The 52,644-nt window shown below is 73.2% G+C and carries 47 protein-coding genes; 24 read left to right on the forward strand and 23 right to left on the reverse strand.

Going from position 1 to position 52,644, the window contains the following annotated elements; genetic code table 11:
- Window positions 1-136: 136 nt before the first annotated feature.
- Complete coding sequence (locus AVP42_RS08545; RefSeq protein WP_067948062.1) at window positions 137-3,703, forward strand: bifunctional RecB family nuclease/DEAD/DEAH box helicase; 3,567 nt, start codon at window positions 137-139, stop codon at window positions 3,701-3,703.
- An 82-nt stretch (window positions 3,704-3,785) separates the two neighbouring features.
- On the forward strand, window positions 3,786-4,070 hold the full coding sequence (locus AVP42_RS08550; RefSeq protein WP_067948064.1) for a glutaredoxin domain-containing protein: 285 nt from the start codon (window positions 3,786-3,788) through the stop codon (window positions 4,068-4,070).
- A 322-nt stretch (window positions 4,071-4,392) separates the two neighbouring features.
- Here the strand turns inward: AVP42_RS08550 and AVP42_RS08555 are convergent, their stop codons facing one another.
- Complete coding sequence (locus AVP42_RS08555; protein WP_067948066.1) at window positions 4,393-5,394, reverse strand: LLM class F420-dependent oxidoreductase; 1,002 nt, start codon at window positions 5,392-5,394, stop codon at window positions 4,393-4,395.
- A 115-nt stretch (window positions 5,395-5,509) separates the two neighbouring features.
- On the opposite strand from AVP42_RS08555, the gene AVP42_RS08560 reads away from it, so the two are divergent.
- A complete protein-coding gene (locus AVP42_RS08560) occupies window positions 5,510-6,007 on the forward strand; it encodes a hypothetical protein (protein WP_067948067.1) in 498 nt (165 codons plus the stop codon).
- Between the two features lie 58 nt (window positions 6,008-6,065).
- On the opposite strand, the gene AVP42_RS08565 is transcribed toward AVP42_RS08560, so the two are convergent.
- Complete coding sequence (locus tag AVP42_RS08565) at window positions 6,066-7,250, reverse strand: hypothetical protein (RefSeq protein ID WP_067948069.1); 1,185 nt, start codon at window positions 7,248-7,250, stop codon at window positions 6,066-6,068.
- A gap of 141 nt (window positions 7,251-7,391) precedes the next feature.
- The gene (locus AVP42_RS08570; protein ID WP_231878588.1) at window positions 7,392-8,828 is read right to left on the reverse strand and encodes an FAD-binding oxidoreductase; all 1,437 of its coding nucleotides are present in this window, start codon (window positions 8,826-8,828) and stop codon (window positions 7,392-7,394) included.
- A 225-nt stretch (window positions 8,829-9,053) separates the two neighbouring features.
- Between AVP42_RS08570 and AVP42_RS08575 the strand changes: the two genes are divergently transcribed.
- Window positions 9,054-10,103, forward strand: a complete 1,050-nt coding sequence (locus AVP42_RS08575; RefSeq protein WP_067948071.1) for an LLM class flavin-dependent oxidoreductase — start codon at window positions 9,054-9,056, stop codon at window positions 10,101-10,103.
- A gap of 9 nt (window positions 10,104-10,112) precedes the next feature.
- Here AVP42_RS08575 and AVP42_RS08580 read toward each other — a convergent pair whose 3' ends face one another.
- From AVP42_RS08580 to AVP42_RS08590, 3 genes are all read right to left on the reverse strand, one after another.
- Complete coding sequence (locus AVP42_RS08580; protein WP_067948073.1) at window positions 10,113-11,849, reverse strand: alpha-glucosidase; 1,737 nt, start codon at window positions 11,847-11,849, stop codon at window positions 10,113-10,115.
- Between the two features lie 213 nt (window positions 11,850-12,062).
- Entirely contained in the window at window positions 12,063-12,479 is a 417-nt protein-coding gene (locus tag AVP42_RS08585; protein ID WP_067948075.1) for a hypothetical protein, read from the reverse strand.
- Between the two features lie 218 nt (window positions 12,480-12,697).
- On the reverse strand, window positions 12,698-13,663 hold the full coding sequence (locus AVP42_RS08590) for an FKBP-type peptidyl-prolyl cis-trans isomerase (RefSeq protein ID WP_067948077.1): 966 nt from the start codon (window positions 13,661-13,663) through the stop codon (window positions 12,698-12,700).
- 110 nt (window positions 13,664-13,773) lie between these two features.
- Here AVP42_RS08590 and AVP42_RS08595 point away from each other — a divergent pair, with 110 nt between their 5' ends.
- Window positions 13,774-14,592 (forward strand): class I SAM-dependent methyltransferase, encoded by an 819-nt coding sequence (locus AVP42_RS08595; RefSeq protein WP_067948079.1) that lies wholly within the window; start codon window positions 13,774-13,776, stop codon window positions 14,590-14,592.
- Between the two features lie 6 nt (window positions 14,593-14,598).
- Here the strand turns inward: AVP42_RS08595 and AVP42_RS08600 are convergent, their stop codons facing one another.
- Window positions 14,599-15,447 carry a sulfurtransferase gene (locus AVP42_RS08600; protein WP_067948081.1) on the reverse strand — a complete coding sequence of 283 codons (849 nt, stop codon included), beginning with the start codon at window positions 15,445-15,447 and terminating at the stop codon, window positions 14,599-14,601.
- A 97-nt stretch (window positions 15,448-15,544) separates the two neighbouring features.
- Between AVP42_RS08600 and AVP42_RS08605 the strand changes: the two genes are divergently transcribed.
- The 6 genes from AVP42_RS08605 to mnhG are packed head-to-tail and all read left to right on the forward strand — an operon-like array spanning window position 15,545 to window position 22,040.
- Window positions 15,545-18,565, forward strand: coding sequence for a Na+/H+ antiporter subunit A (locus AVP42_RS08605; protein WP_082847117.1), 3,021 nt, complete (start codon window positions 15,545-15,547; stop codon window positions 18,563-18,565).
- Window positions 18,562-19,014, forward strand: coding sequence for a sodium:proton antiporter (locus tag AVP42_RS08610; RefSeq protein WP_067948083.1), 453 nt, complete (start codon window positions 18,562-18,564; stop codon window positions 19,012-19,014). The genes AVP42_RS08605 and AVP42_RS08610 overlap by 4 nt, the downstream gene beginning before the upstream one ends.
- Window positions 19,011-20,624 (forward strand): Na+/H+ antiporter subunit D, encoded by a 1,614-nt coding sequence (locus tag AVP42_RS08615; RefSeq protein WP_067948085.1) that lies wholly within the window; start codon window positions 19,011-19,013, stop codon window positions 20,622-20,624. The genes AVP42_RS08610 and AVP42_RS08615 overlap by 4 nt, the downstream gene beginning before the upstream one ends.
- On the forward strand, window positions 20,621-21,376 hold the full coding sequence (locus tag AVP42_RS08620; RefSeq protein ID WP_067948087.1) for a Na+/H+ antiporter subunit E: 756 nt from the start codon (window positions 20,621-20,623) through the stop codon (window positions 21,374-21,376). The genes AVP42_RS08615 and AVP42_RS08620 overlap by 4 nt, the downstream gene beginning before the upstream one ends.
- Complete coding sequence (locus tag AVP42_RS08625) at window positions 21,373-21,645, forward strand: monovalent cation/H+ antiporter complex subunit F (RefSeq protein ID WP_067948089.1); 273 nt, start codon at window positions 21,373-21,375, stop codon at window positions 21,643-21,645. The genes AVP42_RS08620 and AVP42_RS08625 overlap by 4 nt, the downstream gene beginning before the upstream one ends.
- Window positions 21,642-22,040 (forward strand): monovalent cation/H(+) antiporter subunit G, encoded by a 399-nt coding sequence (gene mnhG / locus AVP42_RS08630; RefSeq protein ID WP_067948090.1) that lies wholly within the window; start codon window positions 21,642-21,644, stop codon window positions 22,038-22,040. Before AVP42_RS08625 ends, mnhG begins: the two co-directional genes overlap by 4 nt.
- Before the next feature lie 54 nt (window positions 22,041-22,094).
- On the opposite strand, the gene AVP42_RS08635 is transcribed toward mnhG, so the two are convergent.
- The 7 genes from AVP42_RS08635 to paaA form a co-directional block, all read right to left on the reverse strand.
- Complete coding sequence (locus AVP42_RS08635; protein WP_067948093.1) at window positions 22,095-24,716, reverse strand: cell wall-binding repeat-containing protein; 2,622 nt, start codon at window positions 24,714-24,716, stop codon at window positions 22,095-22,097.
- Between the two features lie 106 nt (window positions 24,717-24,822).
- Window positions 24,823-25,596, reverse strand: a complete 774-nt coding sequence (locus AVP42_RS08640; protein ID WP_067948095.1) for an enoyl-CoA hydratase/isomerase family protein — start codon at window positions 25,594-25,596, stop codon at window positions 24,823-24,825.
- Between the two features lie 134 nt (window positions 25,597-25,730).
- Window positions 25,731-26,954, reverse strand: coding sequence for a 1,2-phenylacetyl-CoA epoxidase subunit PaaE (gene paaE / locus AVP42_RS08645; RefSeq protein WP_082847118.1), 1,224 nt, complete (start codon window positions 26,952-26,954; stop codon window positions 25,731-25,733).
- Complete coding sequence (gene paaD / locus AVP42_RS08650) at window positions 26,954-27,451, reverse strand: 1,2-phenylacetyl-CoA epoxidase subunit PaaD (RefSeq protein WP_067948148.1); 498 nt, start codon at window positions 27,449-27,451, stop codon at window positions 26,954-26,956. Before paaD ends, paaE begins: the two co-directional genes overlap by 1 nt.
- Before the next feature lie 32 nt (window positions 27,452-27,483).
- Window positions 27,484-28,341 (reverse strand): 1,2-phenylacetyl-CoA epoxidase subunit PaaC, encoded by an 858-nt coding sequence (paaC, locus tag AVP42_RS08655; protein WP_067948097.1) that lies wholly within the window; start codon window positions 28,339-28,341, stop codon window positions 27,484-27,486.
- On the reverse strand, window positions 28,338-28,643 hold the full coding sequence (gene paaB / locus AVP42_RS08660) for a 1,2-phenylacetyl-CoA epoxidase subunit PaaB (RefSeq protein ID WP_067948099.1): 306 nt from the start codon (window positions 28,641-28,643) through the stop codon (window positions 28,338-28,340). Before paaB ends, paaC begins: the two co-directional genes overlap by 4 nt.
- Window positions 28,643-29,614, reverse strand: a complete 972-nt coding sequence (paaA, locus tag AVP42_RS08665) for a 1,2-phenylacetyl-CoA epoxidase subunit PaaA (RefSeq protein WP_067948101.1) — start codon at window positions 29,612-29,614, stop codon at window positions 28,643-28,645. The genes paaB and paaA overlap by 1 nt, the downstream gene beginning before the upstream one ends.
- Before the next feature lie 106 nt (window positions 29,615-29,720).
- Between paaA and paaI the strand changes: the two genes are divergently transcribed.
- From paaI to AVP42_RS08685, 4 genes are all read left to right on the forward strand, one after another.
- Window positions 29,721-30,230, forward strand: a complete 510-nt coding sequence (gene paaI / locus AVP42_RS08670; RefSeq protein WP_231878589.1) for a hydroxyphenylacetyl-CoA thioesterase PaaI — start codon at window positions 29,721-29,723, stop codon at window positions 30,228-30,230.
- A 116-nt stretch (window positions 30,231-30,346) separates the two neighbouring features.
- Window positions 30,347-31,609 (forward strand): phenylacetate--CoA ligase PaaK, encoded by a 1,263-nt coding sequence (gene paaK, locus AVP42_RS08675; RefSeq protein ID WP_082847121.1) that lies wholly within the window; start codon window positions 30,347-30,349, stop codon window positions 31,607-31,609.
- A 16-nt stretch (window positions 31,610-31,625) separates the two neighbouring features.
- Complete coding sequence (locus AVP42_RS08680; protein ID WP_067948103.1) at window positions 31,626-32,252, forward strand: TetR/AcrR family transcriptional regulator; 627 nt, start codon at window positions 31,626-31,628, stop codon at window positions 32,250-32,252.
- Between the two features lie 29 nt (window positions 32,253-32,281).
- On the forward strand, window positions 32,282-33,049 hold the full coding sequence (locus AVP42_RS08685) for an SGNH/GDSL hydrolase family protein (protein WP_067948105.1): 768 nt from the start codon (window positions 32,282-32,284) through the stop codon (window positions 33,047-33,049).
- Between the two features lie 6 nt (window positions 33,050-33,055).
- Here the strand turns inward: AVP42_RS08685 and AVP42_RS08690 are convergent, their stop codons facing one another.
- Genes AVP42_RS08690 through AVP42_RS08700 form a run of 3 tightly spaced genes read right to left on the reverse strand, consistent with a single transcriptional unit; the run spans window position 33,056 to window position 35,137 of the window.
- Window positions 33,056-33,829, reverse strand: coding sequence for an ABC transporter permease (locus tag AVP42_RS08690; RefSeq protein WP_067948108.1), 774 nt, complete (start codon window positions 33,827-33,829; stop codon window positions 33,056-33,058).
- Window positions 33,826-34,569 (reverse strand): ABC transporter ATP-binding protein, encoded by a 744-nt coding sequence (locus AVP42_RS08695; protein WP_067948110.1) that lies wholly within the window; start codon window positions 34,567-34,569, stop codon window positions 33,826-33,828. The genes AVP42_RS08690 and AVP42_RS08695 overlap by 4 nt, the downstream gene beginning before the upstream one ends.
- Complete coding sequence (locus AVP42_RS08700) at window positions 34,562-35,137, reverse strand: TetR/AcrR family transcriptional regulator (protein ID WP_067948112.1); 576 nt, start codon at window positions 35,135-35,137, stop codon at window positions 34,562-34,564. Before AVP42_RS08700 ends, AVP42_RS08695 begins: the two co-directional genes overlap by 8 nt.
- A gap of 126 nt (window positions 35,138-35,263) precedes the next feature.
- Between AVP42_RS08700 and AVP42_RS08705 the strand changes: the two genes are divergently transcribed.
- Together AVP42_RS08705 and AVP42_RS08710 are read left to right on the forward strand one after the other, a co-directional pair.
- Window positions 35,264-35,968, forward strand: coding sequence for a GAF and ANTAR domain-containing protein (locus AVP42_RS08705; RefSeq protein WP_067948114.1), 705 nt, complete (start codon window positions 35,264-35,266; stop codon window positions 35,966-35,968).
- Window positions 35,965-36,678, forward strand: a complete 714-nt coding sequence (locus AVP42_RS08710) for a GAF and ANTAR domain-containing protein (protein ID WP_067948116.1) — start codon at window positions 35,965-35,967, stop codon at window positions 36,676-36,678. The genes AVP42_RS08705 and AVP42_RS08710 overlap by 4 nt, the downstream gene beginning before the upstream one ends.
- A 21-nt stretch (window positions 36,679-36,699) precedes the next feature.
- On the opposite strand, the gene AVP42_RS08715 is transcribed toward AVP42_RS08710, so the two are convergent.
- A complete protein-coding gene (locus AVP42_RS08715) occupies window positions 36,700-37,059 on the reverse strand; it encodes a hypothetical protein (protein ID WP_067948118.1) in 360 nt (119 codons plus the stop codon).
- Between the two features lie 175 nt (window positions 37,060-37,234).
- Here AVP42_RS08715 and AVP42_RS08720 point away from each other — a divergent pair, with 175 nt between their 5' ends.
- Window positions 37,235-39,337, forward strand: coding sequence for a RecQ family ATP-dependent DNA helicase (locus AVP42_RS08720; RefSeq protein WP_067948120.1), 2,103 nt, complete (start codon window positions 37,235-37,237; stop codon window positions 39,335-39,337).
- A 10-nt stretch (window positions 39,338-39,347) separates the two neighbouring features.
- On the opposite strand, the gene paaZ is transcribed toward AVP42_RS08720, so the two are convergent.
- The 5 genes from paaZ to AVP42_RS08745 form a co-directional block, all read right to left on the reverse strand.
- On the reverse strand, window positions 39,348-41,423 hold the full coding sequence (gene paaZ, locus AVP42_RS08725) for a phenylacetic acid degradation bifunctional protein PaaZ (RefSeq protein ID WP_082847122.1): 2,076 nt from the start codon (window positions 41,421-41,423) through the stop codon (window positions 39,348-39,350).
- Between the two features lie 29 nt (window positions 41,424-41,452).
- The gene (locus tag AVP42_RS08730) at window positions 41,453-42,316 is read right to left on the reverse strand and encodes a 3-hydroxyacyl-CoA dehydrogenase family protein (RefSeq protein ID WP_067948124.1); all 864 of its coding nucleotides are present in this window, start codon (window positions 42,314-42,316) and stop codon (window positions 41,453-41,455) included.
- Window positions 42,313-43,083, reverse strand: coding sequence for an enoyl-CoA hydratase/isomerase family protein (locus tag AVP42_RS08735; RefSeq protein WP_067948126.1), 771 nt, complete (start codon window positions 43,081-43,083; stop codon window positions 42,313-42,315). Before AVP42_RS08735 ends, AVP42_RS08730 begins: the two co-directional genes overlap by 4 nt.
- A complete protein-coding gene (locus AVP42_RS08740) occupies window positions 43,080-44,282 on the reverse strand; it encodes an acetyl-CoA C-acyltransferase (protein ID WP_067948128.1) in 1,203 nt (400 codons plus the stop codon). Before AVP42_RS08740 ends, AVP42_RS08735 begins: the two co-directional genes overlap by 4 nt.
- Before the next feature lie 266 nt (window positions 44,283-44,548).
- Window positions 44,549-46,486, reverse strand: coding sequence for a DEAD/DEAH box helicase (locus AVP42_RS08745; protein ID WP_067948130.1), 1,938 nt, complete (start codon window positions 46,484-46,486; stop codon window positions 44,549-44,551).
- 286 nt (window positions 46,487-46,772) lie between these two features.
- Between AVP42_RS08745 and AVP42_RS08750 the strand changes: the two genes are divergently transcribed.
- The 6 genes from AVP42_RS08750 to AVP42_RS08775 form a co-directional block, all read left to right on the forward strand.
- A complete protein-coding gene (locus AVP42_RS08750; protein WP_231878590.1) occupies window positions 46,773-47,300 on the forward strand; it encodes a GNAT family N-acetyltransferase in 528 nt (175 codons plus the stop codon).
- A 138-nt stretch (window positions 47,301-47,438) separates the two neighbouring features.
- Window positions 47,439-48,458 (forward strand): hypothetical protein, encoded by a 1,020-nt coding sequence (locus tag AVP42_RS08755; RefSeq protein WP_067948134.1) that lies wholly within the window; start codon window positions 47,439-47,441, stop codon window positions 48,456-48,458.
- Window positions 48,459-48,537: 79 nt separating this feature from the next.
- Complete coding sequence (locus tag AVP42_RS08760) at window positions 48,538-49,551, forward strand: alpha/beta hydrolase (RefSeq protein WP_067948136.1); 1,014 nt, start codon at window positions 48,538-48,540, stop codon at window positions 49,549-49,551.
- Window positions 49,552-49,594: 43 nt separating this feature from the next.
- Window positions 49,595-50,590: a YihY/virulence factor BrkB family protein gene (locus tag AVP42_RS08765; protein ID WP_067948137.1), complete on the forward strand. Its 996-nt coding sequence runs from the start codon at window positions 49,595-49,597 to the stop codon at window positions 50,588-50,590.
- Window positions 50,591-50,646: 56 nt separating this feature from the next.
- Window positions 50,647-51,234 carry an antibiotic biosynthesis monooxygenase gene (locus AVP42_RS08770; protein WP_067948140.1) on the forward strand — a complete coding sequence of 196 codons (588 nt, stop codon included), beginning with the start codon at window positions 50,647-50,649 and terminating at the stop codon, window positions 51,232-51,234.
- On the forward strand, window positions 51,231-52,644 hold a 1,414-nt coding region (locus tag AVP42_RS08775; RefSeq protein WP_067948141.1), incomplete at its 3' end, for a glycosyltransferase. The genes AVP42_RS08770 and AVP42_RS08775, both read left to right, overlap by 4 nt.

The following is a 52,644-nucleotide window of genomic DNA, read 5'->3' on the forward strand; positions in this document are numbered from 1 at the left end:
GCCGTCGCCGCGGGCCGCCGTCGGCCCGGCGCGTCCGGCGTGCCGGCGCGTCCGGCGTGCCGGCCGTCGCGGGCGCGTGCGCCGGTGTCGGATGTCGCGGCTAGCGTTGATCGCACGACGAGGTCGGGAGGCTCGGATGTACCTGGTGGGCGACACGGTCGTCACGAGCGCGAGCGACCTCAAGAAGGCGTCCGACTGCGAGTTCGCGTTCCTCCGCGAGCTCGACGTCAAGCTCGGCCGCGACACGCTCTTCGAGCCCTCGACGGATGCCATGCTCGAACGCGCCGGCCGGCTCGGCGACGCGCACGAGGAGCGCGTGCTGCAGCGCTACCGCGACGAGTTCGGGGCCGGCGTGGTCGAGATCGCGCGACCCGACCTGCGCGACCCCGAGCAGCTCGACGCCGCCGTCGAGGCGACGCGAGCGGCGTTCGAGTCGGGCGCGCCGGTCGTCTTCCAGGCGACGTTCGTCGACGACGGGTTCGTCGGATTCGCCGACTTCATCGTGCGACAGCCCGACGGGCGCTACCTCGTGCAGGATTCCAAGCTCGCGCGGCGAGCGCGCGTGACCGCGCTCCTGCAGCTCGCCGCGTACGCCGCCCAGCTCGACCGGCTCGGCATCCCGCGCGCCGAGACCGTCGAGCTGCTGCTCGGCGACGGCACCACCAGTTCGCACCGCCTCGACGACATCGAGCCCGTCTACCTCCTCCGTCGCGACCGCCTCCGTCGGATCGTCGACGAGCGCCTCGCCGACGAGGCGCCGGTGGCGTGGGGCGACCCGCGCTACACGTTCGACGGGCGATGCCCGACCTGCGACCTCGAGGTCCAGGCCCACCGCGACCTGCTGCTCGTGGCCGGCATGCGCACCACGCAGCGGGCGCATTTCGTCGACGCCGGCATCACCACGATCGACCAGCTCGCCGCCTCCTCAGGCCCCGTCGAGGGCGTGCTCGACGCCACGCTCGACGGGCTCCGCGTGCAGGCGCGGCTGCAGCTCGCGGCCGAGGCGGCCGAACTCGACGCCGCGGCATCCGGCACCCGTGCCCCCGACGACCCGCCGCTGCCGCCGCCCGTCGAGGTGCGCGAGCCCGGCGCGCTCGCCGCGATCCCCGAGCCCGACCCCGGCGACCTCTTCTTCGACTTCGAGGGCGACCCGCTCTACACCGAGGGCGCCGCGACGCAGTGGGGCCTCGACTACCTCTTCGGCATGATCGACGTCGACGAGCGGTTCACGCCGATCTGGGCGCACAGCTTCGACGAGGAACGCGAGGCGCTCCTCCGCTTCCTCGCGTTCGTCCGCGAGCGGCGTGAGCGGTACCCGAACCTGCACATCTACCACTACGCCAGCTACGAGCGCACGCACCTGACCTCGATCGCCGCCCGGCACGGGGTCGGCGAGGCCGAGGTCGACCAGCTGCTGGCCGACGGCGTGCTGGTCGACCTGTACCCCGTCGTCAAGCGCGCCGTTCGCGTCGGCAGCCGCTCGTACTCGATCAAGAAGCTCGAGCCGCTCTACATGGGCGACGAGCTGCGCGAGGCCGACGTGAAGTCCGGCGGCGACTCCATCCTCGAGTACGTGCGGGCGCGCGAACTGCGCGAGACCGGCGGGTTCGACCCGGCGACCGGGCTGTCGGGCGAGGCCGCGGCACAGCACGTGCTCGACGACCTTGCCGAGTACAACCGCTACGACTGCGTGTCCACGCTGCGCCTCCGCGACTGGCTGCTCGGGCTCGCGCGGTCGCGCGGCATCGCGCCCGTTCCCGCCCTGCTGCTCGCCGAGCCCACCGGCAAGCAGTACGCGGCCAGTCCGCTCGCCGTCGAGCTCGAGCGGCTCGCCGGTCCGGCCGAGCAGCGCACCGCCGACCCCGATCGCCGGGCGCTCGCCATGGCGGCGGCCGCGATCGACTACCACGACCGGGAGATGAAGAGCTTCTGGTGGGGGCACTTCTTCCGCGTCGAGCAACCGCTCGAAGCCTGGGAGGACCACCGCGACGTCCTCGTCGTCGACCCGGCGCAGACCCGGGTGACGCAGGACTGGTATCGCGAGGGTCGGCAGCAGCAGGATCGCCGCGAGCTGCTGCTGCGCGGCCGGATCGCCCCCGGATCGCGCTTCAGTCCGGGCGCCGAGCTCTACCTGCTCTACGAATGGCCGGCGCCGTTCCCGTCCGACGTGCGGCGTCCCGGTTCCCGTGCGAGCACGCGCGCCACGGTGCTCGAGGCCGCGCCCGACGGCGTGCTCGTGTGCGAGCGCTCGGTCGCCGGCGAGACGTGGCGGGAACTGCCGGCGGCGCTGGTGCCGGGCAATCCCCCGCCCGCGGGCCGCCAGAAGGACGCCATCGCGGAATGGGCGCGCCCGATCGTCGATCGGCAGCCGGACTGGCCGCGCGACCCGGCCGTCGACCTTCTGCGCCGCATCCCGCCGCGCACGAGATCGGGATCGCTCGCTCCGCTGCCCGACCACGACTACGTCGGTGCCGTCGCGCGGTCGCTCGGCGACCTCGACGACTCCTACCTCGCCGTGCAGGGGCCGCCCGGCACGGGCAAGACCTACGTCGCTTCGCGGGTCATCGCGAGACTCGTCGGCCACCACGGCTGGAAGATCGGCGTGGTCGCGCAGTCGCACGCCGTCGTCGAGCACCTGCTCGACGCGGTCGTCGCCGCCGGGCTCGATCCCCGCCTCGTCGCGAAGGCGCCGAAGGACCGCGACGACGGCATCGACCGACCGTGGACCACGATCGAGAAGGACGGCGCGTCCGCCTACCTGGCGGCGAACGCAGCCACCGGGTTCGTCTACGGCGGCACCGCCTGGGACTTCGCGAACGCCGGTCGGGTGGGGCGTCGCGCGCTCGACCTGCTGGTGATCGACGAAGCCGGGCAGTTCTCCCTCGCGTCGACCATCGCCGCGTCGGTCGCGGCGCGACGCCTGCTGCTCCTCGGCGACCCGCAGCAGCTCCCCCAGGTCAGCCAGGGCACGCACCCCGAGCCGGTCGACATGTCCGCGCTGGGGTGGATCGCCGACGGGCACGACGTCCTCCCCGACGAGCTCGGCTACTTCCTCGCGCAGAGCCGCCGCATGCACCCCGCGCTCGCCGCGCCCGTCTCCCACCTGTCGTACGAGGGCGAGCTCGAGTCGCACGAGTGCGCCGCGCTCCGCTCGATCGAGGGCGTCGACCCGGGACTCACCCCCGTCCCGGTCGTCCACGACGGCAACACGACGGAATCGCCCGAGGAGGCGGCCGAGGTCGTGCGCATCGCCGCGTCCCTGACCGCCCGCACCTACACCGATGCGAGCGGCGGAACCGACCCGGGCCCCGCCGACGCGCGCCCGCTGACGCAGGCCGACCTCATCGTGGTGACGCCCTACAACGCCCAGCTCTCGCTCGTGCGCGACGCGCTCGACCGCGCCGGGTTCCGCGACGTGCCCGTCGGCACGGTCGACAAGTTCCAGGGGCAGGAGGCGGCCGTGGCCATCGTGACGCTCGCCGCCTCCTCGGCTGCCGCCGCGCCGCGGGGCATCGAGTTCCTGCTGCTCAAGAACCGCCTCAACGTCGCCATCTCGCGGGCGCAGGTCGCGGCCTTCCTGGTGTACTCCCCCGGCCTGCTCGACGCACTGCCGCGGACCCCGCAGGGCGTGGCGCAGCTCAGTGCCTTCGCCCGGCTGGTCGGCGTGGAACTGCCGACGCTCGACCGCGCCCCGGTCCGGTGACCGCGCCGGACGCGTTGCCCGCGCCAACCCGCGGCGACCGTCGCTGAGAATCCCTCACAGGGTATCCACGTAGGGTATCCGCATGACCACCTCGACCGACGTGAATCCCGACCGCATCACGATGTACGGCGCCGACTGGTGCGGCGACTGCCGCCGTTCGAAGGCGCTGCTCGATCGCCGCGGCGTCGACTACGAGTACGTCGACCTCGAGGTCGTCGTCGAGGGCGCGGCCCGCGCGAAGGCCATCTCCGGCCGCACGAACATCCCCGTGGTCGTGTTCCCCGACGGCACCCACTTCACCGAGCCGTCCGACGCCGAACTCGCGGCGAAGCTCGACGAGGTCGAGGCGGACTCCGCCGCCGCCTGAGCCGCGGCATCCGTCGCCCCGACGCCGAACAGCCCCCGCCCGCCCGGGCGGGGGCCGTTTCGCGCAGCCCCGGGCCGCGCCATCCGCTCGGACCGCGCCATCCGCTCGCCCCGCGCCATCCGCTCGGACCGCGCCATCCGCTCGGCCTGCGCCATCCGCTCGGCCCGCGCCATCCGCTCGGCCCGCGCCATCCGCTCGGACTGCGCCGTCCGTTCGGACTGCGCTTCTCAGGACGTCTCGCCGATTCGGCACCGTTCTCAGGACGACACGCCGCTGACCGACACGACCCGCCGGATAACTCCTGAAAAAGGCCCCGTGCCGGTCAGCGCAGGGCGGGGAGCACCTCGCGCTCGTAGAGCTCGAGCCCGGTGCGGTCGAACGCGAGCTCCGGGAAGTAGTGGATCGCGTAGCCCAGGCCGCGCTCCTTCATGTCGAGGAGCCGCTCGACGACCTGCTCGGGCGTGCCCACGGCGATCGCCGACGGCCCCCGGTAGTCGTTCATGAACCGCTCGGTCACCTCGGGTCCGAGGTACGGGGCGACGCGCGCCTCGATCGCCTCCAGGCGCCGCGCGACATCCGCCTCGTCCTCGCCGATGACGGTGTTGAAGTTGGCGCTGCGCACGATCGAGTCGTAGTCGCGGCCGAGCCTGTCGGTGTGCCCGCGGAGCACCTCGCTCTTGTGGCTGAACTCCTCGGGGCTGCCGAAGAAGTTCGTGTACGACGCGTACTTCGCGGCGATCTTCAGCGTCACCTTCTCACCGCCGCCGGCGACCCACATGGGAATGCCGCCGGGCTGCAGCGGCTGCGGCTGCACGATCGCGCCGTCGACCTGGTAGAACTCCCCGTCGAGGCTCGCACGGCCGGTCGTCCACGCCTGGTGCATGATCTCGACGCCCTCGCGCAGCATCCGCAGCCGCGCGGGAGCGTCGGGGAACCCGTACCCGTACGCGCGCCACTCGTGCTCGTACCATCCGGCGCCGATGCCCATCTCGATGCGCCCGCCGGAGATGAGGTCCGCCGTCGCGGCGACCTTCGCGAGGTAGGCCGGATTGCGGTACGACATGCACGTGCACATCTGGCCGAGCCGCACGCGCGAGGTCGAGGCGGCGAACGCCGACATCAGCGACCACGCCTCGTGCGTCGCCTCGGTGTCGCTCGCGACGGGGACGGTGTGGAAGTGGTCGTAGACCCAGATCGACTCCCACGGCGAGTCCTCGCGGTCGGCGTGCGCCGCGAGGCCGTGCATCGTCGACCAGTGGTCGGCCGGCTCGATGCCGACGAGGTCGTGGCGCCATCCCTGGGGAACGAAGAATCCGAATCGCATCCCGCAAGCCTAGGTCGGCCGGGGAGGCGGTCGCAGGGGTTGCGGAAAACGGATGCCCCGATCTCAGCGTCACCCCTGATGCCGCCGCCGGGCCGCGCCCGTAGCGTCTGCGCACATGTCGCACCTCACCGATCACGCGCACGTGCACCCGGACCAGCTCTCCGCTGTGGCGATCACGTCCGGCGGGGTTCGCCTGATCCACGTCGCCGGCGTCGCCGAGTGCCCGAGCGAGCTGTGGCGGGTCGAGTTCGTCCCCGCCGGGCCCGCGGGCGTCGGCACGTCGCCCGAACGGCTCCGGCTCGGCATCCGCTCGACGCCGCCGCGACGCCGCGGACGCGTCCGCCGCGCACGCGTCGCCTTCGAGGCCATCATCGAGGACCCCCGCACGCGCGAGATCGAGGTGCACCTCGAGTGCCAGCCGGCGGTCGTCGTGCCGGTCCTCGAGGCGGTCCCCGGCTTCGGCGCCGGCGCCCGCGCCTCACGGCCCGACGCGCACCGCCGCCTCGCCCCGATCTCCACGCTGGTCCGGGCGATGGCGGATGCCGCGACCCGCACGCTCCACGCCGCCCGCACCGCCGTCGCCGCCGCCGGCCCGGTGGCCGCCACCGCCTGACGCAGACCGCGGGGCCGCCCCGTCCGGAGCGACCCCGCGGCATGACGCGGACTCCCGCCTACGTCAGGGCGAACCGCAGCTCGGCCACGGCCGGTCCCGTCCATTCGGTGTCCTGGAGGTCCTCCCCGCGCACGGTGACGACCTTGCCGCCCCGCGACAGCACCATCATCGCCAGCTCGGGCAGGAGGTCGCCCGCGCGCGTCCCGTCGGCGAGCGCCGGTCCGCCGCCGTTCGAGGTGGCGAACTCGACCGCCCCGGATTCGGGGTCGAGCGTGCCGTTGACCGAGGTGGTGAAGTCGAACCAGAGCGTCTCGACGCCGCCCTCGGCGGCCATCCGACCGATCGCGGCGAGGTCGCGCTCGACGCGTCCGGCGCTGCCGTCGGCGAGACCCTTGAGCGCCGACTTCGCCTCCCGCACGTTGAGCGCCGCCAGCTGGCGGCGGAGTTCCTCGTCGATCTCGGCCGCGTTCAGGCGGTCGGCGCCGCCCGGGACGGCCACGACGCGGCGTCCGTTGTGCGCCCGATCCATGAACGACGTGAGCAGCGGCTCGGCCGCGAACACGAACAGCGGCACGCGGCCGTCGGGGTCCTGGGTGTGCAGCGCCTGCCAGACCGCGTCGGCGACCTGCTTGGCGTAGTTGTCCTGGATCTCGGGGCGGCGGTCCTGCTCGGGCGTACCGCGGTCGCCGTGCCCGGCGCCCTTCTTGCGGATCGGTTCGCCGAGGTCGCGGTTGACGGCCTCCTCGAGGTTCTTCGGCAGGTTCGGGTCGAGCGGCATCTCCTCGGCGCGCGAGGTGGGCAGCGCATGCCACAGCGCCCACTCGTTCGACGACAGGGTGACCGCGAACGCCTCCTGGTCCTGGCTCGGTGCGCGCAGCAGTTGTCCGAGCGTGAAGTGCGATCCGACGTGCACGGCGTCGTCGAGCCGGTTCGGCAGCACGTACACCTCGTTGAAGCCCGGTGCCGCGAAGACGGCGAGCGAGCGCGAGAGCGACCTCCACACGTCGTCGTCGGCGAGCACCCGGTCTCGTTCGGCCTTGAGCGCCGTGATCGCCGCCGGGTCCTCGCCGTCGGCGCGGAGCCGGTCGAGCGCCTCGTCGAACGCGCTCTTCACCGCCGTCTCGGCGCGTTCCCGTTCGCTGACGATCGGCGCCGTCGAGGCGTAGATCGTGACCGCGGGATGGTGCTCACCGGCGAGCGTCGTGAAGTCGCTCGGGGTGGGCAGTTCGTAGTGGACCGTCATTCGTCCTCCTCCGATTCCGGCGACGACGACCTCGCCGTCGCGTGTCCCCAGCCTAGGAACCTCGGCTCCGATCCGACAGACCCAGCGGGACATGGAAAACGGACCCGGCCGTCCGGCCGGGTCCGTTCCCGCGTGGTTCCGTCAGCGGCGCACGGGGTGGTTCGAGCGGATGACGCCCGTGGGGTCGATCGCCGCCTTGAGCGCCCGCAGCCGTGCGAGTCGTCCGTCGTCGCCGAAGAAGCGCTCACCGGCGGCGGGACGCTCGGTGAAGTTGAGGTACTCCTCGGCGGCACGCCACGGCTCGATGCGGGCGAGCAGGCGTCCGAGCGATGCGACGACCGCGTCGATCGTGTCGGGTGCGGCGATGCCGACGCCGAACACGAGGTAGCGCCCCTCGAACCCGGCGATCGCACCGGGGGCGGGCAGGTCCCGTTCGGCGGCGAGCTCGACGGCCGCGGACGGGTCGAACGCTCCCCCGAGGTGGCGGATCTCGGCCGACAGCAGCGCCGTGTCCGACTCGGGTCCGACCGCGGCGATGAACGCGCGCACGGCCTCGGCGGGCAGGTCCTTGAGCATCATGGCGTCGCCGTGGCCGGGGGTCGGTCCGGGCGGGTCCATGTGCAGCTGCAGCAGCTCGGCCGGGGCCTGCGGGTGGATCGTGTCGATCTCGGGCGCGAGCGCGCGCAGCGGCGCGAGCAGGCGGTCGGCGACCTCGGGCGTCTCCTGCACGACGGCTTCGATGAGCGCGAACGAGCGGCCGGAGAGGAACGGCGGCAGCTCGGGCATGATCGGGAAGCGCAGCACCCGCCCGACCGACGTGACGGTGTCGGGCACCGACGCGGTCCACTCGGCCCAGGTCTCGAGGACCTCGCCGGCGCGGTCGATCGGGAAGAACAGCGCCCCGGCGATGACCTGCTCGATCGCGAACAGGCCGAACTCGAGGGCGGTGACGACGCCGAAGTCGCCGCCGCCGCCGCGGACCGCCCAGAACAGCTCGGGGTCGTGCTCGGCGTCGACGCGGCGGAACTCGCCGTCGGCGGTGACGAGCTCGACCGCGACGACGTGGTTGGCCGCGAGCCCGTGGGCGCGTCCGAGGAACGAGACGCCCCCGCCCAGCGTGTACCCGACGACGCCGACGTCGTGCGACGATCCGGCGAGCGCGGTGAGTCCGTGCGGCGCGGTGGCGGCGACCACGTCGCCCCAGAGCGCGCCGGGCTCGACGCGGGCGATGCGCTGGTTGGGGCGCACCTCCACGCCGCGGAGCTCGTGGGTGCGGAGCAGGATCGCGTCGGCGAGCCCGTGGCCGTCGACGAGCGGTGCGGCGTTGTGGCCGGTGGCCTGCGGGGCGACGGCGAGTCCGAGGTCGCGTGCGGCGCGCACGGTGGTGGCGATGTCGGCGACGGATGCCGCGACCACGACGGCCGCGGGCCGCTGGTCGACGGCGAGGTTCCAGGCCGCGCGGACGGCGTCCCAGTCGGCGTCTCCGGGCAGGTGGAGCCGACCGTCGAGCCGCTCGTCGAGCATGGCGAACGCCTCGCGCAGCGAGAGCGCGACGGTGTCGAAGGCAAGGGAGTTCACGGGTGGTTCCTTTCAGGTGCGTGGGTCGCGGGCCGGGCCGAGGTAGGGCGCTTGCTCCGACGGCCGCCCGGGTTGCCGGGGGCGCTCACGACGGGTTCCATCCAATGACGTGCGGGGCGCCCGGGACAGAGGGTCATCCCCCGGATCGGCTCAGGGTTATCCCGTGCTTCCGGTCGCGGTTCGCCGTCCGGAATACCCGCGCGACCGGCCCGGTTGGGGAGAGGGATGCTGCTCACACCCCGTCTCTCAGTGCTCGACCTCGTGCCCGTGCGGAGCGGCCAGACGTCGGCCGATGCCGTCGCGGCATCCGTCGCCCTCGCCCAGGTCGCCGACCGCCTCGGCTTCACCCGCTACTGGTTCGCCGAGCACCACAACATGCCCGCGGTGGCCTCGACGACGCCGCCCGTGCTCATCGCCGCGACGGCCGCGCGCACGGAGCGGATCCGCGTGGGGTCGGGCGGCGTGATGCTGCCGAACCACGCGCCGCTCGTGGTGGCCGAGCAGTTCGCCGCGCTCGAGGCGCTCGCGCCGGGGCGCATCGACCTCGGCATCGGGCGCGCGCCCGGCAGTGACCCGGTGATCACGCAACTGCTGCGCATCTCTGGGCCGACGGCCGATGTCGACCGCTTCCCCGACCATGTCGCCGACATCCTGAGCCTGCTCTCGCCCGACGGGGCGACGCTGCGGCTGACGAGCGGGCGCGAGTACCCGATCCAGGCCACCCCCGCGGCGACCGCGGTGCCCGAGCTGTGGCTGCTCGGCAGCTCCGACTACTCGGCGCGGCTCGCGGCCGAGCTGGGGCTGCCGTACGTGTTCGCGAACCACTTCTCGGGCGAGGGGCTCGAGCGGGCCCTCGAGCTGTATCGCTCCGAGTACCGGCCGAGCGAGCGGCATCCGTCGCCGCAGACGATCCTGACGCTGAACGCGGTGGTCGCCGACACCGCCGACGAGGCCGAGCAGCTCGCGCTCCCCCAGCTGCGCTCGATGGCGCGGCTGCGCCTCAACCGGCCCATGCGCCCGCTCGAGACCGTCGACGAGGCACTCGCGGCGCCGCGCGACTCGGACGCCGACGAGGTCATCGCGCGCATGCGACCCCGCTGGGTCGTGGCCGACGCGGATGCCGCGGCATCCGCTGTGCGCACCCTCGCCGAACGCCACGGCGTCGACGAGGTCATGATCGCGCCGGTCGCGGGCGCACGGGCCGACGAGCCGGCGGATGCCGCATCCGGCCGCGCCCGCACGCTCGAGCTGCTCGCCGCCGGCCTCGCCCCCTGAGGCGACGCGTCAGGCGCCGGCGGCGTAGACGCGGGCCTCCCACGGCGCCAGCGACGCGTCGAACGGGGCCGGCGAGTCCGGGATCGTGTTGGTCAGGATCGGCACGTCGCCCGGCTCCCCCGCGCCCGTCCCCCAGCGCGCCGCGACCTCGTCGGGGAACACCGGGTCGTGCTCGGCCGACGTCAGGTTCACGACGACGAGCAGCCGTTCGGCCCCGTGCACGCGCTCGTAGGCGAGGATCGCCGGGTGCCCGGCATCCGCTCGCTCGAACGAGCCGTGGGCGACCACCGGCCGCTCGTGCCGGAGCGCGATGAGCTGCCGGTAGTACTCGAACACCGAGCCCGGGTCGCCGAGCTGCGCGGCGGCGTTGATGCGGTCGTGGTTGGGATTGACGGCGAGCCACGGCGTGCCCGACGTGAAGCCCGCGTTGGTCGTCGCATCCCACTGCATCGGGGTGCGCGCGTGGTCGCGGCTCATGAGGCTGAGACCGTACAGCGCGTCGGCGACCGCCGTGCCGCTCGCGACCTCCTCGGCGTACGCGTTCAGCGACTCGACGTCGCGGTAGTCGTCGATCACCGAGAACGGCGCGTTCGTCATGCCGAGCTCCTGGCCCTGGTAGACGTACGGCGTGCCGCGCATGAGGTGCAGCATCGTCGCGAGCGCGGTCGCCGAGGCGTACCAGTGCTCGTCGGCGTCGCCGAATCGGCTGACCGACCGTGCCTGGTCGTGGTTCTCGAGGTAGAGGCTGTTCCAGCCGACGTCGTGCAGGCCCTCCTGCCACTTGACGAGGGATGCCGCGAGCTCGCCGGGCTCGAGCGGCCGGGGCCGGAACTTGCTGATGCCGTGGTCGAGCCCGACGTGCTCGAACTGGAACACCATGTCGACCTCCCGGCGGCCCGGGTCGGTGAACAGGATCGCCTCGTCGAGCGTCACCCCCGGCGTCTCGCCGACCGTGATGAGCCCGTCGCGCCCGTCGAACACCTCGCGGTGCATCTCCTGCAGGAACTCGTGCAGGCGCGGGCCGTTGGTGTACGACGCCCCGCCGTCGCCGTACCGCTTGCCGTCCCGAACGGGCCCGTCGGGCAGTGACGGATGCTTCGAGATGAGGTTGATGACGTCCATCCGGAAGCCGTCGACGCCGCGGTCGAGCCACCAGCGCATCATCTCGTAGACGGCCTCCCGGACCTCCGGGTTCTCCCAGTTCAGGTCGGGCTGCTTCACGTCGAACAGGTGCAGGTAGTACTCGCCGGTCGCCTCGTCCCACTCCCACGTGGGACCGGAGAAGAACGACTCCCAGTTCGTCGGCTCCGCACCGGGGTCGCCGCCCTGCGTGCCCTCGCGCGGCGGGCGCCACCAGTACCAGTCGCGCTTGGGGTTGTCGCGGCTCGACCGCGACTCGACGAACCACGCGTGCTCGTCGGAGGTGTGGTTGACGACGAGGTCCATGACGAGCTTCATGCCCCGGGCGTGCATCGCCGCGAGGAGCTCGTCGAAGTCGGCGAGCGTGCCGAACGCGGGGTCGATGTCCTGGTAGTCGCTGATGTCGTACCCGTTGTCGGCGTGCGGCGACCGGTAGACGGGCGAGAGCCACACCACGTCGACGCCGAGGCGTTCGAGGTGGTCGAGCCGTTGCATGATGCCGCGGAGGTCGCCGACGCCGTCGCCGTCGGAGTCCTGGAAGCTGCGCGGGTACACCTGGTACACGACGGCCGACTTCCACCAGTCGGGTGCGATCTCGTTCCCCATGCCCCGATCCTTCCAGCCGGGCGCCCCGGCGTCACCCCGCAGTGCAGGACGTGCGGTGGAATGTCGGACGCGAACGCCGGGTCGCGTCCTGCAGATCGCGGAACGTCCTGCGAAGGCACCGCCCGGACATGACGATGCCCCGGGCGCGGGGCCCGGGGCATCGGGTGGGTCGGGGTGCGGCGGTGCGGCGGTGGCGCGCCGCGCCGCGGCGGGTCAGGCCGCGAGGCCGAGCCGGCGCAGGTCGTCGCCCGACGCGCGGTGCTCGCCGCCCTCGGCGACGTGCGCCTCGCGCGGGACCCGGGCGCCGTTCTGCACGCGCGCGTTCGCGCCGACGGCCGCGTACGGCCCGACGACCGCGAAGCGTCCGACGACGGCGCCGCGTCCGACGTGCGCGTTCACGCCGATGGTCGCCTTCTCGGCGACGATCGCGTCCTGCTCGATCCAGGCGCCGTGCGAGATGACGGCTCCGCGCTGCACCTGCGCGCCCGGATCGACGTAGGCGGTCGGGTCGACGAACGCCGTCGGATCCACCTTCGCGGTCGTCGCGACGAGGCCACGACCGTTGACGTGCTTGCGGTAGCGACGCAGGATGCCGGCTTCGTCCTCGAACTCGACGTAGCTGATGCCCACGTGTCCTCCAATCGCCGGAACCGGGTCAGGTCGGGTCGGTCCCGGATACAGGTACAACATCACCCCTGACCGGGGCATTCCCAGCCTCGTGGCTGCACCTGAATACCCGCGGGGATATCGCTGTGGCGCACCTGCGAGCCGGGCCGCGAACGACGACGCCCGCGGCATCCGCTGCGGTGAACGGATGCCGCGGGCGCGGCGTCGGGGCGGACGTCAGGTCAGTTGTCGCGGACCTCGAGGATGTCGACGACGAACACGAGCGTCTGCCCGCCGAGCCCGTTCGCGGACTCCTCCTCGCCGTAGCCGAGCGCCGGCGGGATGGTGACGATGAGCTTGCTGCCGACCTTCTGGCCGACGAGCGCGCCGCCGAAGCCGGGGATCACGTCGCCCGTGCCGAAGCGCGCCGGGTCGGGGTTGCCGAAGCTCTGGTCGAAGATCTCCTTCGTCGCCCAGTTGAGGCCCTGGTAGTGGAGCGAGACGACCTGGCCGGCCTCGACGGTGTCGCCGTCGCCCTCCTCGAGCACCTTGAGCTGGTAGTCGGCCGGCGGCTCGGTGTCGGGGATCGTCACGGTGGGCACGCCGTCGCCGTCGAACTCGACCTCGGGCACGTTCTCGGTCCACTCGCTGGGGGTGGGCAGGTCCTCGGCCTCGACGACGTCCTGCACGTCGGTGACGATGACGAGCGTCTCGCCGGGCTCGACGCCGATCGACTCGTTGCCCTGCTCGCCGTAGACGGACGACGCGGGCGCGACGGTGACGACGCGGGATCCGATCGGCACGCAGTCGACGCCCGCGAGGAAGCCCTCGTAGAGCGAGCCGTCGCCGATGGTCAGCGACGTGGGCTGCGAGAAGACCTGGTCGCCGGTCGAGCCCTTGAAGGCGGTGACCACGACGGAGACCTCGTCGCCGGGGGCCGTGACGTCGCCGTCGCCCTCGATGTCGAGCGTGCGCTGGAGCTCCTCGGCCTCGAGGGGCGTCTCGAACGAGGCGGTGGCGGTGGCGCCGAACTCGCCGTCGACCTCGACGGCGTCGCTCTGCTCGCCCGCGTCGACCTCGAGGCACGCGGCGGCCTCTTCGGAGGCGGTGGGCTCGGGCTCGGCGGGGTCTCCGGCGCAACCGGTGAGGAGCAGGGCGGTCACGGAGGCGAGCGCGATGGGCGCACCTCGACGCAGGGCACGGTTCATGAGGGATTCTCGTTTCGATCGGGGAGCGAAGTCGCCCTCCAGTCTGCACGCAATCCGCTTTCCGTTTGCTGAGTCTTCACGGATCGGCCGGTGGGCACCACAATGTGCACATGGGGGATGTCAGGGCCGAGCCCGATTTCATCACGTCGTTCCGGGGCGGATGGGAGGCGTTCGCCGAACTCGACGAGGTGATCTGGAACCCGATCTCGCGCGCGACGGTGCTCCGCTCCCAGCCCCGCTTCGACGAGCGCGTGCTCGACGCGTGCGCCGGCGACGGCGCGTCGGCCGTGCCGACGGCCGAACTCGTGGGGCCGGGCGGGGTGGTCGACGCGGTCGACCTGGCCGAACCGCTGGTCGAGATCATGCGCGAGCGCGCGGGCGAGCGGATGCCGCAGCTGCGCCCCCAGGTGGGCGACGTCACGACGTGGCCGTACACGGGCTACGACCTCGTGCAGTGCGTGCTCGGCATCCTGTTCTTCGAGGATCCGGCGGCCGGCACGCGGCATCTCGTCGAGTGCGTGCGACCCGGCGGCCGCGCCGTGTTCACGGTGTGGGCGACCGGCGCGATGGACCGTATCGGCGAACTCCTGGCCGAGGCGCTGCCCACCGACGACGAGCGCGTGCCGAGCTTCGACGACGCGCGCCGCGCCACCATCGTGGGCGCCGACACGGCCGGCAACTTCGCCCACTGGCTCACCGAGCGCGGCCTCGCCGACGTGCGCGCCGAGGTGGTGCCGCGCCACCTCGACCTCGATCCCGAGCTGGCCTGGCGCCTCGTGACCGGCACGGGCTTCCGGGCGTTCATCGGCGGACTCGACGACGAGACGCGCGAGGCGGTCCGCGAGCGCTACGTCGCGGGGCTGTCCCGCGGCTCCGCCACGGTGGACCTGACCACGCTCATCGCCGTCGGCCACCGACCTCCGGAGTGACGGGCGTCAGTCGCCGCCCGGCTCGGGTCCGGTCGCGACCGGACGCTCGCGCACGTTCGACCACTGGCTGAACGATCCCGGGTAGAGGGCGGCGTCGAGGCCCGCGACGGCGAGCGCGGCGACCTGGTGCGCCGCGTTCACCCCCGACCCGCAGTACACGGCGAGCGGATGCCGCCCGTCCGCGCCGAGCGCCGAGAACCGTTCCCGCAGCACCTCGGCGGGCAGGAACCGCCCGTCGGCGCCGAGGTTCCCGGTCGTCGGCGCGGACACCGCGCCGGGGATGTGCCCGGCGCGCGGGTCGATCGGCTCGACGTCGCCGCGGTACCGCTCGGCCGCGCGGGCGTCGAGCAGCACCCCCGCCTCGGCGGACGCGAGCGCGTCGGCCTCGTCGAGGTCGACGACGGGCATCCCGCCGAAGCGGGCCGTCGCGTCGCCCGGCTCCGGCACGACGTCGCCGGTCTCGAGCGGCAGGCCGGCCTCGCGCCACGCGCCGAGGCCGCCGTCGAGCAGGCGCACGTCGCGCCATCCGGCGTGCCGCAGCAGCCACCACGCTCGGGCCGCCGACATGCCGCCCGCGTCGTCGACCGCCACGACCAGGTCGCCCCCGCGCAGGCCCCAGCGCCGCATGGCCTCCGTGAACGCGGCCTCGCCGGGCAACGGATGCCGCCCCTCGCCGGTCGCCGAGTGGTCGGCGAGCTCCGTGTCCAGGTCGACGTAGACGGCGCCCGGGATATGCCCTGCGCGGTACGCGTCGCGTCCGTCGGGCTCGGCGAGGGTCCATCGCACGTCGAGCACGACCGTGCTGGGGTCGTCGAGCCGGGCGGCGAGTTCGGCGGCGTCGATGAGCACGTGCATGCGGCCATCCTCGCAGTCCGGAGGGCTCCCGGCATCCGTTCACGTGCCCCCGATAGAATGACCGGACAGGAACGGTCGATGCGAAGCGGGAGGATGGATGATCCTCTCGCTCGTGCTGTTCGGGCTCGTGGCCGTCGTCACCCCGTTCGCAGCGCGGGCGCTGGGTCGCCGCATCTTCCCGGTCATCGCGCTGGTCCCCGCGGGCGTCTTCGCGTGGCTGCTGTGGCACGTGCCCATGACCGCCGAGGGCAGCGTCGTCACCGAGCGCATCCCGTGGATCCAGGCGCTCGACATCTCCCTGTCGTTCCGGCTCGACCCGCTCTCGCTCCTGCTCGCGCTCATCGTCACGGGCGTCGGCGCGCTCGTGCTGCTCTACTGCACCTGGTACTTCCGCGACGACGAGCCGAACCTCGGGCGATTCGCGGCCCTCCTGCTCGGCTTCGCGGGCGTCATGCTCGGCCTCGTCACGGCCGACGACGTGTACGTGCTGTTCACGTTCTGGGAGTTCACGAGCGTGCTGTCGTACCTGCTCATCGGGCACGACTCCGCCAAGCGCGAGAGCCGTGGCGCCGCGCTGCAGGCCCTCACCGTCACCGTGTTCGGCGGCCTCACGATGTTCGTCGGCCTCGTCGTGCTCACCGTGGCGGGCGGCACGACGTCGCTCGCCGAGCTCATCGCCAACCCGGTCGTCGGGGTCGCGGGCGAGGTCGGCATCGCACTGGTGCTCGTCGGGGCCATCTCCAAGAGCGCGCTCGTCCCCTTCCACTTCTGGCTCCCGGCCGCGATGGCCGCCCCCACGCCAGTGTCCGCCTACCTGCACGCCGCGGCGATGGTGAAGGCGGGCGTGTACCTCGTGATGCGGCTCGCGCCGGGGTACGCGGAGCTCGCCGTGTGGCATCCGCTGCTCATCGGCCTGGGCGCGTTCACGATGCTCGTCGGCGGATGGCGAGCGCTGAGGCAGACCGACCTCAAGCTGCTGCTCGCCTACGGCACGGTGAGCCAGCTCGGCTTCCTCGTGCTCGTCGCCTCGATCGGCACCCGCGACGGGCAGCTCGCCGCCGGCGCACTGCTCCTCGCGCACGCGCTCTTCAAGGCGGCCCTGTTCCTCACGGTCGGCATCATCGACCACGCGACCGGCACGCGCGACGTGCGCGAGCTGTCCGGCCTCGGCCGCAGCATGCCCTGGATCGCGGCGATCGCCACCGTCGCCGCGGCCTCGATGGCCGGCCTGCCGCCCGTGCTCGGGTTCGTCGCGAAGGAGACGGTGTTCCACGCGCAGCTCGCGTACGGCGCCGAGGGCGGCGCGTGGGCGTGGGTCGGGCTCGTCGGGGCGATCATCGGCTCGGTGCTCACCGTCGCGTACAGCGCGCGATTCGTGATGGGCGCCTTCGGGCGCAAGCCCGGCGTGCCCGAGCCGCCGCTGCACCGCGAGTCGCCGCTCATCGCGGTCGCGCCCGGCGTGCTCGCGGTGACCTCGCTCGCCGCCTCGATCGGCGTCGCCGCCATCGAGCCGCTCATCGCCGCGGCATCCGTCGGCCTGCCCGGCCCGACCGAGTACAAGCTGGCGCTCTGGCACGGGTTCGAGCCGGCGCTGTTCATCTCGCTCGGGGTCTACGCGCTCGGTGCGCTCATGGTGTGGCGCCGCGCCGCGGTCGCCCGCGCGCAGGCGGCGCTGCCCGACACGTTCGAGGCCGGTCGCGGCTACCTGCGCATCGTGCGCGGCGTCGACCGGTTCGCCGCCTGGCTCACCACCTTCATCCAGTCCGGCGGCCTGCCCGGCTACCTCGCCGTGACGGTGAGCGTGCTCATCCTCGGCGTCGGCGGCGCGGCGCTGATGAACGACAGCTGGCCCTCCGACGTGCGCTTCGCCGACGAGCCCGCGCAGCCCGTGGTCGGGTTCGTGATCATCGTGGCCGCCCTCGCCGTGGTGGTGCTCCGCCAGCGCCTGGCGGCGGCCCTGCTCGCGGGCGTCACCGGCTTCGGGCTCGTGGTGCTGTTCGGCGTGGGCGGCGCGCCCGACCTCGCGCTCACCCAGGGCCTCGTCGAGGCGATCACGATCGTCGTGTTCGTCCTCGTGCTGCGGCGGCTGCCGCGGAACATCCAGAGCCGCAAGTCCACGGTGAGCGCCCCGGTGCGCGCCGTCATCGGCACGCTCGCCGCACTCGTCATGGCCGTGGCCGGACTCGTGGCGCTCGGCGCACGGCAGGAGCCGGCGATCTCCGAGGGGTACCCGCCGCTCGCGCTCGAGGCGCACGCCAAGAACATCGTGAACGGGCTCCTCGTCGACATCCGCGCGTGGGACACCCTCGGCGAGGTGTCGGTGCTCGTCGCCGTCGCCACCGGCGTCGCGAGCCTCATCTTCGTCTCGGGCCGCACGGGCGGCGCCCCGCGGCTCGACCTCGGCGCGCCGCGCGACCGGCTGCGGCCGCTGCCCGAACCGGCCGACACGATGCGCTCGGCGCGGCGTCGCCTCTCCGACGTCGACCACGAGACGGATGCCGCGGCCGAGGCCGCCGCGACCCGCCAGACGTGGCTCCTCGCGGGCCGCACCATCTCGCCTCGCAACCGCTCGATCCTCATCGAGGTGCTCGTGCGGCTGCTGTTCCACCCGGCCATCGTGGTGTCGGTCTACCTGCTCTTCGTGGGACACAACTCCCCTGGCGGCGGGTTCGCGGGCGGGCTCGTGGCCGGGCTCGCGCTCGTCGCGCGCTATCTCGCGGGCGGGCGCTACGAGCTCGGCGAGGCGCTGCCCGTCGACGCCGGCCGCGTGCTCGGCGCGGGGCTCCTCCTCGCCGCGGGCACGGCCGCGATGCCGCTGCTGTACGGCGCGACCGTGTTCGAGTCGACCTGGTTCGAGACCGAGGTGCCCGTGCTCGGCGTGCTCTCGATCGGCACCTCGACGCTCTTCGACATCGGGGTCTACCTGATCGTGGTCGGGCTCGTGCTCGACATCCTGCGCACGCTCGGCGCCGAGATCGACCGGCAGATCGACGAGGCCGGTGAGGACGCGGTCCCCGCCGACCCCGCCGAGCCGGCCGACCCGACGCGACCCGTTCGCGACCCCGACCTGCCCGCCGACCCCGCGGGCGCCACCGGACCCGGGAGGGCCGAGGCATGACCCCGACCCTGGTGCTCGTGATCGTCGCGGCGGCGCTGTTCGGCGCCGGCGTGGCCGTGATGCTCGAGCGGAGCCTGACCCGCGTGCTCATCGGCTTCCTGCTCGTCGGCAACGGCGTGAACCTGTTCATGTTCTCGATGGCCGGCGCCCCCGGTCTCGCGCCGCTGCTCGTCGACGGCGTCGACGAGGCCGCGCTGTCCGATCCGCTGCCGCAGGCGTTCGTGCTGACGGCCATCGTCATCAACCTGGGGCTGACCGCGTTCATGCTCGCGCTCGTCTACCGCACCTGGTGGCTCGCGCAGCTCGGCGCGCAGGGCGACATCATCGGCGACGAGGAGGACGCCGAGGAGGACGCCGTGGAGACCGCCGGGCTCATCCGCAGCACCGCCGAGGACGACCGGGCCGTGCAGGACGTGCTCGACGCGAGCGACGAGGAGGTGCGCCGATGACCGACGCGCTCGTGCCGCTCATGGTGCTGCTGCCGATGCTCGGCGCGGCGACCGCGCTCATGCTCGGTCGGCACCTCCGGGCCCAGATGGCGGTGAGCACCGGCGTGCTCGCCGCGGTGGCGACGATCGCCGTGGTGCTGCTCGCAGAGGTCGACGGGTCCGGTTCGGGCATCGCGGTCGAGGTCGGCGCCTGGCCGGCGCCGTTCGGCATCGTGCTCGTCGTCGACCGGCTGAGCGCGATCATGATCATCATCTCGGCGATCATGCTGCTCGGCGTCCTCGTGTACGCGGTCGGGCAGGGCATCGCCGACCAGCACCGCGAGACGCCGGTGTCGATCTTCCACCCGACCTATCTGATCCTGTCGGCCGGTGTCTTCAACGCGTTCGTCGCAGGCGACCTGTTCAACCTCTACGTCGGGTTCGAGATCCTGCTCTCCGCGAGCTACGTGCTGCTCACCCTCGGCGGCACGGGCGAGCGGATCCGCGCGGGCATCACCTACATCATCGTCAGCCTGATGTCGTCGCTGTTCTTCCTCAGCGCGATCGCGCTGATCTACGGCGCCACGGGCACGGCGACGATCGCCCAGCTGTCGGTGCGCATCGCCGAGCTCCCCCAGGACGTGCAGCTCATGCTGCACCTGCTGCTGCTCATCGCGTTCGGCATCAAGGCCGCGGTGTTCCCGCTGTCGTTCTGGCTGCCCGACTCGTACCCGACGGCCCCCGCGCCGGTCACGGCGGTGTTCGCGGGCCTGCTCACGAAGGTCGGCGTGTACGCGATCATCCGCGCCGAGACCGTCATCTTCCCCGAGAGCGACCTGTCGACGCTGTTCCTCGTGGTGGGCGGACTCACGATGGCCGTCGGGATCCTGGGCGCGCTCACGCAGGCCGACATCAAGCGACTGCTGTCGTTCACGCTCGTGAGCCACATCGGCTACATGATCTTCGGCATCGGGTTGGCGAGCATCGCCGGCCTCGCGGCCACCATCTACTACGTCGTGCACCACATCACGGTGCAGACGACGCTGTTCCTCACGACGGGCCTCATCGAGCGGTTCGGCGGCGCGACCTCCATCACGCGACTCGGCGGGCTCCGCAGCGCGTCGCCCGTGCTCGCGGTGCTGTTCTTCGTCCCGGCGCTGAACCTCGGCGGCATCCCGCCGTTCTCCGGGTTCCTCGGCAAGGTCGGCCTGTTCGTCGCGGGCGCCGACGCTGCGAACGGCACGGCCGCCTCCCAGACCCTCGGCACCTCCTCGACGGGTCCGGCCTGGCTGATCTGGGTCGTCATCGCCGTCGGCACCGCGACCTCGCTCGTGACGCTCTACGCCCTCGCGCGGTTCTGGAACCTCGCGTTCTGGCGTCCCACCGGCGATGTCGAGGGATACCGCTCGGCGATGATCGACTCGATGCAGGAGGCTCCGGCGGGCGCCACCCTGGTCGCCACGCGCACCACCCCGCGCCTCATGGTCGCCGCCACGACGGCCCTCGTCCTGCTCACGGTGGCGCTGACGGTGTTCGCCGGTCCGCTGTACGACCTCGCGGGGCGCGCGGCCGAGAACCTCCGCGATGCGAGCGTCTACGTCTCGCTGGTCTTCCCCGAGGGGGTGCGATGACGACGGATGCCGCCGGCGAGCGCCGGACCCCCGAGCCGGAGGAGTTCTCCCGGTGGGAGGCGGTCTGGCGCCAGCTGCCGCTGCTGCTCGGCCTCGTCGCCCTGTGGGTGTTCCTGTGGGACCACATCGACGTGCTGACGGTCACCACCGGCATCCTGCTCGCCATCGGCGTGACCCGGCTGCTCTACCTGCCGCCGGTGCTGCTCAGCGGCCGCTTCAACGTGTGGCGCGCACTCCTGCTCGGCCTCCGGATGATGTTCGACGTCGTCGTCGCCTCCATCCAGGTCGCGACGAAGGCCGTGTGGCCGACCTGGCAGCCCATGAACGCGATCATCGACGTCCAGCTCCTCACCCGTTCGGACCTCGTGACGACGCTCACCGCCGAGGCGATCTCGGTCGTCCCCGGCACCGTCGTGGTCGACATCGACCGCGAGCGCGGGCTGCTGTACTGCCACGAACTCGGTGCACGCGACCAGGCCGACATCGACCGGGCGCGCGAGCGGATCCTCCGCACCGAGGAGCGCATCGTGCTCGCCATCGGCACCCGCGCGCAGGCGCGGGCCGTGCACGAGGCGCGCCGACGTCGGCGGGCCGGCGAGACCGGGGCGACGCCCACGGTGCCGACCGGCGACGTCACGCCGTCCCAGACCGCGCCGCGGCATCCGGTCGCCGAGCACGACGCCGCGTCGGAGACCCGCGACGTCGACCGCGACCGCGGCGACGCCACCGACCGGAACGGAGGCATGCCGTGACCCCGCTCGCCATCATCGGCCTCGCCGCCGCGACCATGTTCGGCGTGGGCGCGATCGCCGCCATCGTCCGCATCATCCGCGGCCCGTCGATCCTCGACCGCGCCCTGGCGACCGACGTGCTGCTCGCGATCGCCATGTGCGGCCTCGCCGCCGAGATGGCGATCAACCGGCACACCGACACGCTCGTGGTGCTCCTCGTGCTGGCCATGTTCGCCATCGTCGGTTCGATCGCGATCGCCCGGTTCGTCGCGAAGCAGGACGCCTCATGACCGCGTTCGAGCTGGGCGTGGGCGGGCTGATCCTGCTCAGCGCGTTCCTGTCGATGGCCGCCGGCATCGGCATCCTGCGCTTCCCCGACGTCCTCACCCGCCTGCACGCCGCCACGAAGCCGCAGGTGCTGGGCCTCGCGGTCGTCCTGCTCGCGATCGTGCTGCGCGTACCGACGTGGGGCGTCGTCTCGACGGCGGTCCTCATCATGACGTTCCAGCTGCTCACGCAGCCCATGACCGCCCACATGCTCGGACGCGCCGCCTACCGCAGCGACCACGTGCGGCGCGACCTGCTCATCGAGGACGACCTCGGTCGCGACATCGACGAGCACGAGCACGAACTCGAGCGCGCGCCCGAGTCGGACGAACTGCGCGAGGACGGCCCCGCGCGCTGACGGCGCGATCCGCCATCACTCGCGACGGCCGCGCTCGTCAGCGTCGGTTGCGGGTCAGCCGCCGCCGGTCTGCTCCGGCCGGTGCTCGGCGGCGGGCGTGTCGAGCCACGGCAGCTCGGGTCGCAGCTCCGGCGACACGATGGTCTCGTCCTGCGGACCCGTGTCGGGCACGCTCGGGTCGTTCGGCACCGACTTCAGGGCGATGTTCGGGCTGCTCATCGCCGGCGGTGAGAACAGGCCGGCGATGCCCGACGCGACCGACGCCGAGATGACGCCCTCGGAACCGGCGAGGAGCACGACGCGCGGATCACCACGGACGACCTCCTCGGCGACCGTCGGCGTGAGCGCCGACCCGACGAGCATGAGCACGCCGCCGTTCGCCGCGACGACCGGACCGGCGGCGAGGCCGTCAGGGAAGCTCAGGCCGGTCGCGACGCCGACCATGTTCGCCCCGCCCGCGGCCACGAGGTCGCGCGCCACGGCGGCCGCGGTCTCGTAGCGGTCGGAACCGCCGAGCCGGATGACCTGGGACGCGTACGCCGTCATCGAGGTGCGCACGCTCTCGGAGACCGCACCGGCCGAGCCGACGACGACGATCCGCTGTGGGTTCAGCCGATCGAGCTCGGTCTTGGTCGCGGCGGGCAGCGACGTGGAGGCCGTGAGCAGCACCGGGCCGCCCAGCTGCGCGGCAGCGGCGCCCGCGGAGAGCGCGTCGGGGAAGTCGGCGCCCGAGGCGACGTACGCCACCGGGACGCCCGGCGAGAACGCGCGCTGCGACACCTTCGCGGCCGTCGCGTAGCGGTCGGGACCCGAGTCGCGGACGGCGGTGACGCCGGCGGCCGCCGAGGCCTGCGCGACGACCGCGTCCGTCACGATCGTCGGCCCGCCGACGACGACGAGCTTCGCGGGCTTGAGTCGCGCCAGCTCGTCGAGCACGTTCTGCGGAATGCTCGAGCCGGGGACGAGCAGCACCGGGCCTTCGCCGCGCGTGGCCGCGCCGGCCGCGAGCGCGTCGGGGAACGTCGCGCCGGTCGCGAGGTAGACCACCGGAACCCCGGTGTTCGGGAAGCCGCGCTGCGCGAGGGCGACCGCGGTGGCGTACCGGTCGCTCCCGCCGGCCCGGTCGGTCGTCGCGTCGAGGGCCATGCCGCTGTAGCGGGTGAACAGGTTGGTGGTCATCGTGCGGACCGTCGGCTGGGGGCTGATGTTGCCGCCCATCAGACCGCCCGTGTAGTTCAGGGTCCCGGCCGAGAAGACGATCGCCGAGGACGGCGCCTGGTAGAGCGTCGACTCGTGGAGGCCGCGCTGGCCGTTGCGGGCGGTGAACGGCGACTGCGCGAGCACCGCCTGCGTGGTCCCGCTCTTCACGGTGGGCGCGGGGTACTGGGTGTGCCGCCGGTCCGCCTCGATACCGACCATCCCGGGGATGGCGGAGCCGTTCGCGAGGCCGGTGCCGCGGTACAGCCAGTGCTCCGGGGTTCGGACGATCCACGACGCGTTGGGCCCGACGAGGCCGGTACCGTCGCCGGTCGGCCACATCTGCCCGATCACCGGCTGCTCGGGTCGGGGAATGGCTCGGAAGAGCACGGTGCTCGTGGCGCCCTTCACGGGATCGAGCGAGGCGCTCTTGTAGCAGACCACGACCCGGTCGGCCGCGCCGGAGGCCGAGGGCTCGACTCGCACCTGCCAGTACATGTTGTTGCCGCCGAGGTAGGCGAGGTCGACGCCGGCGTCCCGGGCGGCCTCCGCGGCGGTGAACATCTCGCTCGTCCAGTACTCGTCGTGGCCGACGGAGACCATGCCCTGCTGCCCGTTGAGCAGGGACGGGTTGCGGTGCAGGTCGAGGTTGGTGGCGTAGGTCATGTCGAAACCGCGCGACTCGGCGTAGCGGATCATCGGCGCCTCTTCGGCCATGATCAACGAGGCGCCGGCGTTGGCGTACGGTCGGTCGAAGCTCACCTTCGCTGCCGCCGTCGACCCGGTGGCGGTCGTGGCGCCGTACGAGTTGTAGCTGTACAGGCTCTTGCCGGTGCTCCCGTTGTCGGGGAAGTTGTTGTACGCCTGGTACGTGAACGACGGCTGGACGTGCACGAGCTTGCCGGGCGCCCCGTCGTCGCGGAGCACGAACGAGGCGTAGGTCTGCTTGGTTCCGCGGGTGAACACGACGGCGTAGACGCCGCTCGTCCAGTCCTCCGTCGTCTGCACGGTGAGCAGGGTGCGCCAGTCGCACGTGACCATGCCCACCGGCATGGCGGTCGTGCACGCCGGCTGCGAGATGCCGTTGAAGGTGCCGCCCGTGACGCGACGTCCGCCGAGGCCCTGGTACCAGCCCAGTCGGTACACGTCGTACCGCACCGACCCGGCCGACGCGACGTGCACCCGGAAGTCGACCTGTTCGCCGTTGTCGATGCTGATTTTGGTCGCGTACGCCTTCACGGCGAGGTCGCGGTCGGTGGACAGCGAGTACCCCGACCACGGGATCTGCCAGGACGAGTGCCCCGCCAACCGGTTCTCGCGGACGATCCGGTTCACGGGTGGGGGCCCGGCGGCCGCGACGAGCGGGCCGGCCGCCTCGGCAGGACCGGCGTGCGCGGGGACGGGGACGGGGACCGGCGCGGCGCCGAGGGTGGCGGCGGTGATGACGATCGCGGCGAGCGATGCGAAGAAGGATTTCATGGCGATCGGGTCTCCGGTGTCGGCCCGACTCGGGCAGCCGTGCCGTCTTCGCGATGCTACGGAGGTTGTTTCACCCGGTCTTCCCCCAGAACGGGGCTCGATCCGCTCAGCCGCGACCGGTGAAGTGCGGGGGCCGCTTCTCCTGGAACGCGGCGAATCCCTCGCGGTAGTCGTCGGTGTCGCAGAGTGCCGCCTGGGCGCGGTTCTCGTCCGACATCGACGACCAGAGCCCGTGCCGGTGGTCGCGCAGGTCGGCGATGAGCCGCTTCGACGCGATGAAGGCCTGCGTGGGGCCGGATGCCGCCTCGTGGGCGGCCCGGCGCGTGGCATCCGTCACCTCATCGGCCGGGAAGACCTGCGAGAACAGGCCGGCCGCGACGGCCTCGGCGCCCGACATGAGGCGTCCGGTCACGATGAGGTCCATGGTGCGGTGCGCGCCGAGGCGCTCGTAGAACAGCGCGTGGCCGCCCGAGTCGAGCGTCGCGCCGAGGTTCTTGAACGGCGAGCCGATCTTCGCGGTGTCGGCGACGTAGACGATGTCGCTCGCGATGAGCAGCCCGAGGCCGACGCCGAGGCATGCGCCGTGGGCGACCGCGAAGGTCGGCGCGGGGAAGCGCGACATCCGCTTCAGCAGGGGTTCGACGATGCCGCCGAGGTAGCCCTGCACGTCGTCGTCGCGCGGGTCGACGCCCGCGACGTCGCGGCCGGCGCAGAACGCGCGCCCCTCGCCGCGCAGCACGAGCGCGCGGACGCCCGCGAACTCGGCCTGCTCGTACGCGTCGGAGAGGTCGCGCAGCGCCGCCTCGCCCAGCGCGTTCAGCTTCGCGGGCGCGTTCAGCACCACCTCGGCCACGCCGTCCTGGATCTCGAGCTCGATCATGGTCTCTCTCCTCCTCATCGAGTGCGCGGTTCCGCGACGGTCGCGCGGGTGCTGGCCTGCGCACTCGTCGCGGAATCGCGCGGTCGCGGGTGGTGCGGCTCGTGCGGGTGGGGCGGGCAGCGGATGTCGCGGGGCTACCCGTCGTAGTCCACCACGACGCGGTCCGACGTGGGGTGCGACTGGCAGGTGAGCACGTAGCCGCGCTCGAGCTCGTCGGGCTCGAGCGCGTAGTTCTCGGTCATGTTCACGCTGCCGTCGACGACCCGCGCGCGGCACGTGCCGCACACGCCGCCCGCGCACGCGAACGGCACGTCGCCGCGCACCCGCAGCGCCGCGTTGAGGATGGACTCGTTCGCGCTCACCGGGCTCTCGACGGTGGACGACAGCCCGTCGAGCGTGAACTCGATCTCGACCGTCTTCTCGCCGCGCTCGACCACGACGGGACGGCCCTGCCGGGGCTCGGTGGCACGGTCGGCGTCGGTCGTGAACAGCTCGTAGCGCACCTGGCCGACGGGCACGCCGCGGGCCTCGAGGGTGTCGCGCGCGAGCTGCACGAGTTCGAACGGCCCGCACAGGAACCACTCGTCGACCGTCGCCGGCGGGATGAGCGCGTCGAGCATGCGCTCGAGCTTCTCCGCGTCGATGCGTCCGGACAGCAGCGGCGCGGTGCGCTGCTCGCGCGAGAGCACGTGGTGCAGCGCGAGCCGCGACGGGTAGCGGTCCTTCAGCTCGGCGAGCTCCTCGAGGAACATCACGTCGCGCGTCGACCGGTTCGTGTAGACGAGCGTGAACCGCGAGTCGTCCGAGCGGGCGAGCACGGTGTGGGCGAGCGCCATGAGCGGCGTGATGCCGGAGCCCGCGGCGATACCCACGACGTGCTTGCCGTCGAGCGACGCGAGCCCCGAGGTGAAGGTGCCCTGCGGGCTCATCACGTCGATGCGGTCCCCCGCGGCGAGCTCGGTGTTGGCCCACGTCGAGAAGCGGCCGCCGAGGTCGCGCTTGATCGCGACCGAGACGCTGCCGCGCACCGGCGGCCGGCAGATCGAGTACGACCGGCGCAGCTCGTGCCCGTCGAACTCGCGCCGGAGCGCCACGTACTGGCCGGGCAGGTAGGTGTAGTCGTCGGCGAGCTCGTCGGGCACCGCGAAGGTCACCTCGACCGAGTCGTCCGTGAGCGGGCGCACCTCGGCGACCTCGAGCGAGTGGAACCGGGCGCGGCGCCGCTTCGGGGCGGTGTCGCCGCCGACCGCGCTCGCGAGGAACGCGTCGGCGATCGCGGCATCCGTCTCGAGGGCGCCGGCGGCGCTGCCGGCAGGGCGGGTCGGGGCTCCGGTGGAGCCCAGGTTGATCGCGGCCATCAGAGCACCTTGAAGTAGTCGAAGGGCTCGAGGCAGTCGCGGCACTCGTAGAGCGCCTTGCACGACGTCGAGCCGAAGCGGGCGAGTTCGCGGGTGTTCAGGGAGTCGCAGCGCGGGCACTTGACCGCCATCTGCAGGCGGATCGGCCCGCCCCCGCGCACGGGCGCGTGTCCCGACGGCGCCTGGATGCCGTAGGTCCGGAGCTTCTCCTTGCCGGACTCGCTCATCCAGTCGGTGGTCCACGCGGGCGAGAGCACCAGCTTCACGTCGACGTGGTCGTAGCCCGCGTGCGTGAGCGCGAGCACGACGTCGTCGCGCATGGCGTCCATCGCGGGGCAGCCGCTGTAGGTGGGCGTGAGCTCGACGTGCACGCCGTCGTCATCGACGGCGACCGAGCGCAGCACCCCGAGGTCCTCGATCGTGAGCACCGGCACCTCCGGGTCGGTCACCGTGGCGGCGACCTCCCACGCGGCGCGCGAGGCCGGGTCGCTCGGCACCGGGCGGGCGACGGATGCCTCGGGGGTCCCGGTCACCACGACGCTCCCGGGTGCGACCGGGCGAGCACCTGCATCTCGGCGAGCATCGGGCCGAGGTGCTCGGTGTGCCCGCCCTGGCGTCCGCGGCCGCCGACGACGAACGCGAGGCGCCCTTCGGGGCGGGTGAGCTCGGCCTCGGCGAAGACCTGGTCGATGACGGCGTCGAACGCCGGCCGCAGCGACGACGGCAGCGGCGCGACGCCCTCGGCGGCGAGGCGCTCGGCGAGTTCGTCGTCGCGGAACAGCTCGTCGACGTACGGCCAGGTCTGCTCGACGGCGCGGATCATGCGGCGGCGCGACTCGTCGGTGCCGCCGGCGAGGCGCAGGGTCCACTGCACGGCGTGGTCGCGGTGGTAGTCGACCTCCTTGGAGGCCTTGGCCGCGATCGCCGCGAGCGTGGCATCCGTCGACTGCTCGAGGTGCCGGTAGAGCTCGACGAGGTAGGTCGACGCGAACAGCTGGCGCGCGATGGTGTGCGCGAAGTCGCCGTTCGGCTGCTCGAAGAGCCACGCGTTGCGGAAGTCGGGCTCGTCGCGGAAGTACGCGAGGTCGTCCTCGCTGCGGCCGTCGTGCGTGCCGGCGTAGTGCAGCAGCGAGCGAGCGTGGCCGAGCAGGTCGAGGGCGATGTTGCCGAGGGCGACGTCCTCCTCGAGCTCGGGGGCGCGCGTGATCCAGTCGCCGAGGCGCTGGGCGAGCACGAGGGCGTCGTCGCCGTAGCGCAGGGCGACCTCGGCGACGTCGGCGGATGCCGCGTGGCCGGCGCTCGCCTCGGCGCCCGCGAGTTCCTCGGCGAGCGCGACGCGGTCGACGGTGACCTCGCCGTGCGGGTCGAGGTCGGTCTCGGCGCTCACAGGTGCTTCACCCCTTCGGACTTCGTGTAGTACACCGCGTGGCGGTAGTTCTTGCCGGCCGGGCTCTCGAAGAACGCGCCCTTGGCGTCGGGGTCGCTCGTGGTGACCGCGTCGGCGGGCACGACCCAGATCGACACGCCCTCGTTGCGGCGGGTGTAGAGGTCGCGCGCGTTGCGGACGGCCATGTCGGCGTCGGGTGCGTGCAGCGATCCGACGTGCACGTGGCTCAGGCCGCGGTTGGCGCGCACGAAGACCTCCCAGAGGGGCCAGGCCTCGGTGCCGGTCTCACCGGGGGTCGACATCACGCCACCGCCTTCTGCTTCGCGGCCTGCTTGCGGGCGTACTCGGCGGCCGCCTCGCGCACCCAGGCGCCCTCCTCGTGGGCCTCGCGCCGGCGGCGCAGCCGCTCGGCGTTGGCGGGGCCGCGGCCGGCGAGGACCTCGTGGAACTCGGTCCAGTCGATCTCGCTCATGTCGTAGCGCTGCTCCGCCTCGTTCCACTTCAGGTTCGGGTCGGGCAGGGTGACGCCGAGCACCTCGGCCTGCGGCACGAGCATGCCGACGAAGCGCTGGCGCAGCTCGTCGTTGGAGAAGCGCTTGATGTTCCAGGCCATGGACTGGGCGGAGTTCGGCGACTGGTCGTCGGGCGGGCCGAACATCATGAGGCTCGGCCAGTACCAGCGGTCGACCGCGTCCTGTGCCATCTCGCGCTGCTCGGGCGTGCCCTGCATGAGCTCGAGCAGGATCTCGAAGCCCTGCCGCTGGTGGAACGACTCCTCCTTGCAGATGCGGACCATGGCGCGGCCGTAGGGGCCGTAGGAGGCGCGGCACAGCGGCACCTGGTTGCAGATCGCGGCGCCGTCGACGAGCCACCCGATGGCACCCATGTCGGCCCACGTCGGCGTCGTGTAGTTGAAGATCGAGGAGTACTTGGCCTTGCCCTCGATGAGCTGCTGCATCATCTCCTCGCGGCCGATGCCGAGCGTCTGGGCCGCCGAGTAGAGGTAGAGCCCGTGGCCCGCCTCGTCCTGCACCTTGGCCATGAGGATCGCCTTGCGCTTGAGGCTCGGCGCGCGGGAGATCCAGTTGGACTCGGGCTGCATGCCGATGATCTCGGAGTGCGCGTGCTGGCTGATCTGCCGGATCAGCGTCTTGCGGTACGCGTCGGGCATCCAGTCGCGCGGCTCGATGCGCGAGTCCTGGGCGATGAGCTCGTCGAAGCGGGCCTGGGCGGCCTCGTCCTCGACCACGCTCAGATCGGCGGGTGCGGTCATCGTCGACTCCAATGCTCTCGGGACCGGCGGCGGCGGGTGCCGTGGCATCCGACATTACCAACCGATCGTTCAGTTAGTATAAGCTCGTGTCCAGCGCCTCGGCAACATGACCGACGGCGATCCCCACGCACTCGACGAGGAGCAGCGCATGACGGATGTCGCGACCGAACGCCACGACGCCGGCCGGCCGGCGGGCGAGCAGGCGGATGCCGCGGCATCCGCTCGCCCGAACCGCGCCATGATGCAGCGCGACCTCGCCTCGGCGTCGCTCGGCATGGTCGTCGAGCGCGACGACCCCGGCCATGCCGTGGTGTCCATGCGCGTGCGGGAGGACATGACGAACGGCTTCGCCATCACCCACGGCGGGCTCGTCTTCACGCTGGCCGACACGGCCTTCGCGATTGCCTGCAACGAGGACCACCAGGTCACCGTCGCCGCGGGCGCCGACATCACCTTCCTGAAGTCCACGGTCGCCGGGCAGACGCTCACCGCGACCGCCGTGCGCCGCGCCCGCAGCGGGCGCACGGGCCTCTACGACGTGACGGTCGTCGACGAGCAGGGCGACGCCGTCGCCGAGTTCCGCGGCCGCTCCATCACCACCAACCGCACCCTCTGACCCACCCGGGAGCCACCGTGTCGACGACGACCCTTCCGCAGACCCCCGCCGAGTCCCGCCCCACCGTGTCGGGCCTCGTGCCCGCGTCGCCCGACGAGCTCGACCCCGAGGAGCGCATGTCGCGCGCCGAGATCGAGGCGCTCCAGCTCGAGCGACTGCAGTGGACCGTGCGCCACGCCTACGAGAACGTGCCGCTGTACCGCCGCAAGTTCGACGAGCACGGCGTGCACCCCGACGACATCCGGACACTGGCGGATGTCGCGAAGCTGCCGTTCACGACCAAGGCCGACCTGCGCGAGACCTACCCGTTCGGCATGTTCGCCGTGCCGATGGACCGCGTGGCGCGCATCCACGCGTCCTCCGGCACGACCGGCCGGCCCACGGTCGTCGGCTACACGCACGCCGACCTCGACCGCTGGGCGACGCTCGTCGCCCGCTGCCTCCGTGCGAGCGGCGTGCGGCCCGGCATGAAGGTCCACAACGCCTACGGCTACGGCCTGTTCACGGGCGGCCTCGGCGCGCACGCGGGCATCGAGAAGCTCGGCGCGACCGTGATCCCGATGTCGGGCGGCCAGACGGCGCGGCAGGTGCAGCTCATCCGCGACTTCGAGCCCGACGCCATCATGTGCACGCCGAGCTACCTGCTCACCATCGCCGACGCGATGGAGGAGGCGGGCATCGACCCGCGCTCGACCACCCTGAAGACCGCGATCCTCGGCGCCGAGCCGTGGACCAACGAGATGCGCCGCCGGATCGAGGAGCGCCTCGGCATCGACGCCGTCGACATCTACGGGCTCAGCGAGGTCATGGGCCCCGGCGTCGGCAACGAGTGCGTCGAGGCGAAGGACGGCCCCCACCTCTGGGAGGACCACTTCCTCCCCGAGATCATCGACGGCGACACGGGCGAACCGCTGCCCGACGGCGAGCGCGGCGAGCTCGTGTTCACGTCGCTGACCAAGGAGGCCTTCCCGGTCATCCGCTACCGCACGCGCGACCTCACCCGGCTGCTCCCCGGCACCGCCCGCCCGGGCATGCGCCGCATGGAGAAGATCACGGGCCGCAACGACGACATGATCATCCTGCGCGGCGTGAACCTCTTCCCGACGCAGATCGAGGAGCTCGTGCTCGGCATCGAGCACCTCACGCCGCACTTCATCCTCGAGCTCACCCGCACCGGCCACATGGACGACATGACGGTGCGGATCGAGCGCCACCCCGACCTGCCCGTCGAGGCCTGCCAGGCCGCGACGGTCGTGCTCGCGGGCCGCATCAAGGAGTTCGTCGGTTCGTCGGTGCGCGTCCAGCTCGAGGAGCCGGGTGCGCTCCCCCGCAGCGAGGGCAAGTACAAGCGCGTGTACGACCTGCGCGAGCCCCGGTGATGCGAGACTGAAGCGGATGACGGAGAACGGGGCGCGGCGCGGACGGCCGGGGTACGACCAGCAGGGCATCCTCGAGGTCGCGGTGGCCGCGTTCAACGAGTACGGCTACGACGCCACGTCGATGGGCGTGCTCGCCGACCGTCTCGGCCTGTCGAAGTCGGCGATCTACCACCACTTCGCCTCGAAGGACGAGATCCTCGAGCGCGCGCTCGACCAGGCCCTCGGGGCGCTCGAGGGCGTCCTCGACGAGTCCGGCGCGTCCGAGGGCAGCGCGGCCGACCGGCTCGACCACGTGCTGCGCGGCGCCGTGCACGTCCTCGTCGACCAGCTGCCGTACGTGACGCTGCTGCTGCGCGTGCGCGGCAACACCGAGATCGAGCGGACCGCCCTCGCCCGCCGGCGCGCGTTCGACCGCCGCGTGATGGCGCTCGTCGCGACGGCGCAGGCCGAGGGCACGCTCCGCACCGACATCGACGGCCGCATCGTCGAGCGCCTGCTGTTCGGCATGATCAACTCGATCGTCGAGTGGTACCGGCCCGGCGGCCGCGAGGACGCGGCCCGGCTCGCCGACGACGTGATCGCGGTCGCGCTCGACGGGCTCCGCGTCCCCGCCGCCGAGCGGGAGGCCGTGCTGGGCGGCTGACGCCCAACCGAGTGCTCTACCATCGATCCGTGCCCGACCAGCCCCGCCCCGTACGATCGCGCGCGCTCGCGATCACCCGGGTCGCGGCGACCCTGGTGATCGGGGCCATGCTCGGCGCCGGCGTGGGCGTGGCCGTGGTGGCCGACCCGCTCGCCTCGTCGGAGCTCCCGCCCGAGGAGCGGGCGCCCGTCGATCCGCTTTCGACGCTGCCCGACGAGCCCACCGCGCTGATCATCGGCGACTCGTTCTCGGAGGGCGTCGGCGCCTCCAAGCCCGACGCCGGCTGGGCGCGCACGGCCTCCGACGCGCTGTCGTGGCGCGCCACGATCGACGCGGTCGGCGGCACCGGCTTCACGAAGGGCGTCGCCTCCGACGGTCGCACCGGCCTGGCGTTCGGCGACCGCATCGAGGCGCACGCGGCGACCGGCGCGGAGTACGACGTCATCGTGCTCCAGGGCGGGCTCAACGACTTCCTCGCCCCGCACCGGGAGGAGGTCGTCGCGACGAAGCAGGCCGTCGAGGCCGCCCGCGAGCGCTGGCCGGATGCCGCGATCGTGGTGTTCGGACCGCTCGAGCCGCTCGCGCTCGGCGTGCAGCGCAGCGCGCGCCTCGCCGCGATCCGCGAGGGCGCCGACGAGGCGGGCGCGACCTTCGTCGACCCGAAGCTGCCGGACGCGTGGATCAACGAGCGCAACTCGGTCCGGTTCGACGCGGGCGACGGCCTGCACCTGAACGACGCCGGGTACGCGTTCATCGCCGCGCGGTTCGCCGCGGTCATCGAGTCGTACGCCGGCTGAGCTCCGTCAGCGGTCGAGCTGCAGCCGCGACCACGCCCGCGCGCACAGCCCGGCGAAGGCGAGGGCGGTGACGGGCACGAGCGCGAGGCCCCAGCCGGTCGCGGCATCCGGCTCGATGGCCCAGAGTGCGGGAGCGACGAACGGGATGGCCCCGCCGACCCCCACGACCGCGAGCACCTGGGCCACGGCGATCAGCGCGACCGTCGCGGCGATGCCGGGGAGCAGGCCCCGGCCCGCCGTCGCCGCCCACGCGGCGGGGGTCGCGATGAGCGCGGTGAGGACGGCGAGGGGCGGGATGCGCAGCAGCGACGCCGCGGCATCCGTCACGCCGTGCCCGAGCGCGAGCCCCGCGACCGCGACCGCGCCCGTCAGGAGGACCGCCACGGTCGCCGCCCACGCGAAGTAGACCACGAGCTTGGCGACGGCGATCGTCGACCGCCGGATCGGCAGGGCGAAGAGCCCGGCGACCGTGCCGTCGGCGAACTCGCGGCCGACGAGCCAGCTCAGGGCGACGCCGAAGCCGAGCAGCGCGGCCGCCGACTCGACCTGCGCGACGACCCCGACCAGACCGTTCCAGCCGCCCGCGCCCGCGAGCGGTCCGAGTTTCGCGGCGAGCCGTTCGTCACCGGAGGCGGCGCCCGCCGCGGCTCCGACCGCGAGCACGACGATGCCGACGACGAGGAACGCCGTGATGCCCTGCAGCGCCCGCGACGCCACGGCCTTCCGTGCCTCGACGGCGATCGCGGTGCCGATCCCGTGCAGGGGTCGCGAGCCGGTCATGTCCCGCTCCGTTCGAGGTCGTCGGCGTGCACCCGCGCGAAGAACGCCCGTTCGAGGTCGGCTCCGGCGGGGTCGAGGGCGCCCACCACCCGGCCGGCGTTGACGACGGTGATGCGGTCGGCCACGCGCGCGACCTCGTCGAGGTGATGGCTCGAGACGAGCACGCCCGCGCCGTCGGCGGCCAGCGCGAGCAGTTCGGCGCGCAGCAGCAGGACGCCGGCCGGGTCGAGCGCGTTGGACGGCTCGTCGAGCACGACGAGCCGCGGCCGGTGCTGCAGCGCCGCGGCGAGACCCAGGCGCTGGCGGTTACCGAGCGAGAGCTCGCCGACGCGTCGACGCTCGAGGCCCTGCAGGCCGAGGGCCGCGATGCCGCGCTCGACGACCTCGCGCACGTCGCCGCGGGGCACGCCCCGCAATCGGGCGACCGCAGCGAGGCTCGTCGCCACGTCGAGCTCGCGATAGGCGAACGGCTGCTCGACGAGGTGACCGACCGCCGACCACGCCTCGGGCGGCGCGAGCTCCATGTCGTGGCCGAGCAGGCGCACGCGGCCCGCGTCGAGCCGGAGCATGCCGAGGACGGACCGCAGCAGGGTCGTCTTGCCGGCGCCGTTGAGCCCGACGAGCGCGTGGATCTCGCCGGCCGCCACGTCGAGGTCGATCCCGCGGATGCCGGCATCGCCGCGGAACCGGCGGACGAGTCCCCTCGCCTCGAGTCGCGCCGCGGTCGTCGCCTCAGTCACGGTCGGCTCCCACCACGGCGAGCGCGCGCTCGATCGCCGCGCCGAGGGTCTCGACCTCGCCGTCGGCCCACGCGTACAGTCCCGTCACGAGCGCGGCGAGCACCGCGGATGCCGCGACGCGGGCATCGAGCGGGTCGGTGCCGTCGTCGACGAGCTGCGCGACGATCGCCGCCTCGGTGTTGCCGGTGCTGCGCCACATCGCCCCGCGCAGTGCCGGCGTGCGCGCCGCGATGCGCACCCGCCGCCGGATCTCGGGCTGCTCGGGCTCGGGCAGCGAGCGCCAGACGGCGAGGATGCCCGCCGCGGCGCGCCGGAGCGGGGGCAGCTCGCGCGGCTGCTCGCCGATGCCGGAGGCGAGGAAGGGGTCGTACGGATCCTCGAGGACGAGCTGCTCCTTGGTGGCGAAGTGCCGGAAGAACGTCATCTCGGTCACGCCCGCGGCCGCGGCGATCTGCGCGGCGGTGGTCTGCTCATACCCCTGCCGCTCGATCAGCTCGAGCCCGTGATCGATGAGGCGCTGTCGCGTGCGCGCCCGGCGACCGGTCGGGGCAGTGGAGGTCGTGCTCACGCGACTATGTTAGTGACTAACATTTCCCTCGGCAAGAGCGGAACGTACTCCGACGCCCCCTGACGCGACCCGATCAGCGGAGTACCGTGGGACGGAGGCGCACCACGCGCCCGAAGGGGTGATCGGGTGGACGACGCGTTCGACTCGGCCATGCACGGGCTCGCGGACCGCCGCGCCGCCGAGGCGGACCTGGCCTCGACCGTGCTCCGCGCCGTCCCGGTCACGGGCGCCTCCGTCTCGACGCTCGGGGGCATCCTCGAGAAGGAGACGATCTCGTCGACCGACCCGATCGCCGCGCGCGTCGACGAACTGCAGTTCGACCTCGGCGAAGGGCCGTGCTGGGATGTCGTGGCGGCGGGCCGCCCGATCTTCGAGCCCGAGATCCAGACCCGCCCCCGGCACCGGTGGCCCGCGTTCATCGAGGCGATCCAGCGCGAGCCCGTGGGGGCGATCTTCGCCTTCCCGCTGTCGATCGGCACGCTGCGCATCGGCGCGCTCGACCTCTACCACGAGGGGCCGGCCGAGCTGAGCGACGAGGACGCGCGTCGCGCCGCGGCCATGGCCACGCTGATCAGCCGGTACGTCATGCGGCGGGCGCTGCGGCTGGCCGGCGAGCCGGACCCGTCCGAGCACCGCCACGCGCGCCGGGTCGTCCACCAGGCGACCGGGTTCGTGATCGCCCAGCTCGGGCTCTCGCCGGAGGACGCGTACCTGCTCATCCAGGGCCAGGCGCTCGCCCAGGGCCGCACGATGAACGAGATCGCCCACGACATCATCGATCGCCGCCTGTCGTTCACGACGGATGACGGCCGGATCGAGGAGGAATCATGACGAAGACCTCGCGCCAGGAACGACTTCTCGAGGTCTTCGCGACCCTCGCGGACACCCTCGTCGACGACTACGACACCGTCGAACTCCTGCAGATGCTCGTCGAGAGCTGCCAGGAGCTGCTCGACGTCTCGGCCGTCGGCCTGCTGCTCGCCGACGCCGACGGCAACCTCGAGGTGATGGCCTCGACCGGCGAGGACAGCGAGCTCGTCGAGACCATCCAGCTCGCCGCCGAGGACGGCCCCTGCATCGAGGCGTTCCGGACCACGTCGGTGGTGCACGTGCCCGACATCGCCTCGGCGCCGGAACGCTGGCGCGGGTTCAAGGCGGCGGCGCTGCACAGCGGGTTCGCGTCGGCCTACGGCATCCCGATGCGGCTGCGCGAGGAGACCATCGGCTCGCTCAACCTGCTCCGCACCGAACCGGGCGAGCTCAACCGCCTCGACCTCCGGACGGCACAGGCGCTCGCCGACGTCGCGACCATCGGCATCCTGCACGAACGCGCCCTGCGCGCGAGCGACCTGACGCGTCGACAGCTGCAGCTCGCCCTGAACTCGCGCGTGACCATCGAGCAGGCGAAGGGCGTGCTCGCGCACACCCACGACATCTCCCCCGAGGAGGCGTTCGGGCTCCTGCGCACCCACGCCCGGAGCCACAGCCTGCCGCTCGGCGTCGTCGCCGAGCGGGTCGTGCACCGGGAACTCATCTTCTGAGCCGCGCGCCGGGAGCGTCGATCAGAACTCGTCGTAGGCGCTCAGCAGGTCGGAGTGCCCGTTCCCCTCGCCGTCCAACCGGATCGTCGGGCTCCGTCCGAACGCCGCCGCTCGGTGCCGGATGAGCGCGGCGGCCGCCTCGTCGTCGGGGTGGGAGTCGATGGCCGTCGACTCCTCCCACTTCGCCTCGCTGGCCAGCGGCATCCCATCGCCGATGAGGAGCCGCATGCGGCCGACCGAACCGTCGATGCGGCGGGTCCGCACGTGCACGACGTCGACCCGCGCGCGACGCGCGAGCGTGAGGGCGTAGTCGAGGAGCGCGTCGGCGACGATGTCGGCGACGACGAACTCGCCGCCGGCGTAGGTGATCCGCTGCGCCATGTCGCGCCTCCTCGAACGTATCGTCCGTGTGCCCCAGGGTCCGGGGGGCGCATGCGGATGCATTCTACTCGCGGCTTCCGGACGCGCTCAGGGGGTTGCGCATCGCGAAACCGGGCCGGGCTGATCCGGTCGGACCGCCCGCGCGGCTGTCGGCGGCATCCGCCAGAGTGGAGCCATGACCTCCGTCGATGCGCCCTCCGCCACCCGCGCCGAGGCGCTCGCCGCGCTTCGCGACCTCGTCGGTCGCCCAGATGCCGACTTCCACGACGGCCAGTACGAGGCCATCGAGGCGCTCGTCGACGGGCGGCGACGGGCGCTCGTGGTGCAGCGCACGGGCTGGGGCAAGTCGGCGGTGTACTTCGTCGCGACGCTGCTGCTGCGCCGTCGCGGCGGCGGGCCGACCGTGCTCGTCTCCCCGCTGCTCGCGCTGATGCGCGACCAGATCGCCGCCGCCGAACGCGCCGGCGTCCGCGCCGTCGCGATCAACTCGACCAACCCGCACGAGTGGGCCGACGTGCGGCAGCGGCTCGCCGACGACGCCGTCGACGTGCTCCTCGTCTCCCCCGAGCGCCTGAACAACCCGGCGTTCCGCGAGCAGCAGCTGCCGTCGCTCGTGCGGCGCATCGGCATGCTCGTGGTCGACGAGGCGCACTGCATCAGCGACTGGGGGCACGACTTCCGCCCCGACTACCGGCGGCTGCGCGACCTGATCGCCGAGATACCGGCTGGGGTTCCGGTGCTCGCGACCACCGCCACGGCGAACAGCCGGGTGGTGGCGGATGTCGCGGAGCAGCTCGGGTCGGGCGCCGACGTCCTGACCATCCGCGGCCCGCTCGCCCGCACCTCGCTCCGGCTCGGCGTGCTGCGCCTGCCCGACGCGCCGACGCGGCTCGCCTGGCTGCTCAGCCATCTCGATGACCTTCCGGGCTCGGGCATCATCTACGCGCTCACGGTCTCGGCGGCGAACGACACCGCCCGGCTCCTGCGCGAGCGCGGCCACGACGTGCGCGCCTACACCGGCCAGACCGACCCGGAGGAACGCGAGGAGTCCGAGGCGATGCTGAAGCGCAACGAGGTGAAGGCGCTCGTCGCGACGAGCGCGCTCGGCATGGGCTTCGACAAGCCCGACCTCGGGTTCGTGGTGCACCTCGGGGCGCCGTCGTCCCCCGTCGCCTACTACCAGCAGGTCGGCCGCGCCGGCCGCGCGAGCGAGAACGCCGACGTGCTGCTCCTCCCCGGCCCCGAGGACCGCGCCATCTGGCACTACTTCGCGACCGCGTCGATGCCGGATGAAGACCGCGCGCGGCGCGTCATCGACGAGCTCTCCGACGTGCCGCTCTCCACGCCGGCGCTCGAGGCGCGGGTCGACATCCGGCGCACCCCGCTCGAGCTGCTCCTCAAGGTGCTCGACGTCGACGGCGCCGTCCGGCGCGTGCAGGGCGGCTGGGTCGCCACGGGTGAGCCGTGGTCGTACGACGCCGGCCGCTACGCGCGCATCGCCGCCGAGCGCGAGGCCGAGCAGCAGCACATGATCGAGTACGAGACGACCGACGGATGCCGCATGGAGTTCCTGCAGCGCTCCCTCGACGACGACACCGCGAAGCCCTGCGGCCGCTGCGACAACTGCGCCGGTGCGTGGTACCCGGGCGGCCTCGACTCGGGAGCCGCCGAGGCGGCGGCCGCCGCGCTCGACCGCGTCGGCGTGCCCATCGAGCCGCGCCGGGCGTGGCCGACCGGTGCCGATCGCCTCGGCGTCCCCGTGAAGGGGCGCATCGCGCCGGGCGAGCAGGCCGCCGAGGGACGCGCCCTCGCGCGGCTCACCGACCTCGGCTGGGGCGGCACGCTCCGCGAGCTGTTCGCGGCGGGAGCCGGCGACCGACCGGTCCCGCCGCAGGTCATGGCGGCGTGCGTGCGCGTGCTCGCCGACTGGGGCTGGGCCGAGCGGCCCGTCGCCGTGGCATCCGTGCCGTCACGCTCGCGGCCGCAGCTCGTCGACTCGCTCGCCCGCGGGCTCGCCGAGGTCGGGCGCCTGCCGTACCTCGGCGCGCTCGCCCCCGCGGACGGCGGGCCCTCCGGCGCGCCCGGCGGCAACAGCGCCTTCCGCCTCGCGGGCGTCTGGAACCGCTTCTCCGCCGACGGACTCGAGGTGCCCGCGGGTCCGGTGCTGCTCGTCGACGACCTCGCCGACAGCCGCTGGACCCTCACCGTCGCCGCCCGGGCGCTCCGGCAGGCGGGCGCGACCGGGGTCCTGCCGTTCGCGCTCGCCCTTCGCGGCTGACCGCGCGCGCCTACGCCGGCTGCGGCACCGGCGTCGGCTCCTTGGCGACGAGCGTGAGCACGTCGTAGGTCGCGACGATCTCGTCGTCCTGGTTCTTCAGCACCGCATCCCAGCGCACCTCGCCGTACTCGTCGGTCTCGCGCGGCGAGATCTCCTTGGCGGTGAGCTCCACGCGGATCGAGTCGCCGGGCGAGACGGGCGTGATGAACCGCAGGTTCTCGAGGCCGTAGTTGGCGAGCACGGGGCCGGGCGCGGCATCCACGAACAGGCCTGCGGCCCACGACACGAGCAGGTACCCGTGCGCGACCCGGCCGGGGAAGAACGGGTTCGCGGCCGCGGCCTCCTCGTCCATGTGCGCGTAGAACGTGTCGCCCGTGAAGTCCGCGAAGGTCTCGATGTCCTCGAGGGTCACGGTCCGCGGCTCCGACGCGACCTGGTCGCCGATGCGCAGGTCGGCGAGCGACTTGCGGAAGGGGTGCGGCTCCCCCGCGGCCAGGTACGGGCGCGCCTCGGCGCCCGAGTGCCAGACGCCCGTGAGCGCGGTGAGCATGGCGGGCGAACCCTGCACCGCGGTGCGCTGCATGTAGTGCTTGACCGCGCGGATGCCGCCGAGCTCCTCGCTGCCGCCCGCGCGACCCGGTCCGCCGTGCACGAGGTGCGGAACCGGCGACCCGTGGCCCGTGGATGAGCGCGCGTCGTCGCGGTCGAGGAACAGCAGGCGGCCGTTCATGGGCGCGATGCCCGTCGCGAGGGCGACTGCGACCTCCGGGTCGTGGGTGGCCACGCTGGTCACGAGCGAGCCGCCTCCGCGCGCCACGAGGTCGACGGCCTGGTCGATCGAGTCGTAGGCGATGACGGAGGCCACGGGGCCGAACGCCTCGACCTCGTGCACCGCCGGCGCCGTGGCATCCGCGAACTTCAGCAGCATCGGCTCGACGAACGCCCCCTCGGCCGCGACGCCCGCCGGTGCCTCGGTGGTGCCGATGACGAGTTCGCCGCCGGCATCCTGCAGCTTGCGCACTTGGCGCAGCACCTCGTCGCGCTGGCCGGTCGAGGCGAGCGGACCCATGGTCGTGCCCTCCTGGCGCGGGTCGCCCACGACCACGCGCTCGGCGAGCCGCTCGCGCACCGCGTCAACGAGCGCGTCGACGGATGCCGCGGGCACGATCGCCCGGCGGATGGCGGTGCACTTCTGCCCGGCCTTCGAGGTCATCTCGGTGACGAGCTGCTTGACGTAGGCGTCGAACTCGGGCGTCTCGGGCGTGGCATCCGTACCCAGCACCGACGCATTGATCGAGTCGGTCTCGCTCGAGAACCGCACCCCGCCGGTCTGCACCGAGTCGTGCGCGCGGAGCCGCTCGGCGGTGGACGCCGAGCCGGTGAACGCGACGTGGTCGCCGAGGCGCAGGTGCTCGAACAGGTCGGGCACGCTGCCCGACACGAGCTGCAGCGAGCCGGCGGGCAGCAGCCCGGACTCGACGAGGATGCGGACGTAGGCCTCGGTCAGGTAGCCGGTGGGCGTCGCGGGCTTCACGACGGTCGGGACGCCCGCGAGGAACGCCGGGGCGAACTTCTCGAGCGAACCCCAGACGGGGAAGTTGAAGGCGTTGATCTGCACGGCGACGCCGGGAAGCCGGGTGTAGACGTGGCGGCCGATGAACGAGCCGTCCTTCGAGAGCGGCTCGACCGGACCGTCGACGAGGACCTTGCCGTTCGGCATCTCGCGGCGACCCTTCGACGAGTAGGTGAAGAGCACGCCGATGCCGCCGTCGATGTCGACCCACGAGTCCCGCTGGGTCGCGCCCGTGCGCGCCGACAGCTCGTAGAGTTCGGCCTTGCGCTCGGTGAGCACGAGCGCCATCTGCTTGAGCAGCACCGCGCGCTGGTGGAAGGTCAGCTCGCCGAGGCGCTTCTGGCCGACCGTGCGGGCGTGCTCGAGCACCGCGGCCAGGTCGAGGCCCTCGGTCGAGACCCGGGCGACGACCTCGCCGGTCGACGCGTCGCGCACCTCGGCAGCGGATGCCGCGGCCTCGTCGCCGGGCGTCCACCATGCGTCGCGGACGTAGCTGGGCAGGATCTCGGTCATCTGGTTCTCCTCGGTGGTCGGGACCCGCATCACTGCGCGTCCCACAGGTAGAAGCCCTCGCCGGTCTTGCGACCGAGCTTGCCCTCGGCGACCATGCGGCGCAGCAGAGCGGGCGGTTCGAATCGCTCGCCGAGCTCGCCCGCAAGGTACTCGGCGATGCCGAGCCGCACGTCGAGGCCGACGAGGTCGGTCAGCTTCAGGGGGCCGACCGGGTGCTTGTAGCCGAGCGCCATGGCGGCGTCGATGTCCTCGGCGGAGGCGACGCCCTCCTCGAGCATGCGGATCGCCTCGAGCCCCAGCGCGACGCCGAGCCTGCTGGAGGCGAAGCCGGGGGCGTCGTGCACGATGATCGGCGTCTTGCCGATCGCCTGCACCCAGCCGCGGGCCTCCTCGACGAGCGCGCCGTCGGTGCCGGTGCCGCGCACCACCTCGACGAGCGTCGACGCGGGCACGGGGTTGAAGAAGTGCATGCCGAGGAACCGCGCGGGCCGGTCGAGGCGCCCCGCGAGCTCGTCGATCGAGATCGACGACGTGTTGCTCGCGAGCGCGGCATCCGCTGCCAGCACGCCCTCGGCGCGGGTGAGCGCGTCGACCTTGAGGTCGAGGTCCTCGGGGACGGCCTCGACGACGAGCCCGGCATCGGCGAACCCGTCGACCTCGGTCGCCACGGCGAGGCGCCCGCCGAGCGCCTCGGCGGTCTCGTCGGTGGTGCCGCGGGCGACGGATGCCGCGACCGAGTCGAGCACGCGCCCGCGCGCCCCCTCGGCCGCCGCGTCGTCGCGCTCGACGACGGTCACGTGGGAGCCGGCGAGCAGGAACGCGTGCGCGATGCCCGCGCCCATGCGGCCGCCGCCGAGCACGCCGACGCGTTCGGGTGCACTGGATCCGCTCATCTCTTCCGCCTCTCCAGGAACTCGGTCATGCGACGGTGCTTCTCCGGGCTCTCGAAGAGCTCGGCCTGCACCTCGAGGTCGACGCGCGGGTGATCCGAGCGCGGTGCGCGCAGGACGCGCTTGGTCGCGATGGTCGCGGCGCGGTCGTTCTTCGCGATGCGGTCGGCGAGCGCGTGCGCCTCGGCGAGCAGGTCGCCGGTCGGGTGCACCCCGGTCACGAGGCCGATCGAGAGCGCCTCGGCGGCGTCGACGATGCGGCCCGTGAGCAGCAGCTCGGCCGCGCGGGCCTCGCCGACGATCTCCTTCAGGCGCCAGGTCGCCCCGGCGGCGGGGATGATGCCGAGGCCCGTCTCGGGGTTGCCGAAGCGCGCGTCCGGCGTCGCGATGCGGATGTCGGCGGCGTACGCGAGCTCGGCGCCGCCGCCGAGCGCCCAGCCGTCGACCGCCGCGATGACGGGCATCGGCAGCTCGTTGATGCGCACGAAGGCGTTCGCGTTGATGCCCGCGAGCGCGTCGGCGGCGCGTCGCTCGCGCAGCTGAGCGATGTCGGCGCCCGACGCGAAGACGCCGTCCGCACCGGTGACGATGAGGATGCGCGGGTCGGCCTCGAGCTCCGCGCAGAGCGCATGCAGGGCGCCGATCGTGGCCTGGTCGATCGCGTTGCGCTTGTCTGGACGGTTCAGCGTCGCCACGACGCGGTCGTCGCGACGCTCGACGAGGAGCGGCTCCGGCGTCTCGGGTCCCACCGCGACATCCGGCGTGTTCATCGCACGCCCTCGACGATGAGCGCCGAGCCCTGCCCGACGCCGACGCACATCGTGGCGAGCCCGTAGCGCGAGCCCTCGCGCTCCATGCGCCCGAGCAGCGTCACGACGAGCCGGGCACCGGACGAGCCGAGCGGGTGGCCCAGCGCGATCGCGCCGCCGTCGGCGTTGACGATCTCGGGGTCGAGCCCGAGCCGGCGCATGCTCGCGAGCGACTGCGTCGCGAACGCCTCGTTGAGCTCGATCGAGCCGAGGTCGCCGACGCCCAAGCCTGCGCGAGCCAGCGCCTTCTCGGTGGCCGGCACCGGTCCGAGGCCCATGATCTCGGGCGCGAGGCCCGCGGAGGCGCCCACGACCACGCGGGCGCGCGGCTCGAGCCCGTACTTCTCGACGGCGGCCTCGCTCGCGACGACGATCGCGGACGCGCCATCGTTGAGCGAGCTCGAGTTGCCCGCGGTGACGACCGAGCCGCCCCGCACGACCGGCCGCAGCCCGGCGAGCGCCTCGAGCGACGTGTCGCGGCGCGGGCCCTCGTCGACGAGCACCTCGCCGTGCCCGGTCGGCACGCCCACGATCTCGGCCTCGAAGCGGCCCGCGTCGATCGCGGCCGCCGCGCGCTGCTGGCTGCGGAGTGCGAACGCGTCGGCGTCCTCGCGCGTGATGCCGTCGACGCGGGCGACCTCCTCGGCCGTCTCGGGCATCGAGTAGGTGGCCTTGTCGCGCGCGAGGAGGGTCGGATTGGGGAAGCGCCAGCCGATCGACGTGTCGTACGCGTCGCCGGGCTTCGCCCACGGCTTGGCGGGCTTGGCCTGCACCCAGGGCGCGCGGGTCATCGACTCGACGCCGCCGGCGACGATGAGGTCGGCGTCGCCCGCGCGGATCGCCTGCGCCGCCATCGTGATCGCCGACATGCCCGACGCGCAGAGGCGGTTGACGGTGATGCCCGGCACCGAGTCGGGCAGGCCCGCGAGCAGCACCGACATGCGGGCGACGTTGCGGTTGTCCTCGCCGGCCTGGTTGGCGGCGCCGAGGATGATCTCGTCGATCGCACCCGCCTCGATGGCGGCCTGCTCGAGCCCGGCCCGCCGCACCGCCTCGCCCACGACGAGGCTCGCGAGGTCGTCGGGTCGCACGCTCGCGAGCGCACCCCCGTAGCGACCCACCGGGGTCCGCACTCCGCCGACGAGGTACGCGTCCGCCATGCCCACTCCTGACCACGTTGTCGGGGATGTCCGTCGCCGGCGCAGGGCGAGCGCGGCATCCGCTCTCGGCTGCGCTTTCACAACCGACCGTTCAGTCAGTAAGTATGCCGAACGGATGCCGCATCCGCCAGTCGGGCGCCGCCGACCCGCTCCCCCGACCCCGCACTCCCGTTCTCAGGAGCCTCCGGTCGGTGCACCGCGTTTCTCAGGACGACACGCGGGGGTTCGCACCGTGGTGCGGCGCGCCGTCCTGAGAAACGAACGGGTCAGAGGGCGCTGAGCACCTCGTCGCCGAGGCGCACGTCCTCGAAGTCGACCTCGATCTCGGCGCGGCCGAGCAGGTCGGCCAGGCGGCGCTGGCGGTTGCGCGGCACGAGGGTCACGACGCGACCCTCGCGACCGGCGCGGCCGGTACGGCCCGAGCGGTGCAGGTACGTCTTGTACTCGTCGGGCGCGTCGGCCTGGATGACGAGGTCGATGTCGTCGACGTGGATGCCGCGGGCGGCGACATCCGTCGCGACGAGCACGTCGACCCGACCGCTCGTGAGCTGCTGCAGGTTGCGCGTGCGGCGCGACTGGTTCAGGTCGCCGTGCAGCGCCACCGCCAGGATGCCGGCGTCGGCGAGGTGGTCCGTGAGGTCCTCCGCGAACGCACGCGTCCGCGAGAAGACCAGGGTCTTGCCCTCGCGGTCGGCGAGCTGGGCGACGATGTCGCGCTTGTCGCGATTGTCGATCACGAACACGCGGTGCTCGATCGTTCCCGAGGCCTGGTCCTCACCGGCGACCTCGTGCACGGCCGGGTCGACGAGGAACTCGTCGACGAGCGTCGCCACGCCCGAGTCGAGCGTCGCCGAGAACAGGAGCTTCTGGCCGTCCGGCGCGGTGCGGCGGAGGATCCGCTGCACCGGCTCGAGGAAGCCGAGGTCGCACATGTGGTCGGCCTCGTCGAGGATCGTGATCGCCACCTCGCTGAGGTCGAGGCGGCCCTGCTCGATGAGGTCCTCGACACGACCGGGGGTGCCGATGACGATGTCGACGCCGCGCTGGAGCGCGCCGACCTGGCGGCCCTGGGGCACGCCGCCGTAGATCTGCGTCGTGAACAGGCCGACGCTCTGCGCGATGGGCTGCACGGTGCGATCGATCTGCAGGGCGAGCTCGCGCGTCGGCGCGAGGATCAGCGCGCGGGGCTTGCGACCGAACTGGCGCTTGCCGCCGGCGCGGCCGCCGTTCTCGGCCCAGAGCGTCATGAGGCGCTCCACGGTCGGCGCACCGAACGCGATGGTCTTGCCCGACCCGGTGCGGCCGCGGCCGAGCACGTCGCGACCCTCGAGCACGACCGGGATGGTCGCGGCCTGGATCGGGAACGGCGTCTCGGCGCCGAGCTCCTTCAGGGTGCGGACGATGTTGCCGCCGAGGCCGAGGTCGGCGAAGCCGATGCCGTCGACCTGCTCGGCCTGGATGGCTTCGGCCTCGAGGCGCTCGAGCACGACGTCGTCGGCCGGAGCGAAGCGCTCGGCGCGCTCGGGCGCCGGGTAGAAGGAGGAGGGCCGGCGCTCGGAGTCGCGGAAGCCGGGACGGTCGAACTCGCGGTCGCGACGGGGGGCGCGGTCGTCGCGGTCTCGATACGCGCCGCTCCGCGGTGCTACTCGACCACCGGCGGAGCGGTCGTCGCGGTCGAACCGGCGGGGGGCGCGGTCGTCGCGGTCTCGATACGCGCCGCTCCGCGGTGCTACTCGACCACCGGGGGCGCGGTCGTCGCGGTCGAACCGGCGCGGGGCGCGGTCGTCGCGGTCTCGATACGCGCCGCTCCGCGGTGCTACTCGACCACCGGCGGTGCGGTCGTCGCGGTCGAACCGGCGCGGGGCGCGGTCGTCGCGGTCGAATCGGCGCGCGCGGTCGTCGCGGTCTCGCGACGCGCCGCTGCGAGGTGCGCCTCGACCGGCGATGGGACGGTCGTCGCGACGACGCTCGTCGCGGCCGGGTCGCTCGGCGCGGTGCGGCGTGCGGCCGGACTCGACGCGCTCCTCACGGCTCCAGCGCGCCTTGCGCGGCGCCTCGGCCTCCTCGGGACGGTAGCCGCGGTGGCTGGGGCTGCGCGAGCCGGGCTTGCGCTGGGCCGAGCCGCCCGAGCGGCCGCCCTTCGCGTACGAGGGGTCGAAGTTGCGGGCGGGGCGTCCGCCGGCGGGCTTCTTGTTCTTGGGCATGGCTGCTTCCTGGGTTGTACTCGTGTACATGGCAGCCGGGCACGCTGGCGCGACCTGACTGAGAACCCGGGCAGTCGTCGACCGGGGCCGTTCACATACATGTGACTATCCGCCGCGGAGTGCAGCGGAACCGGCCCTCAGGACTCACAAACCCATCCGCGCATGGCGCGGTGTCCAGAACCGACCTCCCAAGGGTACCGGAGGTGCTCCTGTGAATCCGCCCGGCAGCCCACGCGCGATGACGGAACGTAACGACCCGGTAACGCGGATCGCGTACGCTCTCGCCGTGACCACACCGCTGTCGATCTCCATCGAGTCGCCCCGCGAGCCGGGCATCGATCGCCTGCTCGCCGGCAGTACCGCCCACGCGCAGTCCCTGTACCCGCCGGAGTCGAACTTCCTCCTCGAGGTCGAGGAGCTCGAGGCACCGGGCACGACCGTGTACGTGGCGCGCGGCATCGACGGCGTGGCCCTCGGCATGGCCGCCCTGGTGGAGTCCGACGAACTCGGCCCGGCTCGCGGCGAGCTGAAGCGCATGTTCGTCCACGACGACGCGCGCGGCCTCGGGGTGGGCAGCGCGCTCATCGAGCGAATCGAGACGGATGCCGCGGGTCGGGGGATCCACGAGATCCTCCTCGAGACCGGCCCGCTGCACCACGCGGCGCTGGCGCTGTACGCGAAGCACGGCTACCGCCGGATCCCGCAGTTCGGGCAGTACGTCGGCGAGCGGTTCAGCGTCTGCATGTCGAAGTCGCTCGTCGGATTCGCGAGCGGGCCGCGCACGGGCGAGGTCCCGGTGGCGGTCGGCGAGTAGCCTTCTTCGCGTGCTCGCGTTGATCTCGGCCGTCGCCTTCGGCGTGACGCTCGGGGGTGCGATCGGCGCGATCGCGACGGGCGACCCGGCTACATCATCGCGTGGAGCCTGGCCCTCCCGATCGCCATCGTCGCCGCCGTGTTCGCCTTCCTGCGGTCGGTGGGCGCCGTCGGGCGCGCCGCCGGCACCGGCGCTGCGCCACCGACGGGCGAGCTGGCGCTGGCGCGCGTCGAGCGGATCGGCCGGACCGGCCTCACGGTGAGCGGGCAACCGCAGGTCGAGCTGCTCCTCACGGTGGCTCCGCGGTTCCGCGCCGCGTACACGACGACGCACCGCCAGGTCGTCGACGTCGTGGCGATCCCTCGCGTGCAGCCGGGCGAGGTCGTGGTGGTGCGGCGGCCGGATGACGCGGCTCCCGCGGTCGTCCTCGAACTCGATCCTCCGGCGGACTGGGCGCGGCTGCGCGATGCCGAGCAGCTGCGGACGGGGGCCGAGCGCACGGTTCCGCTCGCCGAGCAGGCGCCGAGGTGGGAGCCCATCGAGCCGTCCGAGCCGTCCGCGGGCCGCCGCGGGACCGCACCGCGCCGGACCACGCGGCGCGTGCTCCTCGCGGGCGTGGCCGTCGCCACCGCGGCGGTCGTGCTGGTCCCGGCCTACGACGCGATCGGGCGCAACGCGCGCGCGATCGCCTCGGGCGACCCGTCGTCGGCCGGCGTGGTCCTCGGCGACCGGCATCGAGAGATCGTCGACGCGCTCGTCGCGGAGACCGGCGGCACGCGATTCGCGAGCATCGGGTTCTACGGCGAGTACGCGCTCGCGTCCGCGCCGAGCGAACCCGGCGCGCTCACCATCGACTCGTACGAGTACCGCTACGACCGCACCTCGCACGGCGGACCCGACCCGATCCAGCCGGACGATCCCGAGGCCGCGCTGTTCGACGTCGGCGACATCGACTGGGACCGCATCCCCGCGCTCATCGACGCCGCCGAGGAGCACTCGGGCATCACCGAGCCGACGGGCGTGATCGTGACCGTCTCACGGTCGCCGGTGGCGGATGCCACGGGCGTGCGGCCGCTCCGGATGCTGGTGATGCTCGACTCCGCGTACGAGGACGCCGTGGTGCCGTTCGACGCGACGACGGGCGAGCTGCTCGACTGACGGACCGGGGTCGCATCCGGAGGGCGGCATCCGTTCGAACGTGAGGTAGCATCACCTCACCCCTGAACCCGGAGCCCCCGTGACCCCCACCCGAATCTCCGGCGGTCGCGGAGGCCGGCGCCGCCGGTCCGTCCGGGTCGCCCTCGCCGTCGCCGCGGCCCTCTCGATCGCGGCTGCCGTCTCGGCGTTCCACCAGCCGGTGCGCGAGCTCGACCCCACCGCCGAGCAGGCCTCGAGCGAGGTCGCGGGCGCCGAGATCATCGGCATCCGCACGTTCGAGCCGCCCGCCGGCCTGCGCGTGGACGCCGACCTGCAGTACGGCATCGCCGCCGACGGCACGCTGCTGACGCTCGACGTCTGCCGTCCGCCCGCCGACGCCGTGGGCGGGTCGCAGCCGGTCGTGGTGTCGGTGCACGGCGGCAGCTGGGCCCGCGGCGACAAGGCGAACGCCGACTGGCGCAACGTGTGCCTGTGGCTCGCGAGCGAGGGCTTCGTCGCGGCATCCGTCAACTACCGCCTCGTGCCGGAGGCGCGCTACCCGGCGCAGATCGACGACGTCGCGGCGGCGGTCGCCTGGCTGCGCGAGCCCGCGCAGGTCGAGCGCTTCGACCTCGACCCGGCCCGCATCGGCGTCTTCGGCGGCTCGGCCGGCGGGCACCTCGCGGCGCTGCTCGGCATGCTCGGCGACGGGCCGCTCGACACCGGGTCGCGCGTCGCCGCCGTCGCACAGCTGTCGGGCCCGGTCGGCCTGGGTGCCGCCGAGCTCGAGGCCGACGGCGCCTCCGAGTGGCTGCGCGGCATCGTCGGCGAGTTCCTCGGCTGCGAGCCCACGGCCGACGACGCGGCGTGCCCGCAGGCGATCGAGGCGTCCGCGACGGCGCACGTCGACCCGAGCGACCCGCCCGTGCTCATCGGCCACGCGGCCGACGAGGTCGTCCCCGTGGGCCAGGCCGAGCGGTTCGCGGCCACCCTCCGCGCCTCCGCCGTGCCGGTCGAGGTCGCCCTCGTCCCCGGCTCGGCCCACTCCATCGGCATCCTCGACGCGCCCCTCCGCGAGCGCGTCGCCGCATTCCTGCATACGCACCTCGGGTAGGCAATCCCCTGCGCCGGCGTCGGGCCGTGCCTAGGCTCGGGTCATGCTCACGACGACGGCGACCCGTCCCGACTGGCAGGTCATCGCGACCCGCACCGTGCACGAGTTCCGCATCCACCAGTGCTGGGACCTGGCCGCCGCCCTCACGTACTACGTGGTGCTCACGGTGTGCCCGGCGCTGCTCGCGGCGGCGGCGCTGCTCGGCGTGTTCGGCAGCGCCGACGAGGTCGCCGGCGGTGCCCTCGCCGCGGTGCGCGACCTCGGTGGCGAGGATGTCGCGTCGGCGCTCACCGAGCCGCTCGACCAGTTGCTGAACGCCTCCCGCGCCGGGCTCGCGCTCGCCACCGGGCTCGTGGTCACCCTCTGGACCGTGTCCGGGTACCTGGGCACGTTCGGACGCGGGATGAACCGGATTCTCGGCGTGCCCGAGGGCCGCCCGTTCTGGAAGTCCCGCCCGGCGATGCTGGGCGCGGCGGCCGTGCTCGTCGTGCTCGGCTCGCTCGTCGCGGTGGCGCTCGTCGTGAGCGGCAACGTCGCGACGGCCATGTTCCGGGCGCTCGGCATCGACGACGGCTGGGTGCTCGTCTGGGATCTCGCCAAGCTGCCGTTCGTCGCGGTCCTCGCGGGACTCATGCTCGCCGTGCTCTACTGGGCCGCCCCGAACGTGCGCCGACCCCGTCGTCGCTGGATCTCCGTCGGGGCGGGCGTCGCGCTCGCCGTCTGGATCCTGACGACCGTGCTCTTCGGCCTGTACGTGTGGAACTTCGCCAGCTACGACCGCGTCTACGGCGTGCTCGGCGGCATCATCGCGTTCCTCCTGTGGACCTGGCTCGGCAACATGGCCGTGCTGGTCGGCGCGGTCCTGGACTCCGAGGTGGAGCGCGCCCGCCAGCTCCGGGCGGGGATCCCCGCGCAGGAGACGCTCCGGCTCGAGCTGCGCGACGAGCGCCTCGTGCGCCTCAACCGCGAGCAGCGCGAGGCCGACATCCGCGCGTCGGCCCGGATGCTCGCCGGCGCGCGGCAGGAGGGCGCTGGATGAGGGCGGCCGGCGGCATCCGTTACGCACCGGCAACGCGCGTGGGGTTCGATGGTGGCATGGCCAGCGAACCGATCACCGTCTCGATCCGCCGCGAGGTGGATCCCGACCGCATCGCCGAGGCGACCGTCTGGGTGCAGACCGGCGTGAACCTCGCCAACCGGTACCCGGGCTTCCTCGGGTCGGGCTGGGTGCGCGCGGGCGACGACTCGACGGTGTGGCACATGCTGTACCGCTTCTCCGACGAGCAGACCCTCGCGGCGTGGGAGGACTCCCCCGAGCGCGCGTGGTGGCTCGAGATGGGTCGCGGCTTCGTCCGCGATGAGCGGGCGAAGCGACGCACGGGCATCGAGGGCTGGTTCGACGACCCGCCCACGGGCTCGGTGCCCTCGGTGACGGATGCCGCGGAGCCGGCCGCCCTGCCCGCCGCGCCCCCGCGCTGGAAGCAGGCGGTGAGCATCTGGCTGGGCTTCTTCCCGGTGAACCTGGTGTTCGCGCTGCTCATGGCGTTCGTCCCGGGCTGGGACGACGTGCCGCTGGCGCTGCGCGTGCTCGCGACGACCCTCGTGCTGACGCCGATCATGACGTACTGGGTGCTGCCGTGGGTGACGCGGATGCTGCGGAACTGGCTGGTGCCCGCCGCATGACGCCGCGAGAGGACCGCGAGCTCCTGCCGCACGGCCGGCAGCTGGCCGTGACGTGGAGCATCCCCGATGCACCCGGCGGCATGACGGGGGCGATGCTCCGGCGGTCGCGCTCGTTCGTGCGGCTCGCCAGCGCCGAGGTCGACGTGCTCACCTTCGACGCGCGCACCGACTATCCCGCCGTGCGCGTGCGGCTCGAGGCGCGCGGCGAGCTCGTGCCCGGGCTGCGCATCCGCAACCTCTACGAGGAGCTGCGGGGCGACCCGGCCGACGCCGGACCCGGCACCGTGGTCTCCCGGGAGGTCGCGCGCGGCCTCCGCGTCGAGCATCGCCGCGCCGACGGCTCGCTCGCGGTGCTCGACGAGCAGCCGCGGAACGACGGCGAGCGTCGCCGCATCACGGCCTTCGACCGCGAGGAGCGGCCGGTGCGCCGGTGGGAGTCGGCGTGGGCCTGCTACGCCGACTGGATCGCCGACGTCGCGGGCGACGGGCCGGCGTTCGCGATCGTCGACAGCAAGACCGCGGCTCGGTTCATGGCGCGCGTGCACCTGCCGGAGGTCGTGACGCTGCACGTCGTGCACAACGCGCACCTTTCGGGGCGGGGTCGGCCCCTCGGGCCGCTCCGCGCGTCCCGGCGCGACGCGCTCTCGCGTCCAGAGCGGTTCGATGCGGTGGTGTTCCTCACCGAACGGCAGCGAGCGGATGTCGTGACCCTCCTCGGCGACGGCGGCAACCTCGCCGTCGTGCCGAACGCCACCCCCGCTCCGATCGACCCGGCCGCTCCGGAGCCGACCGCGGACGACGCGACCCGCGACCCGTCGTCCGTCGTCGTCGTCGCGGGCCTGACCGGACGCAAGCGCGTGCACCACGCGGTCGAGGCGGTCGCACTCGCGCGCGAGGACGGTGTTCCCGCGACGCTGCGCATCTTCGGCTCGGGACCCGAGCGGGCGCGTCTCGACGCCGCGGTGCACGACCGCGGCCTAGGCGAGGTCGTCGAGTTCGCCGGGCACCGGACGGACGCCGCCGAGGCGTTCGCCGAGGCATCCGTCACCCTGCTCACGAGCACGTCGGAGGGCGCGCCGCTCGTACTGCTCGAGGCGATGTCGCGCGGCTGCGTGCCGATCGCGTACGACATCCCCTACGGACCGGCCGACCTCATCGAGCACGGCGTCGACGGATTCCTCGTCGCGCCGGGCGACGTGCGGGCGCTCGCCGACGCGGTCCGGCACGTGGCGGAACTCCCCGAGGCGGATCGGGCGCGGCTGCGGGAGGCGGCCCGAGCGGCCGCCGCGCGCTTCGGCGACGCCGAGGTGGTCGCACGATGGGGCGAGGTGCAGCGCCGGGCGGCGGTCCGCCACCGCGCGGTGCCGCTGCCGGCGTTCGAGGTGGGGCGGCTGCGACTGCGGCGCCCGG

The sequence above is a fragment of the Agromyces sp. NDB4Y10 genome (assembly GCF_001620055.1).
Lineage (GTDB): Bacteria > Actinomycetota > Actinomycetes > Actinomycetales > Microbacteriaceae > Agromyces > Agromyces indicus.

Bases quoted from the DNA above. Each gene is read 5' to 3' on its own strand.
- paaB (WP_067948099.1), bottom strand. From the start codon at position 28,643: ATGTCGACCCCCGGTGAGACCGGCACCGAGGCCTGGCCCCTCTGGGAG.
- AVP42_RS08745 (WP_067948130.1), bottom strand. From the start codon at position 46,486: ATGCCCAAGAACAAGAAGCCCGCCGGCGGACGCCCCGCCCGCAACTTC.
- AVP42_RS08550 (WP_067948064.1), top strand. From the start codon at position 3,786: ATGACCACCTCGACCGACGTGAATCCCGACCGCATCACGATGTACGGC.
- mnhG (WP_067948090.1), top strand. From the start codon at position 21,642: ATGACCGCGTTCGAGCTGGGCGTGGGCGGGCTGATCCTGCTCAGCGCG.
- AVP42_RS08620 (WP_067948087.1), top strand. From the start codon at position 20,621: ATGACGACGGATGCCGCCGGCGAGCGCCGGACCCCCGAGCCGGAGGAG.
- AVP42_RS08565 (WP_067948069.1), bottom strand. From the start codon at position 7,250: ATGACGGTCCACTACGAACTGCCCACCCCGAGCGACTTCACGACGCTC.
- AVP42_RS08715 (WP_067948118.1), bottom strand. From the start codon at position 37,059: ATGGCGCAGCGGATCACCTACGCCGGCGGCGAGTTCGTCGTCGCCGAC.
- AVP42_RS08575 (WP_067948071.1), top strand. From the start codon at position 9,054: ATGCTGCTCACACCCCGTCTCTCAGTGCTCGACCTCGTGCCCGTGCGG.
- AVP42_RS08635 (WP_067948093.1), bottom strand. From the start codon at position 24,716: ATGAAATCCTTCTTCGCATCGCTCGCCGCGATCGTCATCACCGCCGCC.
- AVP42_RS08735 (WP_067948126.1), bottom strand. From the start codon at position 43,083: ATGAACACGCCGGATGTCGCGGTGGGACCCGAGACGCCGGAGCCGCTC.
- AVP42_RS08710 (WP_067948116.1), top strand. From the start codon at position 35,965: ATGACGAAGACCTCGCGCCAGGAACGACTTCTCGAGGTCTTCGCGACC.
- AVP42_RS08560 (WP_067948067.1), top strand. From the start codon at position 5,510: ATGTCGCACCTCACCGATCACGCGCACGTGCACCCGGACCAGCTCTCC.
- AVP42_RS08730 (WP_067948124.1), bottom strand. From the start codon at position 42,316: ATGAGCGGATCCAGTGCACCCGAACGCGTCGGCGTGCTCGGCGGCGGC.
- AVP42_RS08765 (WP_067948137.1), top strand. From the start codon at position 49,595: ATGCTCACGACGACGGCGACCCGTCCCGACTGGCAGGTCATCGCGACC.
- AVP42_RS08680 (WP_067948103.1), top strand. From the start codon at position 31,626: ATGACGGAGAACGGGGCGCGGCGCGGACGGCCGGGGTACGACCAGCAG.
- AVP42_RS08720 (WP_067948120.1), top strand. From the start codon at position 37,235: ATGACCTCCGTCGATGCGCCCTCCGCCACCCGCGCCGAGGCGCTCGCC.
- AVP42_RS08555 (WP_067948066.1), bottom strand. From the start codon at position 5,394: ATGCGATTCGGATTCTTCGTTCCCCAGGGATGGCGCCACGACCTCGTC.
- paaI (WP_231878589.1), top strand. From the start codon at position 29,721: ATGACCGACGGCGATCCCCACGCACTCGACGAGGAGCAGCGCATGACG.
- paaE (WP_082847118.1), bottom strand. From the start codon at position 26,954: ATGGCCGCGATCAACCTGGGCTCCACCGGAGCCCCGACCCGCCCTGCC.
- paaK (WP_082847121.1), top strand. From the start codon at position 30,347: ATGTCGCGCGCCGAGATCGAGGCGCTCCAGCTCGAGCGACTGCAGTGG.
- AVP42_RS08640 (WP_067948095.1), bottom strand. From the start codon at position 25,596: ATGATCGAGCTCGAGATCCAGGACGGCGTGGCCGAGGTGGTGCTGAAC.
- AVP42_RS08605 (WP_082847117.1), top strand. From the start codon at position 15,545: ATGATCCTCTCGCTCGTGCTGTTCGGGCTCGTGGCCGTCGTCACCCCG.
- AVP42_RS08615 (WP_067948085.1), top strand. From the start codon at position 19,011: ATGACCGACGCGCTCGTGCCGCTCATGGTGCTGCTGCCGATGCTCGGC.
- AVP42_RS08770 (WP_067948140.1), top strand. From the start codon at position 50,647: ATGGCCAGCGAACCGATCACCGTCTCGATCCGCCGCGAGGTGGATCCC.
- AVP42_RS08610 (WP_067948083.1), top strand. From the start codon at position 18,562: ATGACCCCGACCCTGGTGCTCGTGATCGTCGCGGCGGCGCTGTTCGGC.
- AVP42_RS08690 (WP_067948108.1), bottom strand. From the start codon at position 33,829: ATGACCGGCTCGCGACCCCTGCACGGGATCGGCACCGCGATCGCCGTC.
- paaA (WP_067948101.1), bottom strand. From the start codon at position 29,614: ATGACCGCACCCGCCGATCTGAGCGTGGTCGAGGACGAGGCCGCCCAG.
- AVP42_RS08580 (WP_067948073.1), bottom strand. From the start codon at position 11,849: ATGGGGAACGAGATCGCACCCGACTGGTGGAAGTCGGCCGTCGTGTAC.
- AVP42_RS08545 (WP_067948062.1), top strand. From the start codon at position 137: ATGTACCTGGTGGGCGACACGGTCGTCACGAGCGCGAGCGACCTCAAG.
- paaZ (WP_082847122.1), bottom strand. From the start codon at position 41,423: ATGACCGAGATCCTGCCCAGCTACGTCCGCGACGCATGGTGGACGCCC.
- AVP42_RS08595 (WP_067948079.1), top strand. From the start codon at position 13,774: ATGGGGGATGTCAGGGCCGAGCCCGATTTCATCACGTCGTTCCGGGGC.
- AVP42_RS08740 (WP_067948128.1), bottom strand. From the start codon at position 44,282: ATGGCGGACGCGTACCTCGTCGGCGGAGTGCGGACCCCGGTGGGTCGC.
- AVP42_RS08600 (WP_067948081.1), bottom strand. From the start codon at position 15,447: ATGCACGTGCTCATCGACGCCGCCGAACTCGCCGCCCGGCTCGACGAC.
- AVP42_RS08590 (WP_067948077.1), bottom strand. From the start codon at position 13,663: ATGAACCGTGCCCTGCGTCGAGGTGCGCCCATCGCGCTCGCCTCCGTG.